The organism is Paenibacillus cymbidii (assembly GCF_004764705.1).
Lineage (GTDB): Bacteria > Bacillota > Bacilli > Paenibacillales > NBRC-103111 > Paenibacillus_AN > Paenibacillus_AN cymbidii.
Genome location: NZ_SHLX01000023.1, coordinates 57,672 through 115,342, shown reverse-complemented (window position 1 = coordinate 115,342; position 57,671 = coordinate 57,672). Strand labels below are relative to the sequence as shown.

General features: G+C 60.2%; 49 protein-coding genes, 1 pseudogene and 1 riboswitch (2 of these 51 cut by a window edge). Of the genes and pseudogenes, 14 read left to right on the top strand and 36 right to left on the bottom strand.

Annotation, left to right across the window (positions count from 1 at the left end; all coding sequences use genetic code 11):
* The 6 genes from EXY20_RS26730 to pth form a co-directional block, all read right to left on the bottom strand.
* Positions 1-211 carry the start of a putative polysaccharide biosynthesis protein gene (locus EXY20_RS26730; protein ID WP_135555190.1) on the bottom strand. It extends 1,499 nt beyond the left edge of the window, so the window shows 211 of its 1,710 coding nt (coding positions 1-211); it begins with the start codon at positions 209-211; its stop codon lies off the left edge, out of view.
* Between the two features lie 205 nt (positions 212-416).
* The gene (spoVT, locus tag EXY20_RS26725) at positions 417-959 is read right to left on the bottom strand and encodes a stage V sporulation protein T (protein WP_135555189.1); all 543 of its coding nucleotides are present in this window, start codon (positions 957-959) and stop codon (positions 417-419) included.
* 350 nt (positions 960-1,309) lie between these two features.
* Positions 1,310-2,428, bottom strand: coding sequence for a peptidylprolyl isomerase (locus EXY20_RS26720; RefSeq protein WP_135555188.1), 1,119 nt, complete (start codon positions 2,426-2,428; stop codon positions 1,310-1,312).
* Positions 2,412-5,939 carry a transcription-repair coupling factor gene (mfd, locus tag EXY20_RS26715; RefSeq protein WP_135555187.1) on the bottom strand — a complete coding sequence of 1,176 codons (3,528 nt, stop codon included), beginning with the start codon at positions 5,937-5,939 and terminating at the stop codon, positions 2,412-2,414. Before mfd ends, EXY20_RS26720 begins: the two co-directional genes overlap by 17 nt.
* Before the next feature lie 342 nt (positions 5,940-6,281).
* On the bottom strand, positions 6,282-6,509 hold the full coding sequence (locus EXY20_RS26710; RefSeq protein ID WP_135555186.1) for an anti-sigma-F factor Fin family protein: 228 nt from the start codon (positions 6,507-6,509) through the stop codon (positions 6,282-6,284).
* Between the two features lie 198 nt (positions 6,510-6,707).
* Positions 6,708-7,271: an aminoacyl-tRNA hydrolase gene (pth, locus tag EXY20_RS26705; protein ID WP_135555185.1), complete on the bottom strand. Its 564-nt coding sequence runs from the start codon at positions 7,269-7,271 to the stop codon at positions 6,708-6,710.
* Positions 7,272-7,505: 234 nt separating this feature from the next.
* Here pth and EXY20_RS26700 point away from each other — a divergent pair, with 234 nt between their 5' ends.
* Positions 7,506-7,643: a hypothetical protein gene (locus EXY20_RS26700; protein ID WP_235886209.1), complete on the top strand. Its 138-nt coding sequence runs from the start codon at positions 7,506-7,508 to the stop codon at positions 7,641-7,643.
* Between the two features lie 101 nt (positions 7,644-7,744).
* Here EXY20_RS26700 and EXY20_RS26695 read toward each other — a convergent pair whose 3' ends face one another.
* The 12 genes and pseudogenes from EXY20_RS26695 to EXY20_RS26640 all read right to left on the bottom strand — a co-directional run bounded on the left by EXY20_RS26695 (position 7,745) and on the right by EXY20_RS26640 (position 18,836).
* Positions 7,745-8,392 (bottom strand): 50S ribosomal protein L25, encoded by a 648-nt coding sequence (locus tag EXY20_RS26695; RefSeq protein ID WP_135555183.1) that lies wholly within the window; start codon positions 8,390-8,392, stop codon positions 7,745-7,747.
* A 448-nt stretch (positions 8,393-8,840) separates the two neighbouring features.
* Positions 8,841-10,232 carry a bifunctional UDP-N-acetylglucosamine diphosphorylase/glucosamine-1-phosphate N-acetyltransferase GlmU gene (gene glmU / locus EXY20_RS26690; protein WP_135555231.1) on the bottom strand — a complete coding sequence of 464 codons (1,392 nt, stop codon included), beginning with the start codon at positions 10,230-10,232 and terminating at the stop codon, positions 8,841-8,843.
* Between the two features lie 117 nt (positions 10,233-10,349).
* Positions 10,350-10,634 (bottom strand): septation regulator SpoVG, encoded by a 285-nt coding sequence (gene spoVG, locus EXY20_RS26685; protein ID WP_010501706.1) that lies wholly within the window; start codon positions 10,632-10,634, stop codon positions 10,350-10,352.
* 131 nt (positions 10,635-10,765) lie between these two features.
* Positions 10,766-11,155 carry a RidA family protein gene (locus EXY20_RS26680; RefSeq protein WP_135555182.1) on the bottom strand — a complete coding sequence of 130 codons (390 nt, stop codon included), beginning with the start codon at positions 11,153-11,155 and terminating at the stop codon, positions 10,766-10,768.
* Entirely contained in the window at positions 11,155-11,988 is an 834-nt protein-coding gene (gene purR / locus EXY20_RS26675; RefSeq protein WP_135555181.1) for a pur operon repressor, read from the bottom strand. Before purR ends, EXY20_RS26680 begins: the two co-directional genes overlap by 1 nt.
* 166 nt (positions 11,989-12,154) lie before the next feature.
* Entirely contained in the window at positions 12,155-13,009 is an 855-nt protein-coding gene (gene ispE / locus EXY20_RS26670) for a 4-(cytidine 5'-diphospho)-2-C-methyl-D-erythritol kinase (RefSeq protein ID WP_135555180.1), read from the bottom strand.
* Between the two features lie 347 nt (positions 13,010-13,356).
* Positions 13,357-13,521: pseudogene (locus EXY20_RS40050) on the bottom strand (small, acid-soluble spore protein, alpha/beta type); the annotation flags it as partial.
* A gap of 164 nt (positions 13,522-13,685) precedes the next feature.
* A complete protein-coding gene (gene veg / locus EXY20_RS26660; protein WP_134755878.1) occupies positions 13,686-13,961 on the bottom strand; it encodes a biofilm formation stimulator Veg in 276 nt (91 codons plus the stop codon).
* Between the two features lie 910 nt (positions 13,962-14,871).
* Positions 14,872-15,957: a sporulation peptidase YabG gene (locus EXY20_RS40045; protein ID WP_167859546.1), complete on the bottom strand. Its 1,086-nt coding sequence runs from the start codon at positions 15,955-15,957 to the stop codon at positions 14,872-14,874.
* Positions 15,958-16,078: 121 nt separating this feature from the next.
* Positions 16,079-17,011, bottom strand: coding sequence for a 16S rRNA (adenine(1518)-N(6)/adenine(1519)-N(6))-dimethyltransferase RsmA (gene rsmA / locus EXY20_RS26650; RefSeq protein WP_135555177.1), 933 nt, complete (start codon positions 17,009-17,011; stop codon positions 16,079-16,081).
* Complete coding sequence (gene rnmV, locus EXY20_RS26645) at positions 17,008-17,559, bottom strand: ribonuclease M5 (RefSeq protein WP_135555176.1); 552 nt, start codon at positions 17,557-17,559, stop codon at positions 17,008-17,010. The genes rsmA and rnmV overlap by 4 nt, the downstream gene beginning before the upstream one ends.
* Before the next feature lie 185 nt (positions 17,560-17,744).
* Positions 17,745-18,836 (bottom strand): 3D domain-containing protein, encoded by a 1,092-nt coding sequence (locus EXY20_RS26640; RefSeq protein WP_135555175.1) that lies wholly within the window; start codon positions 18,834-18,836, stop codon positions 17,745-17,747.
* A 288-nt stretch (positions 18,837-19,124) separates the two neighbouring features.
* A riboswitch (cyclic di-AMP (ydaO/yuaA leader) is annotated at positions 19,125-19,295 on the bottom strand.
* 350 nt (positions 19,296-19,645) lie between these two features.
* Between EXY20_RS26640 and EXY20_RS26635 the strand changes: the two genes are divergently transcribed.
* Positions 19,646-20,389 carry an ABC transporter ATP-binding protein gene (locus tag EXY20_RS26635; RefSeq protein ID WP_135555174.1) on the top strand — a complete coding sequence of 248 codons (744 nt, stop codon included), beginning with the start codon at positions 19,646-19,648 and terminating at the stop codon, positions 20,387-20,389.
* Positions 20,386-21,615 carry an ABC transporter permease gene (locus EXY20_RS26630; RefSeq protein ID WP_135555173.1) on the top strand — a complete coding sequence of 410 codons (1,230 nt, stop codon included), beginning with the start codon at positions 20,386-20,388 and terminating at the stop codon, positions 21,613-21,615. The genes EXY20_RS26635 and EXY20_RS26630 overlap by 4 nt, the downstream gene beginning before the upstream one ends.
* A gap of 9 nt (positions 21,616-21,624) precedes the next feature.
* Here EXY20_RS26630 and EXY20_RS26625 read toward each other — a convergent pair whose 3' ends face one another.
* Both EXY20_RS26625 and EXY20_RS26620 read right to left on the bottom strand, forming a co-directional pair.
* Entirely contained in the window at positions 21,625-22,392 is a 768-nt protein-coding gene (locus tag EXY20_RS26625; RefSeq protein WP_135555172.1) for a TatD family hydrolase, read from the bottom strand.
* Positions 22,393-22,473: 81 nt separating this feature from the next.
* Entirely contained in the window at positions 22,474-23,751 is a 1,278-nt protein-coding gene (locus tag EXY20_RS26620) for an HD domain-containing protein (RefSeq protein ID WP_135555171.1), read from the bottom strand.
* Between the two features lie 352 nt (positions 23,752-24,103).
* Between EXY20_RS26620 and EXY20_RS26615 the strand changes: the two genes are divergently transcribed.
* Complete coding sequence (locus tag EXY20_RS26615) at positions 24,104-24,358, top strand: AbrB/MazE/SpoVT family DNA-binding domain-containing protein (protein WP_135555170.1); 255 nt, start codon at positions 24,104-24,106, stop codon at positions 24,356-24,358.
* 139 nt (positions 24,359-24,497) lie between these two features.
* Here EXY20_RS26615 and rsmI read toward each other — a convergent pair whose 3' ends face one another.
* From rsmI to EXY20_RS26550, 13 genes are all read right to left on the bottom strand, one after another.
* On the bottom strand, positions 24,498-25,394 hold the full coding sequence (gene rsmI / locus EXY20_RS26610; protein WP_207671343.1) for a 16S rRNA (cytidine(1402)-2'-O)-methyltransferase: 897 nt from the start codon (positions 25,392-25,394) through the stop codon (positions 24,498-24,500).
* Positions 25,395-25,458: 64 nt separating this feature from the next.
* Positions 25,459-26,217 (bottom strand): tRNA1(Val) (adenine(37)-N6)-methyltransferase, encoded by a 759-nt coding sequence (locus tag EXY20_RS26605; protein ID WP_135555230.1) that lies wholly within the window; start codon positions 26,215-26,217, stop codon positions 25,459-25,461.
* 79 nt (positions 26,218-26,296) lie between these two features.
* Entirely contained in the window at positions 26,297-26,659 is a 363-nt protein-coding gene (locus EXY20_RS26600; protein WP_135555168.1) for an initiation-control protein YabA, read from the bottom strand.
* A 27-nt stretch (positions 26,660-26,686) separates the two neighbouring features.
* Positions 26,687-27,493, bottom strand: a complete 807-nt coding sequence (locus EXY20_RS26595) for a PSP1 domain-containing protein (protein ID WP_135555167.1) — start codon at positions 27,491-27,493, stop codon at positions 26,687-26,689.
* A gap of 2 nt (positions 27,494-27,495) precedes the next feature.
* Entirely contained in the window at positions 27,496-28,470 is a 975-nt protein-coding gene (gene holB, locus EXY20_RS26590) for a DNA polymerase III subunit delta' (RefSeq protein WP_135555166.1), read from the bottom strand.
* 19 nt (positions 28,471-28,489) lie between these two features.
* Positions 28,490-28,936: a YaaR family protein gene (locus EXY20_RS26585; RefSeq protein WP_135555165.1), complete on the bottom strand. Its 447-nt coding sequence runs from the start codon at positions 28,934-28,936 to the stop codon at positions 28,490-28,492.
* A gap of 54 nt (positions 28,937-28,990) precedes the next feature.
* Positions 28,991-29,320 (bottom strand): cyclic-di-AMP receptor, encoded by a 330-nt coding sequence (locus tag EXY20_RS26580; RefSeq protein WP_135555164.1) that lies wholly within the window; start codon positions 29,318-29,320, stop codon positions 28,991-28,993.
* A gap of 309 nt (positions 29,321-29,629) precedes the next feature.
* On the bottom strand, positions 29,630-30,265 hold the full coding sequence (tmk, locus tag EXY20_RS26575) for a dTMP kinase (RefSeq protein WP_135555163.1): 636 nt from the start codon (positions 30,263-30,265) through the stop codon (positions 29,630-29,632).
* Positions 30,266-30,599: 334 nt separating this feature from the next.
* Positions 30,600-32,177, bottom strand: coding sequence for an aminotransferase class I/II-fold pyridoxal phosphate-dependent enzyme (locus EXY20_RS40500; RefSeq protein WP_328592598.1), 1,578 nt, complete (start codon positions 32,175-32,177; stop codon positions 30,600-30,602).
* Positions 32,178-32,339: 162 nt separating this feature from the next.
* Complete coding sequence (locus tag EXY20_RS26565; protein WP_135555229.1) at positions 32,340-32,534, bottom strand: sigma factor G inhibitor Gin; 195 nt, start codon at positions 32,532-32,534, stop codon at positions 32,340-32,342.
* Positions 32,535-33,159: 625 nt separating this feature from the next.
* A complete protein-coding gene (locus EXY20_RS26560) occupies positions 33,160-34,800 on the bottom strand; it encodes a response regulator (RefSeq protein WP_167859545.1) in 1,641 nt (546 codons plus the stop codon).
* Positions 34,772-36,532, bottom strand: a complete 1,761-nt coding sequence (locus tag EXY20_RS26555) for a sensor histidine kinase (protein WP_135555160.1) — start codon at positions 36,530-36,532, stop codon at positions 34,772-34,774. The genes EXY20_RS26560 and EXY20_RS26555 overlap by 29 nt, the downstream gene beginning before the upstream one ends.
* Positions 36,522-38,237, bottom strand: coding sequence for an extracellular solute-binding protein (locus EXY20_RS26550; RefSeq protein ID WP_167859544.1), 1,716 nt, complete (start codon positions 38,235-38,237; stop codon positions 36,522-36,524). Before EXY20_RS26550 ends, EXY20_RS26555 begins: the two co-directional genes overlap by 11 nt.
* Positions 38,238-38,546: 309 nt before the next feature.
* Here EXY20_RS26550 and EXY20_RS26540 point away from each other — a divergent pair, with 309 nt between their 5' ends.
* From EXY20_RS26540 to EXY20_RS26495, 10 genes are all read left to right on the top strand, one after another.
* Positions 38,547-39,914, top strand: a complete 1,368-nt coding sequence (locus tag EXY20_RS26540) for an extracellular solute-binding protein (RefSeq protein ID WP_135555158.1) — start codon at positions 38,547-38,549, stop codon at positions 39,912-39,914.
* Positions 39,915-40,003: 89 nt separating this feature from the next.
* Positions 40,004-42,949, top strand: a complete 2,946-nt coding sequence (locus EXY20_RS26535) for an extracellular solute-binding protein (RefSeq protein WP_235886208.1) — start codon at positions 40,004-40,006, stop codon at positions 42,947-42,949.
* Positions 42,950-42,964: 15 nt separating this feature from the next.
* The gene (locus tag EXY20_RS26530) at positions 42,965-43,858 is read left to right on the top strand and encodes a carbohydrate ABC transporter permease (RefSeq protein WP_135555157.1); all 894 of its coding nucleotides are present in this window, start codon (positions 42,965-42,967) and stop codon (positions 43,856-43,858) included.
* Between the two features lie 73 nt (positions 43,859-43,931).
* Complete coding sequence (locus tag EXY20_RS26525) at positions 43,932-44,789, top strand: carbohydrate ABC transporter permease (protein ID WP_135555227.1); 858 nt, start codon at positions 43,932-43,934, stop codon at positions 44,787-44,789.
* A gap of 7 nt (positions 44,790-44,796) precedes the next feature.
* A complete protein-coding gene (locus tag EXY20_RS26520; protein WP_135555156.1) occupies positions 44,797-46,293 on the top strand; it encodes a gluconolactonase in 1,497 nt (498 codons plus the stop codon).
* Entirely contained in the window at positions 46,283-46,903 is a 621-nt protein-coding gene (locus tag EXY20_RS26515) for a Yip1 family protein (protein ID WP_135555155.1), read from the top strand. The genes EXY20_RS26520 and EXY20_RS26515 overlap by 11 nt, the downstream gene beginning before the upstream one ends.
* A gap of 16 nt (positions 46,904-46,919) precedes the next feature.
* Positions 46,920-49,502, top strand: a complete 2,583-nt coding sequence (locus EXY20_RS26510; RefSeq protein WP_135555154.1) for a DUF5696 domain-containing protein — start codon at positions 46,920-46,922, stop codon at positions 49,500-49,502.
* Positions 49,499-50,407: a carbohydrate ABC transporter permease gene (locus EXY20_RS26505; protein ID WP_135555153.1), complete on the top strand. Its 909-nt coding sequence runs from the start codon at positions 49,499-49,501 to the stop codon at positions 50,405-50,407. Before EXY20_RS26510 ends, EXY20_RS26505 begins: the two co-directional genes overlap by 4 nt.
* A gap of 19 nt (positions 50,408-50,426) precedes the next feature.
* Complete coding sequence (locus EXY20_RS26500; RefSeq protein ID WP_135555152.1) at positions 50,427-51,425, top strand: carbohydrate ABC transporter permease; 999 nt, start codon at positions 50,427-50,429, stop codon at positions 51,423-51,425.
* Between the two features lie 92 nt (positions 51,426-51,517).
* Positions 51,518-52,093, top strand: a complete 576-nt coding sequence (locus EXY20_RS26495) for a hypothetical protein (RefSeq protein ID WP_135555151.1) — start codon at positions 51,518-51,520, stop codon at positions 52,091-52,093.
* A gap of 152 nt (positions 52,094-52,245) precedes the next feature.
* On the opposite strand, the gene EXY20_RS26490 is transcribed toward EXY20_RS26495, so the two are convergent.
* From EXY20_RS26490 to pcrA, 3 genes are all read right to left on the bottom strand, one after another.
* Entirely contained in the window at positions 52,246-54,402 is a 2,157-nt protein-coding gene (locus EXY20_RS26490) for an ABC transporter transmembrane domain-containing protein (protein WP_135555150.1), read from the bottom strand.
* Between the two features lie 228 nt (positions 54,403-54,630).
* Positions 54,631-56,655, bottom strand: coding sequence for an NAD-dependent DNA ligase LigA (ligA, locus tag EXY20_RS26485; RefSeq protein ID WP_135555149.1), 2,025 nt, complete (start codon positions 56,653-56,655; stop codon positions 54,631-54,633).
* Positions 56,656-56,679: 24 nt separating this feature from the next.
* On the bottom strand, positions 56,680-57,671 hold the final stretch of the coding sequence (gene pcrA / locus EXY20_RS26480; RefSeq protein WP_135555148.1) for a DNA helicase PcrA. The gene runs 1,402 nt beyond the window's last position; the window shows 992 of its 2,394 coding nt (coding positions 1,403-2,394); its start codon lies beyond the right edge, outside the window — the gene reads right to left on this strand; the stop codon is at positions 56,680-56,682.

Sequence of the window (57,671 nt, the reverse complement as noted above, 5' to 3'; positions counted from 1 at the left end):
TATAAATACCGAACACCTTGTCGCCGGCCATGTTCTGCAGCGGAATTTTCTGCAGCGTGCCAAGCAGCTTCGAAACGATCGCCGCCGCCCCGAGCACGGCGGCCCCCTTCAGCAGCGGCGCCGCCGATCGCCGGCGCTCATCTCCGGCGGTCGCCTTTCCCGCGGGCGCTTGCGCCGTTTGGCCGGGCATCCGCTTCCTGGATCGAGCCATCTCTTTCCTCTTTCCCCATGATTGCCTTGGGGCTATTATACCCGATTCCGCCGCAAACAAGAAATGCTCCGCTTCCCCGCATCGCCGAATACCGCCGCTTTCCCGACACCGCCCGATAGCCAAAAAGCTCCCCCACCATCCGGCCGGTCCGCCGAATTGCGAGAAAGCTTGAGGTGTATCGTCCGCAGGCAACAGACCTGCCCGATTATTGCTCCATCTGCTTGGCAAGGAAGCCGGCTGCGGTTTCCGCCATCTTCACTTCCATTTGCCCCATCTTGGCCGACTCGTCCTTGCTGATCAGCAGCACCGCGCCGATCGGATCGCCGCCCGCCACGATCGGTGCGATCGCAAAAGACGAATACGTTTCCGGCGTATCTTTGCAAATTTCATACTGGCCGCTGTTGCTCTCCAGCATCGACTTGCGATTTTCCATGCACGTTTCGACGAGCGCGCCGACCGGCTTGTCCAAATAATCTTTCTTCGAGCCGCCGGCCACGGCGATCATGTTGTCGCGGTCGGATATCATCGTGATGTGGCTCGTGCTTTCGAACAACGACTCCGCGTATTCCTTGGCGAAATCGCCGAGTTCCCCGATCGGCGAATATTTTTTGAGGATGACCTCGCCATCCCGGTCGACGAATATTTCAAGCGGATCGCCTTCGCGTATACGCAAAGTGCGGCGAATTTCTTTGGGGATGACGACACGGCCAAGATCGTCAATCCGACGTACGATTCCGGTTGCTTTCATGTCTCAAGATGCCTCGCTTTCCTGATAAGGGTATGGGATTCGCGGTATATATCGGTTCCTGTCTCGGGAGGGACTGGGTATCTAGGCATAGTATTCTTCGCATCCCGATTCCTTATTCATCCGCCGATTCGCGCCTTTGGCAGCGGAAGGGCGGGCCGCCCATCCTGCAGCGACCGCAACTGCTCATCACTTTTCTCTTACACGGAACGGCCCGATTTCAACCCGTCGCCGGGTGCGAGTTGGCCAATATTTCCAATAAACGTATTCGTAACGACTCGTCCGTTTCTGTCCGTACCTTGCAAAAGAAAAACGCCTCCCGGAGGAGGCGTTTCATCTTTCATGCGATACCGTTATTTCGCCGAAGCCGACGGCGATGCCGATGCGGCCGGCGATGCGGACGCTGCAGGCGAAACCGATGCCGACGGCGATGGCGACGGAGACGGTTGCGGCAAGTTGGACTTGAAGTCCAGCTTCGGCAGCTCGTTTTCAACGAAGTCGTTGATTTTGACGCCGGCCGCTTCGGACTTCAGTTCCTCTTTCATTTGATCGAACGTTTTGGCCGCGCGCGAATTGACGAGCATGATATGGTAGCCGAACGACGTTTCGACCGGATCGCTTACTTTGCCGACGGTCAGATCCTGCGCCGCCTTCAGGAAGTCGGGATCCCAGCCGCTTGTCGCCAGCTCTTCGTTCTCGTACTTGCCGCCGTTGTCCTTGGACCCCGGATCGTCGGAATATTCTTTCGCCAGCGCGACGAAATCGCCTCCTGCGTCAAGCTTGCCTTTCACTTCTTGCGCGCGTTTGAGCGCCTCTTCCTTGGTGCGCAGATCCTTCTGCCCTGTCGAATCGTTCGGATCCTTCAATGCGATCAGGATATGGCTGACCGTCGCCACGTCGTACACGTGCGCATCGGCTTTCAGCGCCTTGTCGTAGTTGTCCTTCGCTTCCTGATCGGACACTTTGCCGGCCATGTCGCTCATGACCGCCAGCGTGGATTGCATGTAACTCTGGACGTCCTTCTCTTCCAGCTTGCTTTCCTTGAGCTGCTTGTCCCACGAGCCTTTTTCCTGCGATTCGAAATAGTCCTTGATCTGGACGACTTGCTCCTTCGCTTTCGTTTCCGCGTCCTTCTTGTTGGCGTCCGAAGCCTGATTGCCCAGAATGCGCAGTGTCAGCATCTGCTTGACCATATAGTCGTTGAAGCCCGGATCTCCTTCGGCAGCCGCATATTGCGGGTAGAAGAAAAACGTCGTGTTCAAAAATTTGTTGAACTCTTTGCCGGTAATTTTCCCGTCCTTGTAGGTAGCTACCACCATGTCGTCCGGAAACGGCGTTGGCGTTGGCGATGCCGACGCGCCGGAACCCTCGTCCTTTTTCTTGCCGCAGCCGGCGGCGACGGCGAGCACGAGCACCAGCACGAGCGCGACGCCAAACCATTTGGCCGCAAAATGTTTACGATTGAACTGCATTGAGCAATTCCCCTTTCGGAAGATGCGCTTCCTTGTAGTGTATCAAGAACTGTTCCAACTGTTCGACGGATTGCTCGGGCGACAGTCCCTTGCCTCTGACTTCGATCTGCATATGCGGTCCGGGCACAAGACGTATTCTGCCCTCGAATTTGGCCGACAGCGCCATCAGCTTCTTGCCGTCCAGACTGCCGCTCTGGGAGGCATGGAACTTGATGACGAAGTCTTCCCCCTTCTGTACGATCGCTTCGATCCCGTATTGCGCGCCGTAAACTTTCAGGCGAGCGACGGCGAGCAATTGGAGCACCGCCTGCGGCGGATCGCCGAACCGGTCGACAAGCTCCTCGTGCAGGTCGTCCGCCTCTTCCAAGGTAGTGATGACCGCGACTTTTTTGTAAATCTCAATCTTCTGCATACTATCATAAATATAGTCGGATGGTAAATAGGCGTCGATCGAAAGCTCAAGCTGCGTCGACAATACCGGCGCGGCTTCCGTCTCCTGAATGCCCATCTCGCTCTTCCGCTTGTTGATTTCTTCGGCGAGCATTTGCGAATACAAGTCAAATCCGACCGAAGCGATAAAACCGTGCTGCTCGGCGCCAAGCAAATTGCCCGCGCCGCGGATGGCCAGGTCGCGCATCGCGATCTTGAACCCGGAGCCCAGTTCGGTGAACTCCTTGATCGCCTGCAGCCGCTTCTCCGCCACTTCGGTCAACACCTTGTCGCGCTGGTACGTAAAGTACGCGTACGCAATCCGGTTGGAACGGCCGACGCGGCCGCGCAATTGGTACAACTGGGACAACCCCATCTTGTCGGCGTCGTGCACGATCAGCGTGTTGACGTTCGGGATGTCGACGCCGGTTTCGATGATGCTGGTGCTGACGAGCACGTCGAATTCCCCGTCGAGAAAATCGAGGATCGTCCGCTCCAGTTCCTGTTCGGCCATCTGGCCGTGCGCGGCGACCACTTTGGCGTCCGGCACGAGCGCCGATATTTGCTCGGCGACCTGCTGGATCGTCTGCACGCGATTGTGCAGGAAGTACACCTGCCCTCCGCGGGAAAGTTCCCGCTCGATCGCTTCGCGCACCAGGGCGCCGCTGTATTCGAGCACGTAGGTTTGCACCGGAAAACGGTTCTCCGGCGGCGTTTCGATGACGGACAAGTCGCGCACGCCGAGCATCGACATGTGCAAGGTCCGCGGAATCGGCGTGGCGGTCAGCGTCAGCACGTCGACGCTGCTTTTCAGCCGCTTCAGCTTCTCCTTGTGCGTCACGCCGAAACGCTGCTCCTCGTCCACGATCAGCAGGCCCAGATCCTTGAACTGGATGTCCGTCGACAGCAAACGATGCGTGCCGATGACGACTTCGACGGTGCCGGCTTTGACGCCTTTCATCGTTTCGGTCTGCTCCTTCTTGGAGCGGAAGCGGCTCAGCACGCGAATTTCGCACGGGTAGCCGGCGAATCGCTCGCGGAATGTCTCGTAATGCTGCTGGGCAAGAATCGTGGTCGGTACGAGCACGGCTACCTGTTTGCCGTCCATCACCGCCTTGAAGGCGGCGCGAATCGCCACTTCCGTCTTGCCGTAGCCGACGTCGCCGCACAGCAGCCGGTCCATCGGGCGCGGCTTCTCCATGTCTTTCTTGATTTCCTCGATCGCCCGCAGCTGATCCCGCGTCTCGTCGTACGGGAACATGCTCTCGAACTCCTGCTGGTACGAGCCGTCCTTGTTGAACGGATAGCCCGGCGTGGCATGCCGATCGGCGTAAAGCTTGATCAAATCGTCGGCGATGTCCTTCACCGACGAACGCGCCTTGCTCTTGACCCGGTTCCAGTCGGCGCCGCCGAGTTTGTATATTTTCGGTTCCTTGTCTTCCGATCCGACGTATTTCTGGATCAAATCGATCTGGTCGATCGGCACCGACAGCTTGTCGCCGCCCGCATACAAGATATGGATATAGTCCTTGTGGATGCCCGCCACGACAAGGGTGCCGATGCCGACGTATTTGCCGATGCCGTGATTGACGTGCACGACGTGGTCGCCGACTTTCAGCTCCTGATAGCTTTTGATCCGTTCGGCGTTTTCAATCCGCTTCTCCACTTTGCGTGCGGCCTTGCGCTGCTTCTGCGAGAACATCTCGCCTTCGGTGATGACGACAAGATGGATCGACGGCAGCTCGAAGCCGGCCTGCAAGTTGCCGTCGACGAGAATCGGCTCGTCGATCTGGTAGTCCTGGAGCACGCGGCGCACGCGGTCCATCCGCTCCTCGCCGCTGGCCAGCAGCATGACGCGGTAGCCGGACTTTTTCCAGCGTTCCATTTCCGACTTCAGCACATTCATCTGACCGTGAAAATTCTGCATCGCCCGGCACATGAAATTGACGATGTTCTGCGGCTGCGTCTGATGCACCTGACGCAGGAACAACGACAAATAAATCGTCGGGAACGGCTTGCGATGCAGCAGCGTGTCGTACGCTTTGGCCATGACGAACGCCGGAAGCGTCTTTCCTTCGCCGAGCAGACCCGTCGCCCACTCCGCTTCGTCGCGCTCGAGCTGCTTTGCCGTTTCCTGCAGCCGCGCCGGCTCGTCGACGATGAGCAGCGAGTCGGCGGGAACGTAGTCGAACAGCGTCTGCCGCTCGGGATACAGCAGGGACATGTATTTGTACAGGCCGCTAAAAAACTGCCGCTCCCGCAGCAATTCCAGCTCGCGGCCGATTTCGTCGCGCAGCTTCGTTTTGGCCCCGCGGTCGTTCATTTTCGCGAGCTGCTGCTCCAGCAGCTCCGAAGCGAACTGAGCCGCACTTTGAAAGCGCTTTCCATCAGCGATGATATCTTTCGCCGGCGTAATCGTCAATGACGCCAGCTTGTCGGTCGACCGCTGGTCCGCCACATCGAAAGCGCGGATCGAATCGATCTCGACATCGAACAGCTCGATGCGGAACGCCGTCTGCGCCGTCAGCGGGTAAAAATCGACAATCCCGCCGCGCACGCTCATTTCTCCGCGCGACTCCACGCGTTCCACGCGCTCGTAGCCGATATCGACCATACGCTGCAGAAAATCGTTCAGTTCCAGCGTATCGCCCACCTTGAGCGCAATCGGCGCCTCGGCGAACGTCGCCTTGTTCGGCAGCAGCTTGCGCACGCCGGCGTACGGGGCGATGACGACGCCGCGGAAGCCTTGCGCCAGCTTCGTCAGCACGTCGATCCGCTGCGCAAGCATGTCGGGGCTGGCGATCGCCGTTTCCGCAACGATCAGCTCCTGCGCCGGATACAGCAGCACTTGATCCGGGGACAGGCATTCGAGCAAATCTTCCGCCACCTTCTGGGCGGCGAACATATTGTGCGTCACGATCAGGACCGGCTTCTCCAGCTGCTCGGCAAGCGCGGCAATCAGCACTTGCTTCGAAGAGCCGGCCAGTCCCGCAACGAGCTGCTCCCTCATTCCGCCGCGAACCCCGGCGACGATCGAGCCAAAATCGGTATCATCCGTAAACGAGCGAACTAACGCTTGCAACCGCTCCACTCCTTTTTCTCCAGCCATCTCGCATGCGAAGAAGAAACGAATGCCCGCGCGGGCCGGGGCGCATCTGAATCCCCTTGTCGCACGATCCGTTTCTTCACGAAATGGAGTTTCTTTCCCCTTCCGCCTGACAGACAATCGGACAATCCGTTCCGGCGGCAACAATGAGAAAACCTCTATCGAGGCCCCCCGTAGATGAGCGACCGCGTTTAGAGGTAGGTTTTATCGCCAATTAGAATTTGACTTTTCCGCTACAGCCGGAAACTTATAAAATTCTAATGTGGTCAAACAAGCCCGGACGCACTACGCCGAGGCTGCACCAACATGAAGCGTTCGTTATTGCAGCGGATTGCCGACCAGAGACAGCTCCGGATTCGCTTCGAGCGCCTCCCGGCAGTAATCGCAGACGACTTTCACGACCACATCGCCATTTGGGTTATACGATATTATATCGCTCCGCTCCGCGGGGGTCAAGAAATGAAAGCCCAATTGCAGCTCATTCGTTTGCCCGCCGCTCAGTTCCCCGATCGCCGTCCGGCAATGCCGGCACACATATTTGAACATCGGTCCGCCTCCTCCTCGCTCTCGTTCCTTCCCGGATGCATGGGCGAGCAGTTCGCCGTCAGGCGAACGACCAGCCTCCCTCCAGTATGCCCAATTTTGGCGCGGAGTAGCCGGGTGGTTTCGGGAGCCCAGGCAATGCAAAAGGCCACCGTTCGAGGAGGAACGGCGGCCCTTGCTTCGGATGTCGTTATGGCGGCGCTACACGTTGAATTTCGCCATCGTCTGCTCGAACGTATGCGACAGCCGGAAGCTCATCGCTTCCACGACGCGCTCCAGCTGCGCCCGGAGCTGCTTCGCTTCCTCCTTGTTGTAGGACGACAGCACGTAGTCGGCGATCGGGTACGGCGCAGCCGGACGGGAAATGCCGACGCGGATGCGGTCGAACGTTTGCGTGCCGGTGTGCTGAATAATCGATTTGATGCCGTTATGTCCGCCCGGCCCGCCCTGATAGCGCAGCCGGATTTGGCCGAACGTCGTATCCAGGTCGTCGTAAATGACCGTCATATTTTGCAGCTCCGCCTTATAATAATCGATGAAGGCACGAACGCTCTCTCCCGACAGGTTCATGTACGTCATCGGCTTGATGAGCGCCACCTTGCCGCCGCCGACGATCGCTTCCCCGATTAGCGCCTTGCACTTTCCTTGCGGCTTGAACGAGATGCCGTGCTGCGCCGCGAACCGGTCCAGCGCCATGAAGCCGATATTGTGCCGCGTCGTTTCGTATTCCTTGCCGGGATTGCCCAATCCAACGAACCATTTCATGTTTGGCAACTTCTCCTTGCGCGTTTGCGAAAAATAGTTTTCGTCAAATTTCTGCGAACATGTCCACCGTTCTCGCTGTCATTCATAGTGTAGTGAACAATCGTCGACATGTAAAGACGAGCGGCCGCTGCGCACGAGGAACGGAAAAAATACATTGCTGCGGGTGATAAAATGTATTCTTTCGGCCAACATCTCACCGATGATCTTCACTTTTCCGACCACATGAAGCACCAGGTGCCTGTTCAAATCTATTACGACAACGCACACAAGGATGTCGGATTTGTCGAAACGTACACGCCGATGTTTATCAAGGTCAACAATACGTTTTACAATCGAACGCATTACACGTTCGTCTCCAGACCCGGTTATTGAATGACGACAAAGCATAACAAGACAAGAAGGCTGATCTTCCGTCCGGCAGGCGCACCGCCCGTCCGTTCGCAAGACCAGCCTTCGTTTTGTCCGCAGGCGCGTTACGCTTTGGCCGCCGCCGCATCTTTATCCGCCGCCAGCTCCCGGCCGGCTTCCGCTTTCGCCGCAAGCGTCTCCGTCTCGTCGTCCGGCGCCGGCTCCTTCTGCGGCACGAGCACCGAAGCGACGACGTCGTCCGCGTTCGCTTTCGCTTCCACGCCCGGCGGCAGCTGCAGCTGGCCGACCAGCAAGCTGTCGTGAATGCCCAATCCGCCGACGTCGACGGCGATCGATTCCGGCAGCTGCTTCGGCAGCGCCCGCACTTCCAGCTCATGCAGCTGAATTTGCAGGATGCCGCCCTCGGTCACGCCCTGCGGTTCGCCGACAAAGTCGAGCGCCACAACCGCCTTGACCGGCTCGTCCATATTGATTTGGTGAAAATCGATATGAAGCAGCTCGCGCGACAGTTTATGCCGTTGCACGTCCGTAATCATTGCCGGGTGTTTGCCTTGGCCCGCGATGTCGAGCTCGACGATCGCGTGCCGGTGGTGGCGAAGCAGCGAAAGCAGCTCCTTTTCGTCGACGGCGATCGGGCTGCTGCCGAACTGCTTGCCGTACACGACGGCGGGAATCTTGCCGTTCCGGCGCATGACGTGCACATCCGATTTCGTCGTCCGCGTGCGTTCGTCCGCTTTCAGCGAGATGGTCATAGTGGGGCCTCCTAAAAGGTTTTGCGATGCTTCCTCGTAGATGCTCCTTGCGAGCAAAAACTTGCTTCGGAAGCGTTCGCGCAGGTTCGCCCCGCGCCGGATTCTTCGTTCCCTGACGCGGAAGCAGCCCGCACCTGCCTCGAAGCGAAGCGCGAGCTACCTTTACTGTACCCATTTTTGGAAGCGGTCAAACCGTTCCCGGAGATTTCGTACGGACGGGGCTAATAAGCCCGATTTTATTGCCTATTTCGCTAAAAATGGCCAACCAAAAGAAAATAGCCAGCGATTTCGCTGGCTATTCGGCTGACAAGCCCGGTTTTAAAGCTATTTGGCTGAAATAGCCAGTGTTTTCGCTGGCTATTTTCGGCGAGACGATGAAAAAGAAGCGAATAAGCCATTTTTCATGGCCTATTTTCGATGGCATGGATGCAACTGGCTTGTTCCGCCATCAGCCGCGCTGCTTCTTCGCCTTGAACCGGTTGCGCAGCTTCTCCGCGTAGCCGGCCTTGTTCGTTTGCCGCTCGCGGGCAATCGCCATGTCGCCCGCCCCGACGTCGTGCGTAATCGTCGAGCCGGCCACCACATAGGCGCCGTCGCCGATTTTCACCGGCGCGATCAAGTTGACGTTGCTGCCGACAAATGCGTCGTCGCCGATTTCCGTCACTTGCTTGTTGAAGCCGTCGTAGTTGACCGTGATCGCGCCGCAGCCGAAATTGACGTTGCGCCCCACGACCGCGTCGCCGACGTAGCTCAGATGCGACACCTTGCTGCCGTCGCCGAGCGTGGCGTTTTTGATCTCGACAAAGTCGCCGATCTTCACCTGCTCGCCAAGCTTCGCCTTCGGGCGCAAATACGCAAACGGTCCTACGCTCGAATCGGCTCCGACTTCAGCTTCCGTGAGCACGGACTGCCTGATCGTCGCCCGATCCGCCACGACGGAATCCGCAATGTCGGCCTGCGGCCCGATAACGCAGTCTTCGCCGATGCTCGTGGCGCCGCGCAGCAAACAGCCGGGCAAAATGACCGTATCGCTGCCGATCGTCACGTCCGCCTCGATGTACGTTTGCGCCGCGTCGACGATCGTCACGCCCGCCAGCATGTGGGCGCGGTTGATCCGCTCGCGCATCGCCTTCTCCGCGTCGGCCAGCGCCGCGCGGTCGTTGACGCCGATCGCCTCTGACGGGTCGGCGGTGCAATAAGCGAGCACCCGCTCGCCGTCCGCCTGGAGGATGCCGATGACGTCGGTCAAATAATATTCCTGCTGCGCATTGTCGTTCGTGACGCGCGCGAGCGCGGCGAACAATTTGCGGTTGTCGAAAATGTAGGTGCCCGCGTTGATTTCGCGGATGGCCGCTTCTCCCGCCGTGCAGTCCTTCTGCTCGACGATGCGGTCCAGGTTGCCGTCCGCGTCGCGGACGATCCGCCCGAAGCCGTGCGGCTCGGCAAAAATCGCCGTCAATATCGTCGCGGATGCGCCTTTCTCCCGGTGCAGCGCGATCATCGCCCGCAAGCTGCCTTCCGTAATCAGCGGCGTGTCGCCGTACACGACGATCGTCAGCCCGTCCGCATCCGCCAGCAGCGGCGCCGCTTGCATCGCGGCATGACCGGTGCCGAGCTGCTGCTCCTGCAGCGCATACTCGGCGCGATCGCCCAGATAGCCGCGCACCGCATCGGCTCCGTGGCCGACGACCACGATCGGACGCGCCGATTCGAGGCGCTCCAGCACGGTTGCGACGTGGCCGACCATCGGCTTGCCGCATACCGGATGCAGCACCTTGTACAGCTTGGACTTCATGCGTTTCCCTTGCCCCGCAGCCAAAACAATACTATAAATAGACATAGACAAAGACGCTCACTCCGATCCCCGGCGGTTTTCTCATCAAACTATAGCCTACTTCCGGATAAAAGAAAAGAGAGCCCCGTCGGCTCTCCAGAAGCGCGTTTATGTACGTTGAACTTATGCGCCTTCTTCAATGACTTCTTCTTCCGTCGCGGCTCTTTCGTACTCTGCCAGCACGGCAGCCTGAATCTTCTCGCGGGTCGAAGAGGAGATCGGATGGGCTATGTCGCGAAACTCGCCATCGGGCGTCCGTTTGCTCGGCATGGCCACGAACATGCCATTATTCCCGTCGATTACGCGTATATCGTGGACGACAAATTCATTGTCGATCGTAATCGATGCAATCGCCTTCATCCTTCCTTCGGAGTTGACGCGGCGAAGTCTGACATCCGTTATTTGCATTTTGTTGTTCACCACCTTTTTCCATCAAGGACTTGGGTTATAATTCCACATATTAAGGGAAATTCCTTCTTTTTTTTGGCACAAAACAGACAATTCCGAAAATATTTTTTCACAAAAAAACCGTCCGAAAATCATTCGCCAGCAATCGACACGATCAGTTCGATTTCGACAAAAACGTCGCGCGGCAAACGTGCCACTTCCACCGTGGAACGAGCCGGCTTATGGTCGCCGAATACGCTTGCATAAATGTCGTTGAAAACCGGAAACTCGTTCATGTCCTTCAAAAAGACTGTCGCCTTCACCACATCGTCGAAGCCTGCTCCGGCTTCGCGCAGCACGGCCTCCAGGTTGACGAATACTTGCTTCGTCTGTTCCGCGATGCCGCCTTCCACCACTTTGCCGTCCAGGCCGAGCGGAATCTGGCCCGACGTGAACAGCAGGTTGCCAAAACGCACCGCCTGCGCATAAGGCCCGATCGCCGCCGGGGCGCCGGTTGTTGCAATCGTTGTCAGCTTGCTCATCATTCATTCTCCTCCGCATCGAAATAATTGCCCGGGTGCACGTTAATTTGCCGGTTCTTCGAATCGACGCCCGACAATCGGGCGAGTGAAATATAATCTTCGACCAAATGCTCCTGCACTTCGCCGGACTCGACGAATACGCCGACCCCTTTGACTGTGGCGCGGAACTCCTTGAGCAGGTCCATCATGCCGTGAATCGTACCTCCGGCCCGCATGAAATCGTCGATGATCAGCACCCGCGACTCTTCTTTCAGCGCGCGTCTGGCGAGCGACATCGTCTGGATGCGTTTGTTCGAGCCCGACACGTAATTGATGCTTACCGCCGAACCTTCGGTCACGCGGCTGTCGCGCCTGACGATGACGACGGGCAAGTTCAGGAACGAAGCTGTCGCATAGGCAAGCGGGATGCCTTTCGTCTCCACGGTCATGACCACGTCGATATCCCGTCCGGAGAAGGCGGAGGCGAACATTTTGCCGATTTCGTTCAAGACGGCCGGTTGGCCCAGAATGTCCGACATATACAAATATTCGCCCGGCAAAATGCGCTCCGGTTGCTCCAGCTGCCGGCACAGCTTGGTAATGATCTGCAGCGAGGCCGCTCGCGGCACCTTGGGAATAAATTTGACGCCTCCCGCCGCGCCCGCCAACGTAAGCAGTTCGCCGAGCCCTTCCTCTTCGAACACTTCCTTGATGATCGCCAAATCTTCGCTGATCGAGGACTTGGCGGAATGATAGCGATCGGCGAACGTCGTAAGCGGTATAAGAGAGTGAGGACGGAACAACAAATATTGCGTCATCTCCACCAGCCTCGCGCTGCGTTTCAACTTTTTCATAGAGGTACCTCCGGTAGAACGGATTTAGGAGCCGTCGGCAGGCGCATTCGGAAGATCGGGTGACGGACTTTGTTTGAAATCCGAATATTATAATATGAATATACCATTTACATACGGTTTTTATCAAGTTTGGCGATGAAAATTATGCTTCCGTCGTATGTAAGCGTCATGTCAGCATGCGAACGGCGTAAACTTCCTTGCAAAACCCTCTTAACCCGTTGTAAATGCGGGCGGCCTTCGACTCCTTCGCTACCAGTCCGAATACCGTCGGACCGCTGCCGGACATCAATACGCCGTCGGCTCCCAGCTTCTGCATGCACGACTTCAGGTGGTGGACTTCCGGGTACAGGGAAAGCGTTACGTCCTCCAGCACGTTGCCAAGCAACGAGCAGATGCGTTCGAACGACTGTGCGCCAATCGCTTCAGTCATGGCGGGCAACGACGGATGGCGGACGATGCGGTCGGCGCGCAGCTTGCTGTACACTTCCACCGTCGACACATTGATCGGCGGCTTGGCGAGCACGACCCAGCACTGCGGCGGCGCGCCGATCTGCTCGAGCTGCTCGCCGCGCCCCCGGGCGATCGCCGTGCCGCCCGCGATGCAGAACGGCACGTCGGAGCCGAGCTCGGCGCCGAGCCGCATCAGTTCCTCCGTGGAGATGCCCAGCTTCCACAGCCGATTCAACCCGCGCAGCGTCGCGGCAGCATCACTGCTGCCTCCGGCCAGTCCGGCCGCTACCGGGATATTTTTGTCGAGATGTATGTAAACGCCCTGTTTCACCGCATAGCGGTCCTTGATCAGCCGGGCGGCCTGGAAGGCCAAATTTTTCTCGTCGAGCGGGATGAAGCCCACCTGACTGGAGATGACGATCGTGTCCCGGGGGAGTTCCTGCATTTCCAGCCGGTCGGCCAAATCGACCATCGTCATGACCATTTCCACTTCATGGTAGCCGTCGTCGCGCTTGCGCAGCACATCGAGCAGCAGGTTGATTTTCGCGGGGGCTTTCTCCAAAATTTTCATGCCGGACACCCTTCTCTGTTCTCCATTTGTCGACGCTTCGCATTGGCTTGTCTAGCTTTACATATTATAGCAAACTGCGCCCGAGAAAACACTTGTGCGCCCGATTTGCCGGCCCCTGCCGTCAAATGCCGTGCTTCATGGCCAAAATAACCCCACAATGCGGCGATGCGGGCCCCATGGGAAAAAGGGCCGCAGCGTCAACCGCCCGGCCCTCTGCCGCCCTGTACGGGCGGCTACTGCATATGACGCGGCTGCGTGTGCTGCTGCGCCGTTTGCGCGCCGTAGGACGGCGCTGAAGCGCCGCGGGCGGCTGCGCCGCTCTGTGGAGCCGCCTGCGAAGCCGAGCCGGCAAGCGACTGCTCGGCGAGTTGAATCGCCCGTTTGACCATGTTGCCCGCTTCTTTGGTCGTAATGGCTCCCCAGCCGTCGCGCTCGACCTTTTGCTGGAACCCGAGATCTTTGGCAAGCTCATACTTGAACGATTCCGACATCGTGCCTCTTCTTCTAGACATGGCGGTCATCCTCCTTAAGTAAAGCGGATACCGGTAGTATGCTTCATCGAGGTCATGCCTAGTCGAACGATCCGTCCGAACAAAATAAAACGGCGCAATCAGCAAGTGATTGCGCCGGTATTTCAATCGCGGCCGGCGGGCAATTGCCGCCGCGCGGTGCGGTTTCAATGTTGGATGTATGTAATGCGCACTTGCCCGTCGTCGTTGCAGACGGTCACTTCCACGGACTCGGTCAAAATATCCGCATAGCTGTAGGAAACGCGCTTGAATGCGTGCTGCTCCTGGTCAAGCTTGACAATAAAGACAGAAGGGTAGGTTTCTTCCAAAACTCCGGAACGTTCGATCGTCTTGCGGCGACCGCCATTTGCACGCAACATAATTTTCTGCCCGACATGGGGCTCCATACTGCGTTTGATCTCCAACAGCGCATTTTTAGCCATTGTCCGCTACCACCTCTTTCCTGCACCATTATACCGTACTTAGAGGTAGTATGTCAAATAAGAACAAATATTATATCAGTATGACAAACCCATTGTCAACGGGGGGTCAGCGATTTTTCGGGAATTTAAATCGATTCTTTTGGCCTTATTGTTCACAAAAATTTCAAAATTATCCCGACATTTTTCGTCATGCAAGAAATGACAGCATCGGCAACTAACTTCTTCCTGCCCGCTCCGGCTCTGCGCTCTCGCCACATCGCCAAGCAGACACGTTTCACAAAGCCGCGGCATTCTCCCCTCCACCAACTAACAAATTCGCTTTCGTACCGCTCCGATGAACATCTTGCAAAAATAGGCCTTGTTTTATCGCCTATTTCGCCAAAATCCTCCATCCTCTCCGAAATAACCAGTGAAATCACTGGCTATTTCGGCTAAAAGGCCTGATTCGGGGCCTGGCGGAGCAAATAGGCCATGGTTTCACTGGCTATTTTCGACGAGGCGGGCCAAATCAAGCAAATAAGCCATTTTTCGTTGGTTATTTTGGTTGCCGGTTATTATGCCGCGGCTGCAAGAGTGGGTTCGCAGGGTTTTGCGTCTTGAGGCAGCTTGCGAATAGGCTTGTTTCACACAAGTAGCGGAGTGGAAGTGTTGCTCCGTAGAAGCGCTAGCGGTCGCCTTTGTTTTCGGATGGTTCCCTTGGCCTCGTTGATTCCGGGCATCCGAAAACAAGAAGCGATCGGAGGAGCAACCCTTCCGCGCAGCGGCCGGAGCGTGAAACGGTGCTTTCCTGTCGCGCAGCCCGAGCGTGAAGCGGTGCTTCCTGTCGCGCTTGGCTGCGCGACTTTTTAATACGCAAAAAAGCCGCCCGTCTTAAACGAGTGGCTTCCCATCTTTGATTCCGACTGTATGGTTACGTCTGCAAAGGCTCCCGCAAGCGCTGCTGCATCTGCTGCATCTGGATCGGCGGCGGCGCTTCGCCGATTGCCGGCAGCTTCAGCCGCGGCAGGCCGATCCGGTGGCAGCCGCGCGTCTCGATGCCGCCAAGGCCGTCCAGCCCGCTGTGCGTATGCTGGATGACGTCGAGCGTATGCACGGTATCCTTGATCGACGTATAAGCGATTCTGGCGGCGATATAGAGCGGGTCGAGCGCGTGGATGAGTACCCGGCCCGGCGAGCTGGCGTAATTCGCTCCCGCCTGCAGGAGCGCTTCAAAATGCGACTGGCACGCGCCCGCGACAATGACGAGCGTATCCCGGCCGCGCTCGAACTGGCGGGCCGCCTTGACCGCGTTGACGAAGTGGTGCGAGTTTTTGTAGTGGCTCAGATTGTGCGCATGGTTGTTGCGCCACAGCAGCTGCGCCTCGCGCTCCCGATCCGCCTGCGGCTGCGGGGGAACGGACCGCGGCGGACGCGACGCGCTGCGCATGTCCTGCCCGTTCAGATGCACCGTTGCCGGGTTGCCCGCTTCCGGTGCAAGGTGACCGTGAGGAGACAGCGCAGGCGGCTTCAGCAGGCCGTCGTGGCCGGTCAGCACCAGGATGTCGGGCCGGATTTGCGGCAGCAGCCGGTTGACCGTCTCCGCCATGTTCACCTCGGGCACGTACAGCCCTTCCGCCGGGATGCGAAGCTCTCCGTACAGCGCCATGCATTTGCGCAAATAAAGCGGATCCCCGTCCAGGTGCAGCACTTTGCCCGGCATCTCGAAATACGAATACTGGTTGCGCTGCTTCGCCAATTGCCGCATCGGCCCCGCTTCGCTGCGCAGCCGGTGCAGCTCGCTGAGCTGCTTCACCGTTTCGTGCGCCTTCGCTTCGAGCGCCTGCTCCTGCTGCAGAAAGCGCGACTGGCTGATCGGTTCAAGATCGGCGATCGGCGAATCCGCGGCCAACCGGAACTGCACGCCTTTAAGCAGCGCTTGCGATGCATACACCTGCTGAATTTTGAATATGACGTCGCCGCCATACGATTTTCGAACGACAAGGTCGCCTTGCTTCATCGCAATATCGCCTCCTCGTGTATCGTATGGCCGCATTGGGCGTTTGGTGCTACGGGCGCTGCGCCGGACTACGCGGGACGCATCCCGCAGAGCCTAGCGCAGCAAGGCGCCGCCGCCTTCCTCAGCGCTCACCGCCTGCGCCGCGCAAGTGGCGGCCGAGCGCATCGCTCAGCCGCGCAAACTCCTCCAGCGACAACGTCTCGCCGCGGCGTGACGGCTCGATGCCGACGCCCTGCAGAAGCGTCTCCAGCGCCTCGCGCTGCCCTTTGGCGAAGAAGCGGCTCAGCAGGTTGTTCGCCAGCGTCTTGCGGCGCTGCGCGAACGAAGCCTGCACGACGTCGAAGAACAGCGCCTCGTCCTCGACCGCAACCGGCGGCGTACGGCGCACGCGCAAGCGAATGACCGCCGAGTCGACGTTCGGCTGCGGCACGAAAACGGTGTGCGGCACGATCGCCACAAGCTCCGGCTCGCAATAATACTGCACGGCCACGCTCAGGCTGCCGTATTCCTTGCCTCCCGGCCGCGCCGCCATGCGTTCGGCCACTTCCTTCTGGATCATGACGACGATGTTGGCGAGCGGTAGACGAGCCTCCAGCAGCTTCATGAGAATGGGGGTCGTGATGTAGTACGGCAGGTTGGCCACCACGCTGACGCGGGACAGGCCGGCAAACCATTCCGCAAACCCGGCGGCCAAATCGAGCTTCAGCACGTCGCCATGCACGATCGACACGTTGTCGTAAGGCGCCAGCGTTTCATGCAGGATCGGCAGCAGCCGCTGATCGATTTCCACGGCGACCGCCTTGCCCGCCTCCCGCGCCAGCCGCTCGGTCAACGCGCCGATGCCGGGACCGATTTCGAGCGCGCCGCACGACTTGTCCAGCTCCGCGGCATCAACGATTTTGTTCAGCATGTTGCGGTCGATCAGAAAATTTTGCCCCAGGCTCTTCTTGAGCTGGAACCCGTGCCTGGCGATAATTTCTTTCGTTCGCGACGGCGTCGCAATATCCGACGACGACGACACCGGCGACATCGCGCGCCCCTCTTGTTCGTTCATTCATGACCCTCGCTTATCAACTGCTTATAGGCTTCGGCGAATTCCTCGCGCGAAATTTGAAACATGCGGCATCGCTTGTAAAACTGTTTGCCGTTGGCGTGGCCGATGCCGAGCAATAGCCCCATCCTTGCCCGGCGGCTCGACGCTTCGGGATGAACGATAAGCCCTGCCGCCACCAGATCGTCCCACGAGATGTGCGAGTCCGTTCGTTCGAAGTCGGTCTTCACTTCGCGCAGCGCCTTGCGGATCAACTCCGGCGACGCATGCTCGATGCCGATGTCGCCTTTGCCGTCCGTCGCTTCCTCCTGCGACAGGAACGCCATCTTGCAGCCCGGCACACGCGCGGCGATCAAACGACGCAACCGTTCGCCGGCATGGTCAGGATCGGTGAATATGATAACGCCGCGGCGCTCCCTGGCGAGCGCGATGCGGCGATAAATCGCTTCGTTGATGGCGGAGCCGCCCGTTTCGATCGTTTCGGCGTCCACCGCCCGGCGAATCGCAGCCGTATCGTCCTTGCCTTCAACCACGATGATTTCTTGGATCACGCAGCCGGCACCTCCCACGCAAAAAAGAAGAGGCGAATCGCCCCTTCTCTCGAATGCGGTCAAATTCAAATTTATTTTCTCATTCCGGCGGCGAAGACGCAACCTTTGCCCCGAAGCGAGCGTCATAACTAGTATACGTTGGGTATAAATCAGTACAGGCCGGTTCGGTTGCCAGACGGCTGCCGTTAGTCCGCCGTCGGCTTCTTCGGACCGATGACGTACACCGTATAGCCGCGCTTCATGCCGAACTTGTTCGCATAATCCATGCTGTTGTAATAAACATCGATCATGTTGCCTTTGACCCCGCTGCCGATATCTTCGGCGCGACGGAAGCCGATGCCTTCGATGTACACCCACCAGCCGAGTGGAATGACGTTTTTGTCCACGGCGATCGTAACGCCTTCGGTCGTCGTCGTGCCGGAATACGTCAGGCCGTAACCCGGATGGCCGCTCGACTTGCCCGTGGAAGCCGCATCGTTGGAATACGCGGTCAATGTGACGTTGTTGAGAATGCTCTTGTACGCGAACGACTGCCCGCTCTTGGTAACCGTGTCAATGTTGGGCGACGATGCGGACAACACGACGACCGGATTTTTCGTGCCGATGGCAACGATCTTGTCGACGCTCTCCGCTGCCGTCTTTTCGCCCACCACGTTCTGCGCCACCAGCTTGCCGTCTTCATAGACGTTTTCCTTGGTGACGATCTTCGTGCCTTCCTTGCCTTCCTGCACCGTCTGCTCCTTGCCCTTCAGCAAGGACGCGTCGCTCTTCGTCACGGTTTCGAACGCGATCGGAACGGATTCCTCTTCCTGGTCCTTCGTCACGCGCACGATCTTGACGGCGGACATCGCTGTCAGCGCGCCGTCCATCGACGGCTCGATCTTGTCTTCCGGTCCGAGCGATATATTTAAGTCCTGCAGTGCGCTTTCGACCGTCTTCCCGGATGTGTATAAGGTTTCCGTCTTTCCATCTGCGGTCACTAGGATCGGGGTCGTCTGCACGATGTTGACGCGATCGCCGTTCTTGATCTTGGCGGTTATGTCCATCGAGATTCGGTCATGCTCCCCGACCGAAATGGCTTGTTCATCCAGCAGGCGTCCCAGGACCCATTGCTTCGTGTGCACAACGGTTTCTTGTCCATTCAACACCACGGACACGCTTTTGGTAGCCGTTCCGTACAACAACATGAAAAACAGCGCGATAATCCCGCAGGAAATGCCGGCGATTATGCTGATGGTACGTGCGTTTTCATGCTTCCAACGCCATGCGAAGGTCATGCTGGATGATCGTTTTACATGGGTATCCCGAACTTGGCCAACTCCCACTTCTTCGGTCCTCCTTAACAAAAGCCCCGCCATCAACTGTAGTATATGATTTCGGTTAGACGCGACTCATCGTTTTTTATTTTCCTTGCTCAGCTGCTCCAATGCCGCCGCCCGCTCTCACCGGGCCGAACAACAATGGATAACGCCCCCCCTTAATGCATCAACTTGTACGGTTTCAAACGAAAAAGCCCCAAGAAGAGGTACTCTTCTCGTGGCGGCAGTGGCATGCACGACAATCGTAACCCCTCTCTTCACGCTTACGAGGTTAGCTGACGGATTCGGACGCGAGAGTTCGCCCTACGCGGCTCGAATGCACCGCGATTCACCCCTTTAACCATGATCGCGCCGGCTAAGGCGGCGATCATTTGCGGTTCCCCCGTTTTCCAAACGGAAACTCAGCGAATAGATCAGTTGGTTGCTATATGAAGTTATTATGAACTGTATAATAAGCCCTACCAGAGCCACCTGTAAAGAGCGCCCGGACGACGAATGCGGGTAAAATAGAAACAAATCCGGCTTTGGCAAGGATTTTGCCTGAGAAAACCCCACCTTTATCTCCGTCTTACGCTTCTTTTCACTGAATTTCACGCCATCTCAATTGAAAATGTGACTTTCACATCAAAATTATGATACGATTTGAGAAAAAGCTTCGCAAAAAAGGCGGTTATCCACAGGGACTTCAGGCCCAGAAAATCAACTATTCATTTCCATTTATTCCTTCCGCTGCGGCATGTCCGGCGGGACAATTTCGAGGAGCGAATATGAACACGATGCTGGAATTAACCGGGGTAAGCGGAGGGTATTTGGCGCACAAGCCGGTCATCCGCGATTTGCATTTTACGGTAGGCAGCGGCGAAATGGTCGGCCTGATCGGGCTGAACGGCGCCGGCAAAAGCACAACGATCAAACATATTCTCGGCTTGCTGCGGCCGCAGGCGGGACGGATCACCGTTAACGGGCACACGCTCGCGGAACAACCGCAAGCGTACCGGAGCGCCTTCGCCTATGTGCCGGAAGCGCCGGAGCTTTACGAGGAGCTGACGATCCGCGAGCATCTCGAATTGACGGCGATGGCGTATGGCATCGCCAAACCCGACTACGAACGGCGGGCGAAGCGCCTGCTGGAGCTGTTCGCCATGACGGAGAAGGCGGACAGCTTCTCGGCGCACTTGTCCAAAGGCATGAAGCAGAAAGTAATGATCATGAACGCGTTCCTGATCGAACCGGCGCTGTATGTGATCGACGAGCCGTTTCTCGGGCTCGATCCGCTCGGCATCCGTTCGCTGCTCGACCTGATGGTGCAGGAAAAGACAAAAGGCGCCAGCTTCCTGATCAGCTCTCACATTCTGTCGACAATTGAAAAATATTGCGACCGCTACGTCGTGCTGCATCGCGGCGATGTCCGGGCGGCAGGCACGCTGCGCCAAATCGGGGAAGCGGCAGGCTTGCCGGGAGCGCCGCTGGACGATGTTTTTCACCGGCTGGTGACGGAGGAGCGGCGATGACGGTTCTCGACACGAAGCGGCTCTGGCATACGCGGCGCAACGCCTTCTGGAAGGAAGCATCCTACTATTTGCGGTATGTCGCGCGGAGCAATTTCGGCGGTTTCCTGCTGCTGGTGCTGATCGTCGGCAGCATCTATTACCAGAAGGCGCTGCAGCAGCTGCCGACCACCTACCCGTACGAATGGATTTTGGCGCCGCTGGTCACCCTTATGCTGGCGGTTAGCCCTGTCCGCACCTATATGCGTGAAGCCGACCGCATCTTCCTACTGCCGGCCGAAGGGGCGATGCGCGGCTACTTCCGCTCCTCCCTGCGCTACAGCTTCGCCTGGCAGGCGGCGTGGACGCTGCTGCTAGGCCTGGCCGGCTGGCCGCTGTACGCGCACTGCCGCGGCGATGACGCCGCACCGCTCGCCGGCTTGCTCGCGCTGCTGCTCGCGGCCAAGGCGGCGTCGCTGCTCGGCGCGTGGCACGCCGGCCGGCTCGCGTTGCGCGCGCATCGCGGGCTCGCGGCGGCGCTGCGCTGGCTCATGTGCGCCGCCATCGCTTATGCCGCGTATGTGCGCGGGCCGCTCGCCGCGGCAGGGCTGCTGCTGGCGCTGGCCGCGGTTTATGCGGTTGCGCTGCGCCCGGCGGCTCGCCACAGCGTCGCCTGGGAATGGCTCATCGACCGCGAGCGGCGGCATGCCGGGGCGCATTACCGCTTCTACGGCTGGTTCATCGAAGTGCCGCATATGCCAAGACAGGTCAAGCCCCGGCGCTGGGCGACGGGGCTGACGCGAATGCTGCGCTTCGCGCCGGATCGGTACTACTTGTACTTATATATGAAGACTTTCCTGCGGACGGAATCGTTCGCCATCGCGCTGCGGCTGACGGCGGCCGGCATCGTGTTCCTGGTCGCCTTCCCGCAGCCGATCCCGGCGGCGATCGCCTATTTTCTTGCGGCGATGATGACCGCGGCACAGCTGTCCGGACTGGAGCAGGCGCACCGCTACTTGTTCTGGCTTCAGCTCGTGCCGGTGCAACCGGCGCAGCGCGTCGGCGCGCTCGTGCGTATCGCCTGCGCCGTGCTGCTGCTGCAAAGCGCCGCGTTCGACATCGCGCTGGCGCTGACGGCGCGCGACTGGCTGCCGGCGGCGCTTACCGTCGGCGGCGGAGCCGCGTATGCGGTGCTGTACGGCGGCGTGCTGCTGCGCCGCAAGCTGCGCAAACAGCTTGCTGCCGAGTAGCGATAGCGCTTATTTCAACCCAAGCAGCCGAATCGCATTGGCCGTCGTGACGGCCGCGATTTCCTCCAGCGTCATGCCTCTGATTTCCGCCGCGGCCTCGGCTACGAGTCGAACGTAAGACGTTTCGTTGCGTTTGCCGCGGTACGGATGAGGCGTCAAATACGGCGCGTCCGTCTCGAGCAGCAGCCGGTCGAGCGGCACCTGGGCAAGCACTTCCTTCGGCTGCTTCGCGTTTTTGTACGTGATCGGCCCGCCGAAGGAAATGTGGAATCCCAGATCGAGGCACAGCTTGGCCGTTTCCCAGCTGCCGGAGAAGCAGTGCATGATGCCGCCGACCTCGTCCGCCTTTTCCTCGCGCAGAATGGCAACCACATCCTGATGAGCGTCCCGGTTATGAATGACGATCGGCTTGCCGATCTGCCGCGCCAGCCGAATCTGCTCGCGGAACACGCGCTGCTGCACATCCTTCGGCGACGTGTCCCAATAGTAGTCGAGCCCGATTTCGCCGATGGCCACCACTTTTTCATGCTTGCACAAGGATGCAATCCACTCGAGATCGCCTTCGCGCATGTCGATCGCATCCTGCGGGTGCCAGCCGACCGCCGTGTAGACGAAGTCGTATCGTTCCGCAAGCGCCAGCGAAGTGGGGATCGTCTCGCGGTTGAAGCCGATATTGACGATCCGGGTCACGCCGTTAGCCATCGCGCGGCGAATCGCTTCGTCACGATCTTCGTCGAATGCCGAAGCGTTCATATGAGTATGGGTATCGGTTAGCATGGCTTCCGCCTCCTCGATAACGTGTTTCTTCATTATATTGCATTTTTTCTTGCAACCCCGATGCACAACGTTGCATACCGCCTACCATCCGAATCGCTGTTTCAACTGCTGCGACAACCGGCCGGATTCCGCCAGCTCCTGCGGATAATACAGCTGATGACGCCCCATGTGAATGCCACTGATGGAACGGACAATTTCCGAGCGGGTGGAAATTTCGTGCAGCTGATCGTTGTCGGCCAGCAGCCAGATTGGCAGCTTCTCGTCGCCGCCGTTCGGTCGATACACATCATAAGGAAGATCGGTCGGAAAATCAATCTCCAAGTAATAATCCGGATCGAACCCCATATCCGCCAAGGCGCCGCGCACCTCGTGCAGTTGATCCGCATCCACCTCGTCGAACGACGCATATTTGAACAGCCGGCGAAACATGAAGCGCGCGCACAAGTCAGCCAGAATGCCGTCCTTCTCTCGCGTCCACTGCATAAACGCGGTTTGCATGAACGCTTCGTCCAATTGCACATAGTCGTCCACGGTCATACGACTTTCGAATAACCGGGCAAGCGGCTCCAGTAAAAAACCGAACGAATAACCTTCCTCGTGCAGCGTGCGGGCGCGGATCAGTATTTTGTGAAGCAAAATTTCGGCGCTGCGGGTAACCGGATGGAAGTACACCTGCCAATACATTTGATAACGCGACATCAAATAGTCTTCCACCGCGTGCATGCCGCTTTCCTTGACGACGATTTGCCCGCGGTGGGGACGGACGACGCGCAGAATCCGCTCCAGGTCGAAGGTGCCGTAGTTGACGCCGGTAAAATAAGCGTCGCGCAGCAAATAGTCCATGCGGTCGGCATCAAGCTGGCTCGACACGAGGCTGATCGCGATCGGCTTGTCGTACGTTTTGGCGATGACGCCGGCCACCCGCGCCGGAAAATCGTCGCTCACCCGCCGCAGGATCGCATTCACTTCCGTGTCGCCGAGCACGAGCCGGCACGACCAGTCCTCGTGATGCATCGCAAACGCCTGCTCGATCGAATGCGAAAAAGGCCCGTGGCCGATATCGTGCAGCAGCGCCGCGCACAGGCACAGCAGCCGCTCTTCTTGCGGCCAGTCGGGGTAGCCGTTGCGCTCGAATTGCGAAATGATGCGGCGCACGATTTCGTATACGCCGAGCGAATGCGAGAACCGGCTGTGTTCAGCCCCGTGGAACGTCAGGAACGACGTGCCCAACTGGCGAATGCGCCGCAGCCGCTGGAACTCGCGGGAATTGATCAGCTCCCACACCGCTTCTTCTTGCACATAGATGTATTTATGCACGGGATCCTTGAATACTTTCTCTTCCGTCAGCTGATTTCGCATCGCCGTCGCCCGCCTTTCGCTCCCCATGTGACGCCATAATCCGTTGCCGCCTGTGGCGAATCAACGAAGAGTTGCGTCCATTTTTGTCGAATAACGTGTCCGCTCGTGTTGAGTAAAGTCAACTATTGTCGAAATATGTAGAATGAATAGATCTTGCATTTTACATTTACATTCGGATGCAACCCATTGCGTTATCGCGAAAGTTTCGCGTAAATATTGATGATTGCCCGGTATTTCCAGTATTTTTAGCAAAAAACAGGTTGACTATTTTGGGAATGGTTGGTATCATAAACATCGTGATCAGTGTCGAATAATGACGAAACGAACAGGGACCGAGAGGGGAAACTTTACCATGATGAAATCAACAGGAATTGTCCGCAAAGTCGACGAATTGGGTCGTGTCGTGATACCGATCGAACTGCGCCGCACACTTGGCATCGGCGAGAAGGACGCATTGGAAATTTACGTGGATGGCGAACGCATCATGCTGAAAAAATACGAGCCTGCCTGCATCTTCTGCGGCAACGCGGAGAACGTCATTTACTACAAAGGAAAAATTGTTTGTAATATTTGTGTCTCAGAAATGCCAACCCCTGTGACAAAATAAAAAAAATAAGGTATAATAGGTTTACGACATTGTTAATTCTAACCTTTTTCATATCTCCTCTAGTTCCCAGGCCGACAGGCTTGGGAAATTTTTTTGCTTCCGGCCGGTTGTCCGGCCATTCGCCCAACCGGCCAACCGGCTATAACAGCCGGTTGTATACCTCTCGCTTCGGTACGCCGAGATCGTTGGCCGCCCGTTTCATCGCGTCCTTCCGCGACTCGCCCTGCCGCTCGTAAGCCGCCACATGCTCCTCGAGCGGCAGCTCGGCCCACCAAGCCTCCGCCGCGTCGTCTGACGCAACGCTTGCGCCCCCTTGCACGACAATGCAATATTCGCCGAGCGGCGGATGCGCCGCCACATGCGCGATCGCTTGCGCCAATGTGCCGCGGCCCGCTTCTTCGTGGCGTTTGGTCAGCTCGCGCACGAGCGCTACGCGGCGGTCGCCGCCCCACGCCTCCGCCATCGCGGCCAGCGTGGCGGCGATGCGGTGCGGCGCCTCGTAGAAGAGCAGCGTTTCGGCTGCATGCGCCAAGCCGGCCAGCTCCTCGCGCAGCCGCTTCTTCTCGCGCGGCAGGAAGCCGACGAAGCGGAACCGTTCCGTCGGCAAGCCGGAAACGATCAGCGCCGACAAGGCGGCATTGGCGCCGGGCACCGGCACGACGGCGATGCCGGCGGCGATCGCTTGCGCCGCCAGCTCGCTGCCGGGATCGGAAATCGCCGGCAGTCCGGCGTCGGACACAAGCGCGACCGATTGCCCTTCAAGCAGCAGGCGGACAAGCTCCGGCCCGCTCGCTTCCTTGTTGTGCTCGTGGTAGCTGACAAGCCGCGTGGCGATTTCGAAATGCGTCAGCAGCTTGCGCGTCTGCCGCGTATCCTCCGCCGCGATCAGGTCCGCTTCCTTCAGCGTGCGTACGGCGCGGAACGTCATGTCCTCCAGGTTGCCGATCGGCGTCGCCACCAAATACAACGTGCCGCGGCCTTCCTGGGGGGTGAAGCTTTTGCACACCGAAAAGCTTGCCTGTCCGTCCGGTTCCATCGCGCCGTCCGGCTCGCCGCCTGCGCCGGCAAATTCCCCGCGGACGGCTTTGATTTTTTCCCCTTTACCCCGGCTGCGTGCCGCCATCGCGCTCGTTCCCTCCGTTGTAAATCCGGTATATTTCGTCCGTATACGTCTCGCCGCTGCTGTAGACGACAAGCGGCGGCAGCATCCGCAGCTCCGGTTTGCCGTCCTTCGACGCCTCGATCAGCACCATGTTCGCTTCTTCGTTCACCCGAGGATGGACGAACCGCATGCGTTTGGGCTCCAGCTTGTACTTGCGCATCAGCAGCACGATATCGATCAGCCGCGACGGCCGATGCACCATCGCCACCTTGCCGCCGGTGCGGACGAGTCGGCTGCAAGCCGCGACGACGTCCTCCAGCGTGCAGTAAATTTCATGCCGCGCGGCGGCGAGGTGATGGTTGACGTTCTGCTCGCCCGTCGTTACCGGCAAGTAGGGCGGGTTGACCGTCACCGCATCGAAGCGGCCGTAGCCGAGAGTCTGATGGATGTCGCGCAGATCGCCGCGGATCATTTCAAGCTGCTCCGACAGCCCGTTCAGCGCCACGTTGCGCGTCGCCATCTCGTACAGCCGCTCCTGAATTTCGACGCCGCGGATGCGCGCCTTCGTCCGGGTGGTCAGCAATAGCGGCACCACCCCGTTGCCGGTGCACAAATCCAGCATTTCGCCGCGCCCCGGCACCGAACAGAAGCGCGCAAGCAGCACCGCGTCCATGGAGAAGCAGAAGACGTCGTCGCTTTGTATAATTTGCAGCCCTTCGGCCATTAAATCGTCCAGCCGTTCGCCCGGCTGCAGCATGATCGTTGGCTTCACGCGTTTCCTCCCGCCCGCCGCACTCGAAAACGCCGCAGAGACTGAATCGTCCCTACGGCGCACGTTATTTATGAAAGAACGATAAGCAAAACATGCATTCCCCTTCGGTGCGAAGGTGACCGTAATTGACGTTGCAAATATGAAAGCCTTCCGAATACAGCCGGGCCAGGTTGTCGTACCCTTCGCCGATTGCCGGCTGCGACTCCTTGCCGCCGCGAACCGGCCCCTCTTCCGGATGCGCGTTTTCCGCCGCCGGCTCGGTACCGCGTCGCATCAATTTGCGCAGCTGTTGGTTCTCGATGGCAAGCCGCTGGTTCTCCTCCAGCAGCTGCACGATTTGCTTCTTCAGGGAGCTGAGGTCGGCATAAGCGTCCCCCATGCTTGTTTCGATATGCTCCAGCTGTGCGAATAGTTCGTTCTTGTTCACGGTGTCACCTCGGCAGGGGCAGCGTCCTTATTCCTGTTCCGCAACGTCTTCGGCAGGAAATTCCATCACTTTGTTATTATGGTCGAACAAGAGCACTCTTACCTTGCGTTCCTCGGGCTGGATTCCGACCACCTTGCCGTTGCCCATCGAAGTCACGACGATCCTGCCTACTTTTGGCAAATCTACTTTGCCGCTTTCATAGTTGTCGTGTTCATACTTCAAGCAGCACATCAGGCGGCCGCATAGACCGGAAATTTTCGTCGGGTTGAGCGACAGGTTCTGGTCCTTGGCCATCTTGATCGAAACCGGTTCGAAATCGCCGAGAAAGGTCGAGCAGCACAGCAGCCGGCCGCAAGGGCCGATGCCGCCAAGCAGCTTGGCCTCGTCGCGCACGCCGATCTGCCTGAGCTCGATGCGCGTGCGGAAGATGGCGGCCAAATCCTTGACCAGCTCGCGAAAATCGACGCGCCCTTCGGCGGTAAAGTAAAAAATCACTTTGTTGCGGTCAAACGTATATTCCACGTCCACGAGCTTCATCTTCAGCCCGTGTTCCTTTATTTTCTCCTGGCAGATGCCGAAGGCGTCCTTCGCCGCTTTCTTGTTGCCTTCGACCAGTCGCGCATCGTCGTCGCCGGCAATGCGAATGACCTTCTTCAGCGGCAGCACGACGTCCTGTTCGGGGACTGTACGTTTGCCGATGACGACTTTGCCGTACTCGAGGCCGCGCGCCGTATCGACGATCACGTGCTGGTCCTGGCCGACCGGCAGGTCGCTCGGATCGAAGTAAAACACTTTGCCGGCTTTCTTGAATCGCACTCCTACGACAGCGTACACGGCTACCCCCCCTGTATGTCAAGTAACATGCTTTCGAGCGCGAGCTGCGGATTCGCATGGAACCGGAGCCGCTTCTGCGTCTCCACCGCCCGATCCATCCACCGCACCCATTCTCCCGCCGCGCGGGAAAACGCCTGTCCGGCCATCCAATCCGCCTGATCGCCGTATATCAAGTGGTCCTTGCGACCATAATGAAGATGCACCATGTCCTTGCACCAAAGCATCCACATGTCGAGCAGCACCGGCAGCCGTTCGCCGAGCTCCGACTTGACCAGCTTCTGCACCGAAAGCAATGCTTCTGGAAAGCGGGTTGCCGCTTCCTTAGCCAATTGTAACACTACATTTCTCGCTTCCGCAAACCATTCCGCTTGCGCCAGCTCGCGCGCGGCGTCGACGCCGGCCGCCAAATGCACCGCGGGCCATACGACCGCGGGAGACAGTCCTTCGCGCAGCAGCGCGTCGGCCATCGTCCGCCGGTCCGGCGGCACGAATGCGACCCACTGGGCGCGGGAACGAATCGTCGGCAACAGCGCGTTGCCGTTCTCCGTCAACAGAATCGCCAGCGCTCCCGTTTGCGGTTCTTCCAGAAATTTAAGCAGGCTGTTGGCCGCTTGGACCGTCATCCGATCGGCATCCTGCAAAATATATATTTTGGTCAGCGCCGACGTCGAGCGGTAGGCGAACTTCTTCTGCAGCTCGCGAATCTGCTCAATCTTGATCGATGCGCCGTCCGGTTCGACGATATACAAATCCGGGTGGTTGCCGTGCTCCACCTTGCGGCAGTTCAGACAAGCGCCGCAAGCGTCGTCTGTCCGCTCCGTGCAATAAATCGCTTGCGCCAGCTTGAGCGCCGTGCGCTTGCGGCCGGAACCGGACGGACCGCTGAATATATAGGCATGGGACAAGCGGTTGCCGCGCAGCGCGTTCTGCAGAACTTGCTTGGCCCGCGTTTGCCCCGGGATCGTAGCAAAAGACATCTGGCATCGCCTCGTTTGTTTAAAACAGCAAATTGATCAGCATGCCGCGAATTTCGCCGATCGTGTTCAGCAGCTCGATGCGGCCTTGCTCCTGCTCCAGCAGTTCGTCCGCCAGCTGCATCAGCTTGGCATCGATCTCTTCGAGCAGCTTGTACCGCTTGCTGCGGCCGCGGCGGTCCCAGCCGCGCGTATCTTTCAGGCCGACGCTGCGGCGGGCCGTTTCTTCGAGAAATTTCTTCACGAGCAGCTTATATTGCCGCAGCTCGCGAACCGTCATCGTGCGGCTGAGCCGCTCGCTCTGCAGGTGAATCTGCTCGATCATCCGCGACAGCTCGCTGGCGCCCGCCCGGCCGTCATGCTGCTGCATCATGTCAGAGAACGTGCGCTGCTGCACATTCAAGCCGCCGCCGTTATCGGGCAGCTTGAGCTCCTTGCCGATCGGACGCCAGCCGGGGTTGATTTTCATCGCGTGTCTCCGTCCTTTGAACGCTGGGTTGACCGCAAGCCGGTTCGGCCCCGCTTAGAAGTGCTCGAACCGCTCGACCGGTACGACGAATACCGCTGCCCCGCCCACCTGAACCTCCACCGGAAAAGGGATGTAGGAGTCGGTCGTGCCGCCCATCGGCGAAACCGGAGTCACCAATTGATCGCGCACCTTGCAGTTCGACTTGATGACTTGCATGACGTCGGCCACCCGTTCGTCTTCGATACCGATCATGAACGTGGTGTTGCCCGCCCGCAGAAAACCGCCCGTACTGGCCAGCTTCGTCGCGCGGAACCCATCCTTGATGAGCGCACCCGACAAGCGGTTGCTGTCCTTATCCTGAACAATTGCGATAACGAGTTTCATGCAGGATCCCTCCTAGAAAGGTTTGCGATACATCCCCTGCTGCCTCCCCGCGAGCAAAACTTGCTTCGGAAGCATATGCCAAGGTTTTTGCGATGCTCGGCGGCAGTCGCCATTTGTTGGGAAATAGGCCTATCTCCATTATACTGTAAAAGCCACATTTCCCCAAGTAGGCGCTTATCCCGCTTTCATCCGGCATTTACCCCGATTTTTGAAACAATATCGCGCATTCCCTTCAAATTGTTCGGCGGATGCTCTTATTCTATCAGATTGCAGGCGCGAACGGGGCGGAAGCCGCCAGGGAAATTGTTGTCAGCCAAAAAGTTTGCCCACTGCCGCCCGGGCATCCGCTGTAACTGCCGCTTCGGATTGACTGGCGTCGATGCGCACGATCCGCTGCGGATAACGTTCCAGCAGAAGATGATACCCTTCGCGCACCAACCGGTGAAACGCAAGCGACTCCAGGTCGAGCCGGTTGATTTCGCGGCCTTGGCCGGCTTGCACGCGGGCGAGGCCGAGCTCCGGCTCGATATCGAGCAGCAGCGTCAGCTCCGGCATCATGCCGCCGATCGCAAACGCGTTGACCGCCAACACCTCTTCGATGCCCAGGCCGCGGGCATGCCCTTGGTAAGCCAGGCTGCTGTCGAGAAACCGGTCGCACAGCACAACGGCGCCGCGGGCCAGCGCAGGCGCGACTTTCTCGACCAGGTGCTGCCGGCGCGCCGCCGCGTACAGCAGCGCTTCGGTACGCCCGTCCATCGCCGTATGGCGCTGGTCGAGAATGACTTCGCGGATGCGTTCGGCTATTTCGATGCCGCCCGGCTCGCGCGTCACGACGATGTCGCGCCCTTCCGCCGCGAGCATGTCGGCGACGTGGCGGATGACCGTCGTTTTGCCGGCGCCTTCGCCGCCTTCGAATGTAATGAACCGGCCGCTTGCTGGTGACATTATGGTGGCTCCTTATGGGGTGGATTTAGTTGTTGTTGGGCTGCTGCTTGCGCGTAGCGGTACGGCAGCGATGTCGGGGCACTTCGGGCGCGGGCGCGCGGCTGGCGTCAACTTGCATGCTCCCGCCTGGCTCGCAGCAAGCTTTAAAAGCAAACATGCTCTTAAAAACGAGCCTACCTGTGCAAGTCACGCTTGTAAATGCAAAAATACATTAAGCGAAAACCCATTTACCGATTTATAGTCGATATTCGGAATGTTACGTGCATTTTTGCATTTAAGTTGGAAAATTAGGGGTTATCGCGCTTCTTTAGAGCAAAAATGCGCTTAAGCTCACTCATTCTCGCACGCCGATATGCTCGATGTCGCCGTCGGCGGCGCCTTGGAAACGGGCGCCCGTTGCGGCGAGCGACTGCAAGTACTGCACGGTCGCCGGCGTGATCCGCTCGCCCGGGTACAACACCGGGATGCCCGGCGGATACGGCACGATCATCTCCGCCGCAACAAGGCCGGCCGCGTCCCGCAGCGCGACGCGCCTCGTGCCGGCGCCGTCCGCGCGCGGCAACCGCATCGCCGCCGGCGCGGAGATCGCCGGCGTCTCCGGCTCCGCGGCGCCGGCCGGATCCGGCGCCGCCGCGTCCCGCTGCGCCAGCCGAAACTCGCCGGCGATGGCGGCCAGCGCCGCAAGCAGCCGCTGCGCGTCGGCTTCGCGAGACGCGAAGCTGAACAGCAGCAGCGCGTAGCGCGGGTCCGCCATCTCGCCGACGCAGCCCCGGCGGCCCAGCTCTTCCAGCAAGCGGAAGCCGGAGAGGGTGCCGGTCGCGTCGCACAGCGCCGCCTTGAACGGATCGAGCGCGGCGAACGCGCTCGATCCGGGCACAAGGCAAACGGCGCGGAACATCGGAAGCTCGGCCAAGCCGCGATGAAACAACCGAACGGCGCGCAGCCCGCGTTCGAGCAGCGCCCTGCCGTCCGTGTGCAGCAGCCGGCGGCTCCAGTCGAGCGACGCCATGATCGGGTAGGACGGGCTCGAGCTTTGCACGACCGCCAGCCGCTGCCGCAGCAGCCCGGCGTCGACGCGGCCGCCGCGCACATGCAGCATGGCGCCCATCGTCAGGGCGCCCATCATTTTGTGCGTCGATTGCACGACGACGTCCGCTCCTTGCGCCAGCGCAGACGCCGGCACGTCCGGATGAAAGCCGAAATGGGCGCCGTGCGCCTCGTCCACCAGCAGCGGCTTGCCGTGCGCATGGACGATCGCCGCGATTTCCCGCAGGTCGGACGCCATGCCGTAATAGTTCGGATTCGCCAGCAGCACGCCAGTCGCATCCGGATGCGCCGACAACGCGGCGGCCACGTCCTCCGGCCGCACGCCGGCAGCCAGACCAGACGGCTCGTCCCGGCGCGGCGGCAAAAACACCGCCCGGGCCCCCGCCAGCATCAGCCCGTTGATGACCGACTTGTGCACGTTGCGCTGCACGATGACGATCTCGTCCGGCGCGCATACCGCCAGCACCATCGCCAAATTGCCGGCCGTACTGCCGCCGACAAGAAAAAACGTTTCATCCGCCCCATAACAATCCGCGGCCAACCGCTGCGCGTCGGCGATCGGACCGCTCGGATCATGCAGATCGTCAAGACCGGGAATTTCCGTAAAATCAATGGCCATCACATCACGGAACAGGCGTCCCGCTCCGGCCAACGGATCAAGCACTGCCGCCGCGTCCCCCGCCTGTTCCGCCGCTTCCGGGCGCAATGCCGCGCCCGACTTATGGCCGGGCACATGAAAGCTCGTCCCGCCGCGCCGCGCTTCGGCGAGCAGCACTTCGACGAGCGGTGCGCTCCGCTTGTCCATTCGTTCTCCCCCAAGCTGCCTGACAACATTCGTACCCGGCTGTTTTCTCCTATTGTACATCATCGGCCGCCTGTTTCGCGCGCTCTTTTGCATCTCATCCATGCAGCTTGAGCCGAACAAAACCGACCAAACAAAAACACGCTCCCGGCGGAAGCCCTCACCGGGCTCCATCAGGAGCGTCGTCCGCGTTGTCGAAACGGAACATGCCAAGCATGCCTCCGACTACGCATCTTTCTGGTACCAGATTCGTTTCATTTGGTGAATGAAGAACGGATACCGGGCATCCCGCACATCCGTGCGCACCATCTCCGCCTCGCATTCCTCGCAGATGAACTCCGACACGATCACGATGCCGTTCTCTTTGTCGTGCCCGCAAATAATGCAAGTTTTGCCGTCGTTCCGCTCTGCGTCATCCATCCAATCGCCCGTTCGATCCGCATGATCGGTCATGCGCGCAACACCTCGATTCTTCCTTCCTATCTATCAGTATATCCTATTGCGCCGTTCCTATACGACCCCTGAAAGAGCGTCAATCGATATACTTCATCCTATGCAGGCGCGGAAGGCGTGGTGTATGTACGAAAACGACGGGTGGGAACGCAGCAACAGACGGCCATCTGCAAAAGCGACCGCTCCGGAGGGACAAAGCTGCCAGGTTAAAGCGGAATAGTGGAAATGCCTGCGGAATAGTGGGGTGACTGCGGAATAGTGGGGATGACTGCGGAATAGTGGAGATGACTGCGGAATAGTGGAGATGACTGCGGAATAGTGGAGATGACTGCGGAATAGTGGAGATGACTGCGGAATAGTGGAGCGGGTAGCAGAATAAGCCACTTTTTATGGCCTATTTGGCCAAAAAAGGTGGGGGTTCCACGAAATAGCCAGTGATTTCACTGGCTATTCCCGTCAAAACACCCGAATCACCGCCATTTGACCCAAATAACCAGTGTTTTCACTGGTTATTTGTTCCTCGATGGGCGAAATGGAGCGAATAAGCCATTTTTCATGGCTTATTCTAGCGTCATTCTGCCCCAGCCCCGCGTCAGCTGTCGCGAAACTCCTGCGGCGTGACGCCGAAATGGTTGCGGAACGTCTTGATAAAATGCGGCGTGCTCGCGTACCCGAGCTGGGCGGCGATTTCGTACACTTTGTCCGCGCCGGACTTCAGCAGATGGGCCGCCTTGTCCATCCGCAGCCGGAACAAGTAGTCGCTGAGCGCTTCGCCCGTTTCGGCCTTGTAAATTTTCGACAGGTAGACCGGGTGCATATAGACATGGTCGGCGATCGCCTGCAGCGACACGTCGACGGCCAGCTTGGAATCGATGTACGCCCGCACCTGGCGGACGATCTCCGCCCGGCCGCCTTTCACTTCGCGCTGCATGTCCTCCTTCAGCCTGGCGAGCGCGCGCAGCGTCCAGTCGCGGACGGCCGCAAGATGCCGATGCTCCGCATGGCGCTCGACGAACAAGGCGTCGTCGCCAAGCAGATCGGCCAGCTGCCGCCCGTTCTTGTGCGAATAGAAGTAAAACGCCGAAGCGGCCGTATGCACGATTTCGGCCAAATGCTCGCCGGTATCGCCCGCATGGCCGGCCAATTCGTCGAATACGGCCTGCAGGCGGCTGCGGGCCGCGTCCCATTGCCCGCCTTCGAGCAGCCGGATCAGCGCCGGCGGCTCGTGCAGCGATTGAATCGGCGTCACATACACGTGCGCCGGCGTTTCCCCCGGCGTCACGAACAGCTCGTGGTCGCTGCCCACGGTGCGCCGCATGGCCAGCACCATCGTTTCGTACATCGGCGCGATATCGTCCGGCAGTCTCCCCCATCGGCCGACGATCAGCGAAACGCGCCCCTTCAGATACAAGCCGACGTAATGCTGCAGCTGCATGGACAGCCGCTCCACCCACTTCTGCCGGTGCCGCTCCCAATCGTCGGTTTCGGCCATGACCTGGCGCTCGATGTCGGCCTTCATCTTCAGCAGCACGACCAAATAATGATGGTGGTCGCGGCACGACCACATGTCGAAGTAGGTGCCGAATATTTCCTCCATCATGTTGACGATTGCGTATTCGAACAACGGCAGGCTGTCCGGACTGTACTCGTAGAACGATTGCTCCAGCCGCACGGTCATCATCGACACATTGTCCCCCGCGGCAAACGGAAGCTGCAGCCCGGCCATCTTGTCGTTCAGCGCCCCGTCGTCCGGCCGCTTGTCCCGCAGCAGCCGGCACAACAGATGGTCGCGCAGCAGCGGCAAATGCTCGCGCAGCGTCTGCGTCGTACGCCGGCTCGAGCTGACGTCCTCCCACTCCCGGCGCAGCTTCTCCTGCGCCCGGCGAATGGCCGCAATCAGTTCGGCGTCGTCGACCGGCTTGAGCAAGTAGTCTTCGGTGCGCTGCCGAATCGCCTCCGCCGCATAATGAAATTCCGCGTGGCCGGACAGCAGGATGCATTTGCAATGCGGCCAGCGCTCCCGAATTTGTTCGATCAGCTGCAAACCGTTCATGCCGGGCATCCGAATGTCGGTGATGACGATGTCGATCGCGTGGCTGCGCAGCAGCTGCAGCGCTTCGTAGCCGGAATAGGCTTTGTGCACGGCGCCGACGCCGAGCTCCTCCCACGGCAGCGAAAGATGAAGCGCCTCCAGCGCCGATTCTTCATCGTCGATCATCAATACCTGGTGCATGCCGCTCCCCTCCGCCTCTTTTGCCATTCGTCGTTCGTGGCCAATAAATCGCCGCCGTCAGGCCGCCTTCCTCGGAGCGGACCAGCTCCAGCCCGGCCTCGCGCCCGAACTGGTACATGACGCGCTGGTGCACGTTCCAGACGCCGAAGCCGACACCCTCCTGCAGCGGCAGCTGCAAATGCCCGCGCAGCTCGGCCAGCTTCTCCTCCGTCACGCCGACGCCGTCGTCCGCCACGACGAGCCGGTACGTCGCGTCGGTCATTTCGCCGCGAATCGCGATCCAGCCTTCGCCATGCTTCGGCTCCAGCCCGTGGACGACGGCGTTCTCCACGAGCGGCTGCAGCAGCAGACGGGGAATATCGAGCGCCAGCATCGCCTCCGGCACGTCGATCCGGTAATGAATTCGTTTCATGCGCATCCGCATGATGCCGAGATACCGGTCGATCAGCTCGATTTCTTCGCCGATCGGCACCAATTGGTTTTCCAGCCGGGTAACGTAACGGAAATATTCGCCGAGCCGCACCGACATGTCGATCACGGCCCGTTCGTCGCCGATGACCGCCATATTTTTGATGAACGACAGGCAGTTGTACAGAAAATGCGGATTAACCTGCGCCTGCAGCAGCTTGAACTGCGCCTCCTTCGACTGGATCTGCTCGAGATACACCGTTTCGATCAGCTGTTGGATCTGGTCGGCCATGCCGTTGAACTTTTCGAAGAAATAACCGAATTCGTTGCGCGGCTTGTGCGCGATGCGGGCGGCAAAATTGCCTTCCGACAGCTTCTGCAGATATCGCATCAGCACCTTGATCGGCGCTTGCACGTTGCGGTACAGCAGGAACGAAACGGCGACGCTGAGCGCCAGCAGCAATGCGATGGACGAGTAGAACAGCACGTTGCTCCGGCGGATGGGCGCCATAATTTCGTGCAGCGGCAAATAATCGACCGCGTACCAGCCGAGGGCGGCGGACTTCATTTTGACCACCAAATAACTGCGGCCGTCGATATCCATCTGAAAGGCCGTCTGCTCCGCGTCCGTCTGCCGCAGCCGCGCCTCGATGCTGTCCATGACGAACAGGTTGGCCGACCGGTTGGCAATGCGGGTGTACGCCGGGTGATACAGGAACGGATCGCTTTGGCCGCTCGTCTTGTACTTGTCGAGCATGTCGACCAGCGATTCGTTCGAGAAGCGCGATTCGACGATCAGCCGCGCTTTCTCCGGCGCTTCGAAGGCGGTGACAGGGATAACGGTGAACAGGACGAAGCTCTTCACGCCCGCCTTGTCCGGCCGGTATAACCAGTCGCGGCTTACGGTTTCGCGCAGGTAACGTTCGCTGTAAACGCCCGGACCGCTCACGGACAGCTCCTGGCGCGATTGCGGCGCATAAACGGTAAGCCGGTTGATCCAATCGACGGACGCCGCCTGCGTCGCCAATTTGTTCAGCACGTTGTTCTTGACGACGACGCCGTCATAGGAAGTGCCGTACAGGTCGATATTGACGAAGTCGGCCAGCGCCGAGTCGCGGCTCAGCACGAACGCGTTGCTGGCGATCTGTTCGACGCGCGTGTCGATCTGGTTCAGAAAGAACAGCAGCCGGTTGCTTTCGCTGTCCTGGATCTTGTCCTTCATAACGCTGCGGGAGACGAAGTTGGAATAGGCGTAAAGCGCCGCGATCGGGACGAGCAGCAGCAGGACGAGCAGCACGATTTTGCTGAAAATGTTAATGCGCACGAACGTTCTCCCCGTACCAGGCTTCCACTTCCTCCGTAATCCGGTCGCCGCCGCTTTCCCGCCAGCGTGTGACGAACTCGTCGAATTTGCCGATGTCGTACGTGCCGTAAATGATTTTCTGGAAGGTGTCGTTTTCCATATTTTTCAGCGCTTCCTGCCGCTCCTGCATCAGCTCGGTCGCCGGGCCCATGTACAGATTGCCGGCCTGCATCTCCTTCTGCCCGGAGACGTAACGAACGGCTTGCATCTCCTGCGGCGTGGCGATGGCGGCCATAAACTGCTCGTAAGGCGTCTTCATCGGCTGACCGGCGATCAGCTTCAGGTACGTTTTCATCTGCAGGGACGGGATGCGCGCGGCATTGCCCGTGAGCGTATACGCCGAAGGCTTGACGACGATGCCGTCCTGGAATTTGGCCGCCTCCTTCGCCGCTTTGCCGCCCTCCAGCACATAGTCGTAGCCTTCGGCGAAGCCGTACGCAAACTCCCCGCCGGGCGGCGGGTCGGCAAACTGCTCGTACAAATAATTCATGTACGTGAAGTAAATTTCCGGATGCGCCATCTCCTTGCTGATCAGCATGACGTTGGAATGGTTCAGCATGCCGCCGATCCGCGTCGTCCCTCTGTCCCCGACCGGCAGCGGATAAGGCGCGACCTTCGCCCCCGTCACCTGCTTCTCCGTGTCCCGCAGCGGCCAGGCGTACATCCACGTCGGCCCGGCGATCATGCCCGCCTTCCCGGACGTGAACAACTCCGACGCATTGAGCGAATTGTGGATGCCGGCGTCGCGGCTGAGATAGCCGCGGGCCATCCACTCGCTCAACCGGGCCAGCGCCGGCTTCATGCCGGGATCGATCGAACCGTACTCGATGTTTCCTTCGGCATTCCGCCCCCAAACCGCCGGCAGCGCGTCGCCGTACATGCCGAAAACCCAGTCGTTGCGCACCCAGGGCAAGGCGCGGTAGGTCAGCGACGGGAACATATCCTTCAAGCTGAGCGCAAGCGCCACCGTGTCGTTAGCACCATTGCCGTCGGGATCTCCGTTCGTAAACGCTTCCATGACGCGCTCCAGCTCGGCGGCATTGCGCGGCGCGGACAGGCGCAGCCGGTCCAGCCAGTCCTGGCGAATCCACAGCACCGGGTCGCTCATGCCGGCGTAATCGTAAACCGGCAGCGCATACAGCCGGCCGCCGCGCGTATAAGGCAGCATGTCGCCGGCCGATTCGGCCGCGGCTTCCTTCCAGCGCTCCGACGCATAACGCTCGAACAGGTCGTCCACCCGGCGAAAACGGCCCGAGTCGATCAATTCCTGGGCGAAGGAGCCGGAGACGTTGACGATGTCCGGAAGCGGCTCGCTCCTGGCCAACGTCTGCCGCAGCTTCGTTTCGAACGCCCGCTGCTCCGCCATCGTCGACCACAAATAACGGATGTCGATGCCGAGCCGGTCGAGCGCCCAGCGGGTATGCACGTTATGCTCGATCGTTTCGCCGTTCTTGAACGTTACATTCGGTCCGACCACGGCGACGGTCGTCAACTGGACCGGCGGATCGTATTTGATCCCGTTCATCGGCAGCGCGCGGCCGTCGTAGGCCGCCTTCCGCTCCGCCTCCGCGCCGCCCCGCATCGCGTCCCGCAGCAGGAGCGCGGCGCCCGCCACAAGCAGCGCCCCCGCGCAGCCCGCCCACAGCCGCTTCCGCCATTTTGCCATCGCTTTCGTCCGCCTCCCGCTTCTGCCGGCTTGCACGCTTTCCTGTCTCCGGGACCTCCGCAAGTTTCCCTCTCATTATAAACGACATCCGCCTTCATCGGCGCGGCCGACCTCCCCCATCGGCGAAAAAGCTGTCAAAACGATATCCCGCTTCACAAAAAGCAACCGAGGACGCGGCCGTTGCCGAATTCGCGCCGCCGTTCCGCTAAGGAATCGATATCGTTGTTGCCTTTCGGTTCTGTCTCCCGCAGATGAGCCCCACTACACTGAAAGGGGAATAACCACTTTCGATTTCATGGGGGGATCGCAATGAAACAGGTGAGAACGACCGCGCTGGCGGCGATGGCGGCAGCGGCGGCGCTTGCCGTAACGGCATGCGGCGGCAATACGAGCGGGACGAGCGGCAGCGGCGGCAGCAGCCCGTCCGTCAAGCCGAGCGCGAGCGCAACGGCCAGCGTACAGCCGGCGCCAACGGCGAAGAAGATCGATCTTGGCGGGCAGAAGATCCGCATCGCCGCCAACTTCGACGACACGCCGAAGGACGATTCGCCCATCGGCAAGGCGCGCATCGAGAAGCAGAAGGAAGTGGAAGCGAAGTACAACGTCAAGGTCGAATACGTCAACATCCCGCAGAAGGAAATCCAGGACAAATTCACGACGAGCATCCTCGCCGGGGAACCGATCGCCGAAGTGATGCGGCTGGCCACCAGCGTGCTGCCGAGCATGGGCGAAAAAGGCATGTTCCTGCCGCTGGAGGATTTGACCGAGCTGAACAACGAGAAAAATTTCCCGCTCGATTTCATGAAACGCGTCGGCTCGTACAAAGGCAAAACGTACGGCTTCTCTACCGGCTTCGGCCATTCCTTCGGCATTTATTACAACAAAACGCTGTTCCAGAAAAACGGCCTGACCGACCTGCACGAACTGGTGGACAAAAAAGGCTGGACCTGGGCCGCCTTCGAAGAAGTCGCCAAAAAAGCGACGCGCGACGCGGACGGCGACGGCAAAATCGACACCTGGGGCTTAAGCGCGTTCGCCGCCGACTTCGCCCAGGGGCTAATCGCCGCCAACGCCGGCGAAATCGTCGACGACAAGGGCGTCGTGCAGCTTGAAAGCGCCAATACGATGGAAGCGATGAACTTCTTCAACAAGCTGTTCAACGAGTCGAAGGTCGTGCGTTTCGTCAATCCGAACGACTGGGGCGAGCAGCGGAAGTTTTTCACCGAAGGCAACGTCGCCATGGTGCCGGGTTACGCGTACGAAGGCGCCGATTTGAAAAAATCGATGACGAACGTCAAGTGGGGGTACGTGCCGTTCCCGATCGGGCCGAAGGCGACGGACTACGCTTCCGCTTACAGCCAGATCCCGATGTACTTCATTCCGAAAGGCGCCAAAAATCCGAAGGAAGTACTGCAAATCTGGAAGGAGCTGCAGCTGTGGGACAAACAGGCGGAAAGCCAGATGAACTCGTGGGAAGTATGGCTGGACAACGCCGACGACATCGCCACGGCCAAGCTGCTGTCGACGAAAACGGTGCCGGTGCCGATCGCCGCATTCCCCGGCTTCCCGTTCGCGAACATGACGACCAGCGTCGCCAAAGGCGAAACGACGCCGGCGGCCGCAATCGCCAAAATCAAGCAGGAAGCCCAGGCCAAGGTTGACGCCGTGCTTAAATAGAACGGCCCGAACAGCTTCGTCCTCCCGGCGCGGACGGCGAAGCTGTTCGGCTTGACCGCCACCTACTACCGGGAAAGGAGGAATCGGCCATGCAACCAATCGCCCCAAGACGCAAATGGCTGACGATGGCGGCGTTAGCCGTATCGGTCGCCGCTGTGTCCTCCCTGCCGGCGGCGTCGCCATGGCAGCCGAACGCCGAAGCGGCGGGCAGCGCCGCCGCTGCCGCCGTCGCCCCGGCGACCGGGGCAACGGGCGGCGCCGACCCGCTCGTGTCGATTCGCGCGAACGGTTACGACGGCTATTTAGCCGCTCACGCCGGCGATCCCCGCCCGAACGAAACGATCACTATCGAGGCAGAGTCGTATCGGCGCGTGGAAGGCATGCCCTCCGAAGCGGTCGCCGCTTTCGAAGGTTCTCCCGGGCTGGCGATCCGCACCGCGGAAAGCGGCTCGATCGAATGGGAAGTCGACGTGAAGCAAGGCGGACTGTACCGGATCGGCGTGCGGTATTACCCCGTCGAAGGCAAAAGCTCGGCGATCGAACGCGAGCTGCGCATCGACGGCAGCCTGCCGTTCCGCGAAGCGGAAAGCTTGCTGTTCCCGCGCGTCTGGTCCAACGAGAAGGAGACGATCGAGCGGGACAACCGCGGCAACGATTTGCGCCCGCGCCAGAAGGAAGCCCCTTCCTGGCAGTTCGCCGTACTGCAGGATCCGGAGGGCTACTTCAGCGAACCGTACGAGTTCTCTTTGACTCCCGGCAAACATACGCTGACGCTTGTTTCCGTGCGCGAGCCGATGCTCGTCGACTCGATCCGGCTGTTCACCGCCGGCAGCGCGCCGGTCTATGAAGAATTGAAACGGCAATACGCCGAACAAGGGTATGCCCGGCCGGAGGATGTGCTGGTCAAGGTGCAGGCCGAGGCGGCCGTCGCCAAATCGTCGCCGACGCTGTATCCGCTGGCCGACCGGGCAAGCCCGACGACCGAACCGTCCGACGTCTCCGACCTGCGGATCAATACGATCGGCGGCTACAACTGGCGGCAGCCCGGGCAATGGATCCGCTGGGAAGTCGACGTGCCGCAGGACGGCTTGTACCGCATCGCGTTCAAGAGCCGGCAAACGTGGCTGCGCGGCCTTTATTCGACCCGGCGGCTGACGATCGACGGCCAGGTCCCTTTTGCCGAGATGGAGCGAATTCCGTTCTACTACCACGCCAATTGGCAGATGACGGCGCTCGGCGGCAAGGACGATCCGTACTTGTTCCATCTGACCAAGGGCAAACACCAGCTGCAGCTGGAAGTGACGCTCGGCGAGCTGGCTCCGCTGCTGCGCCGCGTCGAGGCAAGCACGCTGGAAATCAACGACATGTACCGCCGCATCGTGATGATTACCGGCGTCAATCCGGATAAGTTCCGCGACTACCAGCTGCACAAGCAGCTTCCCGATCTGGTCGACACGTTCCGCCGCATCAGCGGCGAGCTGTACGCCGTCTCCGCGGAGCTGGCGAAGGTCGCCGGCGAGAAAAGCGACCAGACGGCCGTGATCGACAAGATGGCGTATCAGTTGAAGGATATGGCGAACAAGCCGGACTCGATCCCGCAGCGGCTGACGCAGTACAAAATCAACGTCGGCGCGCTCGGCACCTGGATGCTCAGCGCCAAGGAGCAGCCGCTCGACCTCGATTATTTGCTTGTCGCTTCGGCGGACGCCAAGCTGCCGAAGGCCGACGCCTCCTTCCTGCGCAAAGCGGCGCATGAGCTGTCGGCGTTTTTCCTCTCCTTCTTCACCGACTACGACAGCATCGGCAACGCGGCCGAAGGCGCACACCCGGTCACCGTATGGATCGGCACCGGACGGGACCAGGCGCAAGTGCTGAAGGCGATGATCGACGACACGTTCACCCCGCTGACCGGCATCAAGGTCGACCTGAAGCTCGTGCAGATGTCGATGCTGCTGCCCGCCACGCTCGCCGGCAAAGGGCCGGACGTGGCGATGCAAGTTGGCAACGACTTGCCGGTCAACTATGCGATGCGCGATGCGGCTTACGATCTGTCGAAGTTCCCGGACTACCCGTCCGTTGCGGCCCGCTTCCGCGACAGCGCCAACGTACCGTACCGGCTGGGCGGCGGCGTCTTTGCACTGCCGGAGCAGCAGGTGTTCAACATGCTGTTTTATCGCAAGGACATTTTTGCCGCGCTGCACTTGCAGCCGCCGGAGACGTGGGACGACGTGTACCGGCTCATCCCGGCGCTGCAGAAGAAGCGGCTCGACTTCGCCTTCCCGCTGGAGCAGGAGGAGAACCATGCGGTCAATCTGGTGCCGAACGATACGTTCTCCATGCTGCTGTTTCAGTCCGGCGGCAGCTTCTACAACCAGGAGATGAACGCCAGCGCCCTGACGTCGGAAACGGCGATGAAGGCGTTCAAACAGTGGACGGAGCTGTACACGAACTACAAGCTGCCGCTCAAGTTCAACTTCCCGAACCGGTTCCGCACCGGCGAAATGCCGATCGGCGTGGCCGATTACACGCTGTACAACAACCTGACCGTCTCCGCGCCGGAAATTCGCGGCCTGTGGGAGTTTCTGCCGCTGCCCGGCGTCAGGCAGCCGGACGGCACGATCCGCCGGGAAACGGCAAGCACGGGCAGCGGCACGATGATGCTGCAAGCGTCGGAGCACAAGGACGATGCCTGGACGTTCATGAAATGGTGGACGAGCAAAGAAACGCAAGTGCGCTACGGGCGCGAGATGGAAGGCTTGATGGGCGCCGCCGCGCGTTACCCGACCGCCAACATCGAGGCGCTGGAGGAGCTGCCGTGGCCGGTCAAGGATTACACCCGCCTGTCCGAGCAATGGCAATGGGTGCAAGGCGTACCCGAAGTGCCGGGCGGCTATTTCACCGGGCGCCAGCTCGACAACGCGTTCCGCGAGGTGACCAACTCCGGGACGAATACGCGCGAGGCGCTGGACGATTACACGCGCTACATCGACGAGGAAATCGCGCTGAAGCGCAAGGAGTTCGGCCTTGCAAACTAGACGGGAGGTGCGAGCATGCAACCTTGGATGGCGAGGGTCCGGCGGAACAAACACGCATATGCGCTGCTCGGCCCTTATTTCCTGCTGTTCTGCCTGTTCACCGTGCTGCCGGTGCTCATGTCGATCGCGATCAGCTTCACCTACTTCAACATGCTGCAGTTTCCGCGCTGGGTCGGCTGGCAAAATTACGCCCGCCTGTTCCTGGAAGACGACGTCTTTCTGATCGCCGTGAAAAATACGATTCTGTTCGTCGCCATCACCGGCCCGATCAGCTATATCGCCTGCTTCGTGTTCGCCTGGCTGATCAACGAGCTGTCGCCGAAGGTGCGCGCGTTCATGACGCTGGTCTTTTACGCCCCTTCTATTTCGGGCAATGTTTATTTCATCTGGCAAATGATTTTCAACGGCGATTCGTACGGCTATGCGAACAGCTTCCTGATGAAATTCGGCTTCATTTACGAACCGATCCTGTGGTTCAAAAATCCGCACTACACGCTGATGATCGTGATGCTCGTGCAGCTGTGGCTCAGTCTCGGCACCAGCTTCCTGGCCTTTATCGCCGGGCTGCAGACAGTCGACAGGACGCTGTTCGAGGCCGGCGCGGTCGACGGCATCAGCAACCGCTGGCAGGAGCTGTGGTACATTACGCTCCCGTCGATGCGGCCGCAGCTGATGTTCGGCGCGGTCATCCAGATCACGTCGTCGTTCGCCGTCGCCGACGTATCGATCAACCTTGCCGGTTTCCCGAGCGTGCAGTATTCGGCGCATACGATCGTCACGCATCTGATCGACTTCGGCACGATCCGCTACGAGATGGGCTACGCCTCGACGATCGCCACGGTATTGTTCCTGCTTATGATCGGCACGAACCTCGTCACGCAGTCGCTGCTGCGGCGGGTAGGAAGGTGAACGGATGCAAACGCAACTATCCCCACGCGGAAGAACGATAAGCCGGTCCCGCCGCTTCGCCGTGCGCTTCACGATGCGTTTCGGCGTCCGCAAGAAAGTGAACCGCTCGTTTGCCGGCACGCTGCTGCTGTTCGCGCTGCTCGGCTGTTTCGGCGCCTTCATGGCGCTGCCGCTCGTCTTCGCCATCAGCAACGCGTTCAAGCCGCTTGACGAGCTGTTCGTGTTTCCGCCGCAATTTTGGGTGCGCAACCCGACGTGGGCGAATTTTTCCGGGCTGTTCCAACTGATGTCCAACTCGTGGGTGCCCTTTTCGCGCTATATCTTCAATACGGTGTTCATCACGCTTGCGGGCACGGCCGGCCACGTCATTCTCGCTTCCGCCGCCGCGTTCCCGCTGGCCAAGATGAGTTTTCCCGGCGCCCGCTGGATGTTTGCGACGATCGTGCTGTCGCTGATGTTTTCGCCGCACGTCACCGCCATTTCCAACTACATGACGATGGCGTGGCTCGGCTGGCTCGACACGTACGCGTCGATCATCGTGCCGGCGTTTGCGTTCCCGCTCGGGCTGTATTTGATGAAGCAGTTCATGGAGCAAATTCCCGACGCGCTGCTCGAATCGGCCAAGATCGACGGCGCCAGCGAATACCGCATCTTCTGGACGATCGTCATGCCGCTCGTCAAGCCGGCCTGGCTGACGCTGACGATTCTGCTGTTCCAGCTGCTGTGGGGCACCGACGGCGGCACGTACATTTACAGCGAGCAGTTGAAAACGATGCATTACGCTCTCGGGCAAGTCGTCGCGGGCGGCATCGTGCGCACGGGCAACGCCGCCGCCGGCGCGGTGCTGATGATGAGCGTGCCGATCGTGCTGTTCCTCGTGTCGCAAAGCAGCATCATCCAGACGATGGCCACCTCGGGGCTGAAGGAGTGAAGAAGCCATGGTCTTGGCCCTTTGGAAAACGGGTTTGGCGCGCCGCTGGCGCCGCCGGCTGCTGCGGGTGACGGCAGTTGCCGTCGCCGCCGCGCTGTTCGGTTCGCCCGGAACGGCGGCTGCCGCGCCGTACGAAGGCTACCACTACTCCTACTGGGGCGAAGCGACGGGCGCGCCGCAAGCTTATTTGCCCGAACGCGCCGTATCGGGCGCGTCGCTCGGCATCGGCGCCTTCCGTTCGCCCGAAGACGTGGCGGTCACGGCCGACGGCAGCGTGTACGTGCTCGATTCCGGCAACGGCCGGATCGTTGTGCTCGACAGCCGGCTGCAGTTCGTCAACCAATTCGTCGGCTTCCGCAACGAAGGCAAGGACGATACCTTCGCGCACCCGGAAGGGCTGTTCGTGACGGAATCCGGCTCGATGCTCGTCGCCGATACGGGCAACGGCCGCATTGTCGAGCTGGCCGCCGACGGCTCGCTGCTGCACCTGTACGGCGCGCCGCAGTCCGACGTGCTGCGCGGCAATTTCAGTTACCACCCGCGCAAAATCGCGATGGACAAAGCGAAACGGTTGTACGTCATCGGCAAAGGGGTGATCGACGGGATTATGGAATTCGATGCGGACGGCGTCTTCCAGTCGTTTACGGGCACCAACCCGGTGCGGGTCAACTTCGCCGATTATATGTGGAAGCGCATCTCGACGACCGCCCAGCGCGAACAAATGACGCTGTTCGTGCCGCTCGAATTCAACAACTTGGACGTGGGCGAGGAAGGCTTCTTGTACACGACCACCTCGAAGATGCTGTCGACCGACAAGATCCAGAAGCTGAGCCCGAAAGGCGGCAACATTCTCAAAAAACAAGGCTTCTCCCCGCCGACCGGCGACAAGCAGCTTGCGATCGTCGACGGCAAGCTGATCGACTCGCTTTTCATCGACATCGACGTCGCTCCGGGCGGCACCTACAGCGCGCTCGATTCCGGCAAAGGCCGGGTGTTTACGTACAGCGACGAAGGCGATTTGCTGTATATTTTCGGCGGGCTCGGCAAGATGACCGGCACGTTCCAGTCGCCGGCCGCGCTCGAGCGGGTCGGCGACCGGCTGCTTGTGCTCGACCGCGGCACTGCGCAGCTTCACGTCTTTGCGCCGACGCTGTTCGGCAACGCGGTGAACCGGGCGATCGCGCTGCACGGCGAAGGCAAGGAGGACGAGGCCGCCCGGGCGTGGGAGCAGGTGCTGCGGCTCGACGCCAACTATGAAATCGCGTATACCGGCATCGGCAAGTCGCTGCTCCGCCAAGGGCGGAACAAGGAAGCGATGGCGTATTTCAAGCTCGGCTACAACCGCGAGTATTACTCCAAGGCGTATGCCCGCTACCGCAAAGACTATATGCGCGAACACTTCGACGCGTATATGACCGGATTGCTGCTTGCCGTATTGGCCGCGCTGGCCGCCGTTTTCGCCAGAAAATACCGGAGAAGGAGGTTGACCGATCATGCGGGCTGAGCATCTTGCGTTTCCGTTCCGTCTGCTCCTCCGCCCTTTCGCCGGCTACGACGACCTCAAGCATGAGCAGGCCGGCCGCCTGAGCGTGGCGCTCGGGCTGGTGCTGCTGCTCGTGCTCGTCGCCATTCTGAAGCGGCAGTACGCCGGCTTCCTGTTCAACTTCACCGACCCCAGGCAGCTGAACAGCTGGGACGAAATGAAGCTTATCGCGCTCCCGTTTCTCGTCTGGTGCGTCGCCAACTGGTCGCTGACGACGCTGATGGACGGCGAAGGCACGTTCCGCGAAATCGTCACGGCGACCGGCTATGCGGTAACGCCGCTGATCGTCGTGTACGCGCCGCAAATCGCGCTCAGCCATCTGCTGACGCTGCAGGAGGGCGCGTTTTATTACTTGCTGCAATCGCTTGCCGGCGCCTGGTTCGTCTGGCTGCTGTTCATCGGCACGATGACCGTTCACCAGTATTCGGTGACCAAAACGATCGTAACGATGGCGCTGACGCTGGTCGTGATCGGCATCATCATTTTTCTCGGCGTGTTGTTCTTCAGCTTGATCCAACAAATGATCGTGTTCGTGCAGAGCTTGTATCAGGAGTTGTCATTCCGCATGTGAAGGGGGGCCGTCTCAAGTGAAAAGACAACGCAACATGGCGGCGGCCGCTGCCCTGCTGCTGGCTGGCTGCGTCTTGTGCGCTTCGTGCGCGTCTCGCTCCGGCGGTGAGCCGGCGGCCGTTGCCGCTGGCGCTGCGGCGGCGACGGGCTCTGCTTCGGCAGTCGCGGCTTCGCCGACAGAGGGGAAACCGGCCGCTCGCGTGCAGGCGCTGGCGGCCGCCGCCCAAGCTCCCGCCGGCATGCTGCTGGCCGCGGAGAACGCCGAGCTCGCGCTGTTCTACAGCGCGGAAACGACGGCGGTCGCCGTGCTGGACAAACGCGGCGGCGGCCTCTGGACGTCGAATCCGGCGGACCGCGAGCGCGATCCCGCCGCCGACGCCTACGCCAAAGGCAAGCTCGGCTCGCAGCTGGCGCTTACATATTTTAACAAGCTCGGCCAGCCGGTGTCGCTCGACAACTTCAACGACAGCATCAAAGCCGGCCAGTTCACCGTGAGCAAAACCGAACGCGGCGTCAAATTCGTCTACACGATCGGCGATTTGACCAAGCTGGCCGCCCCGCAGCAAATCGACCGCGGCACGTTCGAGCGCGAGGTGCTGGCGAAAGCGAAGGACGAACAGCAGCGCAACGACCTGGAGCGGCGTTACCATCTGGACGAGAAGCTGGACGCTTACGTGCAGTGGGCCAACAACAACGCCAGCGTGCAGAAGCGGCTGCTGGAAATCTTCGCGGCCATCGGCGTGTCGCCCGAAGCGCTGGAAGCCGCCGGCAAAGGCGGCAAAAGCGCGGCGGAGGAAAAGCCGATCTTTACGGTGCCGCTCGAATACGAGCTGGAGGAAACCGGCCTGCTGGCCAAAGTGAGCATGGCCGAGCTGAAAAAGCCCGAATCGCTGCCGCTGCAAACGATCGCGGTGCTCGACTACTTCGGCGCTGCCGGCGCGGGCGAAGAAGGCTACATGTTCGTGCCCGACGGTTCGGGGGCGCTCATCCGCCTGAACAACGGCAAAACGAACGAGCAGCCGTACCTCGCCCCGGTTTACGGCGCCGATGAAGCCAAACGCGAGTACATTCGCAGCCAGAAGGCGGAGAAGGTGCGCCTGCCGGTATTCGGCATGAAGCTCGCGAACCGGGCGATGCTGGCGGTCATCGAGGATGGCGCGGCGATCGCTTCCATCGCCGCCGACGTTGGCGGCAGGCAGCACGGCTACAACCACGTCGGCGCAAGCTTCGAGGTGACGGCGCGCGACGAGCTGAGCGTCGACGCCAGCTACGCCAACCAGACGATGGCGTTGTACCAGCGCCCGATGCATCAGGGCGACCTGACGATCCGCTACTCGTTCCTGCGCGGCGACAACGCCGATTATGCGGGCATGGCCGCCGCGTACCGCGACTACTTGCGCGACAGAAACGCGCTTATCCGGCTCGAGCCGTCGAGCGAAACGCCGTTTTATCTCGACTTGCTGGGGGCGGTCAACAAGCGCCATACGTTCCTCGGCATCCCGTACGATTCGCTCGCTCCGCTGACCACGTTCGCGCAAGCCGGCACGATCGCAAACGACTTGCTGCAGCGCGGCGTCCGGCCAGTGAAGCTGCGGCTGAGCGCCTGGCAGAGCGACGGAATCCGCCAAGGCGGCGCCTCGCGGCTGAGCGCGGCAGACGTACTTGGCGGCAAAAAGCGGCTGCTGGACCTGGCGGACAATCTGCGCCGGTCGAATGTATCGCTCTACCCCGACATTGCGACGCAGCACGTCTACGACAACGGTTCCTTCAGCCCGCGTTCGGACGCGGCCCGCTTCCTCGACCGCAAGCCGGTCAAGCTGCTGCCGTTCAATCCGGCCACGCAGCGCCGCGACCGTGACGCCGCCGCGTACTACGCGCTGTCGCCCGCCAAGCTGGCGCGAACGACGGACGGCCTGATCGCCGCCTACCGTTCGTTCGGCCTGCAGGGGCTTTCGCTGCGCGACATGGGCGACACGCTGGCCGCCGACTATCGCGACGGCAGGCAGATCGACCGCGAGCAAGCGGCCGATCTGGTCGCCAAAGAAACGGAGCGGCTGCACGAAGCGTACGGCGACACGATGATCGCCGGCGGCAATGCTTACGCGCTCCCTTATGCGCGGCACCTCGTCCAGGCGCCGCTGACGAGCAGCCGGTTTGGCATCGAGGACGAACAGGTGCCGTTTTATCCGATGGTCGTGCACGGATATATCGATTATGCCGGCACGCCGGCCAACCTGGCGGACGACCAGAACGGCCGCGTTTATTTGCTGCACGCGCTCGAGTACGGGGCGAATCTGTCGTACGAGTGGACATACGCCCCCTCCGCCGCCGTAAAGGAGACCGAGCTGAACGGGTTGTTCGCGCTGCATTACGGCGACTGGATCGCGGAGGCCGCTTCCTTGTACGCCGAGCTGAACCGGGCCCAGGCCGGCGTGCGCCATCTGATTATGACCGGCCACGACAGGCTGGCCGACGGCGTATTCCGCACCCGCTACGAAAACGGCGCTTACGTCATCGTCAACTACAACGACCGGCCGGCGACGGTCGACGGCATTACCGTGGCGGCGCTCGGTTATGCGACAGGAGGTGGCGCGCGATGAAACGACGGATCCGCTGGACCTTGCCGCGGCAGCGCAGCGCCATGGGGCTGTTGTTTGTCGCGCCGTGGCTGCTCGGCTTCGCGCTGCTGTTCGCCGCGCCGATGCTGGAATCGCTGCGCTTCAGCCTGCACCAGCTTACGTTCACCGGCGACGGGCTGACGTTCGAGTACATCGGACTGGGCAATTTCCGCAAGGCGCTGTTCGAGAACGCCGAATACAACCGCACGCTGACGGAAGCGGTCACCGACATGCTGGTGAACGTGCCGCTCATCCTGCTGTTCAGCCTGTTCTCCGCCAGCCTGCTGAACCAGAAGTTCCGCGGCCGCGGCCTGGCGCGGGCCGTCTTCTTCCTGCCGGTCATTCTGGCGTCCGGCGTCGCCGCCGAAATGGCCCACGTCGATCTGATGGGCATGGTGATGGACAACGCTTCGCTTGAAACGGCCGGCGACGAAGGCAGCGCGCTGCTGCAGAGCTTCGAGCTGCGCGAGCTGCTGCTGCGCTCGGGCATGAACATTGTGCTCGTCGACTATTTGACCGGCGCGGTCGACCGCATTTACGAAATCGTCAGCGCCTCCGGCGTGCAGATGCTGATTTTCCTCGCCGGCCTGCAGTCGATTTCCCCCGCGCTGTACGAAGCTTCGCGCATCGAAGGCGCCACCGGCTACGAGGCGTTCTGGAAAATTACGTTTCCGATGGTAAGCCCGCTGATCGTGACGAATGTCGTCTATTCGGTCATCGACAATTTCACCAATAACCAAATGACGCTGTTGATCCGCAACACGGCGTTCAAATCGCTCGATTTTGGCCTCGGTTCGGCGATGTCTTGGCTTTATTTTCTGATCATCTCCTTGCTGCTGGTCATTCTGACCGCGCTGATCTCGCGCAAGGTGTTCTATTATGATTGACGGGAAGGAGGAACAAACGATGCCTTTCAAACACCTCATCGGCCGTCTTCCCCTGGACGGGTGGCGCCGGCTGAATCGCAGCGTCCTGCTGCACCGGGCGGTGCTGCTCGTCTGGTCGCTCTTCCGCGCCGTGCTCGTCATCGGCATCTCGTTTGTGATCGTTTACCCGCTGTTCGAGAAGCTGTCGATGATGTTCAAGCCGCAGGAAGACATTTACAACCTGAACGTCATCTGGATTCCGCAGCATCCGACGCTGCAGAACATCAAGGACGTGATGACGGTCATGCAGTACGGGAGCACGGTGTTTCACACGTTCCTCTTGTCCGGCTTGACGATGCTGCTGCTCACCGTAACGTGCGCGCTGGCCGGCTACGCGTTCGCCCGGCTGAAATTTCCCGGCTCGGGCCTGCTGTTCGCCTGCGTGATTTTTACGATCGTCGTGCCGCCGCAAACGGTTATGCTGCCGAACTACCTCAATTTCAAATCGTTTGATCCGCTCGGGCTGGCGACGCTCGTCTCCGGGGGCGGCTGGAATTTGATCGGCACGTACTGGCCGTTCGCGCTGTCGTCGGTGCTTGGCATGGGGCTGAAAGCGGGGTTGTATGTGTTCATCTTCCGCCAGTTTTTTCGCGGGATGCCGAAGGAGCTGGAGGAAGCGGCGCTGGTCGACGGCGCCGGCATGTTCGGGATTTTCGCGCGGATCATGATGCCGAACGCGATTCCCGCGACGATTACTGTCATGCTGTTCGCCTTCGTATGGCAGTGGAACGATATTTTCTACACGTCGATGTACATGTCGGGCGCCGATGTCATGTCGGTCAAACTGAGCACGCTGCCGGTGTACATGCAGAAGTACGCGTTCCCCGAAGAACTGTCGGCGGCGCAGCTCGACCCGTTCTACATGTCGATTCTGATGAATACCGGCCTGCTGCTGGCCGTGCTGCCGCTTATTGTGCTGTATGCGCTTGTGCAGAAGTATTTTGTCGAAAGCGTGGAGCGCACCGGCGTAGTCGGGTAACCCGGCCGGCGAGAGGATCGACGAAACGCTCTCTTCCCAGTCGCGCGGATTGCCGATACAATAGATAGCAGCATGTATCGGGGGATTTCGCGATGAAACGACAGGATCAACTGAGAGACTGGGATAAGGACCGGGATAAAGAGCGCGACCGCGGACTTTCCGGGGAGTCGACTTTCTACAACTATACGCTGGCCGGCCGGCAGCAATTTCCGCCTGTCGCGACGACCGCTTACGCTTTGCTGCTTCTGCTGTTCGCCGCCGTCGAAATCGCCGTGGCCGGCGGACGCGGCATCGGGTACGCGCTTCTCGGCGTGCCGATCGTCTGGGCGATGCACACCGCGCTGACGATGACGCTGCTGCGCACCACGCGCGACTCCTCGCGCGGCAGCTGGGCCTGGAAGCTCCGGCCGCTCTGCTGCGGCTTCTTGCCGGGCGGCTTCGCCGGCTTGCGCGCGCAGACGCGGCTGCACTTGCACCTGCTGGCGATCGGCATCGCCTGGGCGGGCATCGCCTATGTATGGATTCCGCTGCCGCTGTTCGCCGGCATCTTATGTATTCATGCCTGGGTGCTGCTGCCCCGGCTGTATGTGCTTTACCGCTTCCGCAGGCTGGGCAAGCCCGGCCTCGTGAAATGGCACGACGGAGGCGCGTCGCTGTATATTCCTTGATGCCGTCTCGAAGGCCGAGGTTCGCTGGCTGGACGCGTCGTCTGCTTGAGAATGGAAATAAGCCATTTTTCATGGCCTATTTCAGCGCCAAGGGTAACGAAGTAAATTTCAACGGGGTTCCGCGGGTTCCCCCGCTTTCCCCATTCGCCCGGCTATTCCCCCGACAAACGCTCGGAGAGCGACCGGTACAGCTTGACCTTGATGTCCTCGTACCGGTCCAGCAGCGGCAGCAGCTGGACCCGCGTCAGCGTCAGGAACGTGCTGTCCGCGAGCGCCGTAATGTCTGCGGTGCGCGGCACTTCGTTCAGCAGCGCGATTTCGCCGAAATGGTCGCCGTCCTGAAGCACGGCGATCCGCACCGTCTCCCCCGCTTCGTTGCGCCGGCTGACTTCCACTTTGCCGCGGACGATAATGTAAAACTTGTGCCCCGGTTCGCCCTGCCGGAATATGTGCTGTCCGCCGGCGACTTGTTCGGTCGCCAGCAAGCCCGCGATTTCGTCCAGCTGCTCCTCGTTCATATCGGAAAAAAACGCCATCTGTTTCAATCGTTCCGCCTCCACGATTACTTTGCCTTCCTGCGTGACACGAAATCCTTGCTGCTTGGCCCATAGCCGGGCGTAAGCGCCTTTGCGCTCCAGAAGCTGGTCGTGCGTGCCGCTTTCGACGACGGCGCCTTGCTGGATGAAATAAATCCGGTCGGCGTGAGCCACCGTTCGCAGCCGGTGCGAAACCGCAATGACGGTTCGCCCCGAACCGAACTTCGCCAACGTATGGTTCAGCTCGACCTCCGATTCCGGATCGAGCGCGGCGGCCACTTCGTCCAGCAGCATCAGCTCGTGCCGGCGCAGCATGGCGCGCGCAACGGCGATCCGGTTGCGCAAGCTGACCGACAAGTTCGCCCCGTCGTTCTCGATCATCGTGTCGTAGCCGTCCGCAAGCCGCAGGATCGCGTCGTGCACGTCCGCCGCGCGAGCCGCCGCGACCAGTTCCTCTTCGCTTGCGCCGGGATGAACGGCCAGCAAGTTGTCGCGGATCGTCGCCTGGAACAAGTACGGCTCCTGGAACACGACGCCGGTTTGCTGCAGCAGCGAGGATAGCGGCATGCTGCGCAAGTCGACGCCATCCATCCGGATGGAACCGCTCTGCGGATCGTAGAACCGCATCAGCAGCTGAAGCACCGTGCTTTTGCCGGACCCGCTCGGGCCAACAAGCGCCACATAGCGGCCGACGGGGATGGCGGCGCTCAGATCGCGAATAACGGGAGCGGCGTCCGAATAGCCGAACGTTACGCGATCGAAAGTAATTTCCCGTTCGTAGGAAGGAGCTTGCGCCGCCGCTTCCCGCTCCTCCAGATCGGGACGAATGTCCAGCACCTCGTTCACGCGCCGCATGCTGACTTCGCCTTCGTTGATGTCGGGAACGACTTCGATCAGCGTAATGACCGCAATAGCCAGCGTATCGAAAACCGAGTAGAAAGCGATCAGATCCCCTACCGTCATGCCGCCCTGAAACGTAAAATAACCGCCTACGCCGAGGACGATGGCATTGAGCACGGAAAGCACCATAATCGGCAGCCGCTCGAGGTTCGAATTGATGAAGTTCTTTTTCAAGCCGAGCGCGAACCAGGTTTGCATCATTTTCCGAAACCGGTCCTTCATCGCATCCTGCAATTGAAAGCCGCGAATGAGCTTGAACGCTTTGATTTCTTCGTCCATGCGATTGGAGAACGTTTCGACGACGCCGATGTAATCTTCGTTGTATCGCTGGGCGCGGCGGCGCAGCAGCCGCTGCGGAACAAACATCAGGGCGATGCCGACGCAGGCGATCAGCGCAAGCTTCCACTCGAGCGTAAACAGCAGCAGGCTGCCGACCACAATGCTCAAGGCGGACAGGATGCCGCTCGAGAACGTCCGCATCAGCGCATGCTCCACGGCGGGAATATCGATCGTGAACCGGGCCACGATATCGCCGATGCGGTAACGGGAGTAGAAGCGGGCGGACAGCCGCTGCGTCTGCTCGTACACTTCGCTGCGCAGCCCGATCAGAATCGTTTCGTTCAGCTTCGACATCGCGTAGTCGCCGCCGACGCCGACGATCAGGTTCAAGATGCCGCCGATCAGCAGCGCCAGCAGAAGCGCAAAAAAGACGGTGAGGTTGCGCGGCGCAATCGCGTCGTCGATCAAATATTTGATGCAAAGGGATGTAAAATATTCGAAGCTCAGCTCGAACAGCAAGGCAAGGAAAAAAAGGGCGAGCCATTTTTTGTGCGGGATCAAAAAGCGGAAGACGGAGCGAAACAAATACGCCATTTTCGGTTGGCCACGCTTTCCCGGCTGATCAGACGCATTCGCGACGAAATACCTCTGTCGATAGTCCTATGCTTTATCTTAGAGCCCGGGGAGACAAGCGGTCAATACGGAGGCGGCGATTGGCACAAAATAATTCCAGCCGGTGGGGGCTTTTGCTGCAAAACCCGAAAAAAAGCCCCCCTCCCGGCCGCACGGACGGTCAAGAGGGGCAGCCGCCGCATTCGCCGCTTACGCTTCGCCGATCAAACGAAGCAGCTCCGCTTCGTCGTCGATGATGCGGATGCCGAGCTCCTGGGCTTTGGTCAGTTTGCTGCCGGCGCTTTCGCCCGCGATGACGATGTCGGTTTTTTTGGAGACGCTGCCGGTAACTTTGGCGCCGAGCGCCTCCAGCTTCTTCGTCGCTTCGTCGCGGCCGAGCGTCGGCAAGGTGCCGGTGAGCACAACCGTTTTGCCGAAAAAGGGGTTGTCCGGCGAAACGCTCGCCGCCGCCGGCTTGTCCGGCGCCTTCGGGCTGACGCCCGCCGCCAGCATGCGCGCGATGCTCGTTTGCATCAACGGATCGGCGAAGAAGGAGACGATGCTGTCGGCCACAATGCCGCCGATATCCGGCAGCCCGGTCAGTTGCTCCGCCGTTGCCGCCATCAGCGGCTCCATGCCGCCGAAGTGGTCGGCCAGCACCTTTGTCGTCGTTTTGCCCGTGTTCGGAATGCCCAGCGCAAACAGGAACGAAGCGAGATCGCGCTTCTTGCATTTTTCGAACGCTTCGAGCAGCTTGTTCGCCTTCTTCTCGCCGAACCGGTCGAGGCCGATCAGTTGCTCGTACGTCAGATCGAACAGGTCCGCCGGATCGCGCACGCCGAGCTCGTCGTACAGCTGTTCGGCCGTGGCGATGCTGAACGTATCGATGTCCATCGCGTCGCGCGCGGCAAAATGGGTGATCCGGCCGATCAGTTGCGGCCGGCAGCCGGTGCGGTTCAGGCAGAACAGATGGGCGCCGCGCCACTCCACTTCCGAACCGCACGCCGGGCAAACGGACGGCACGAGAATTTCGCCGCCGTCCTTATCGTCCGTCACTTTGCCGAGAATTTCCGGGATGACGTCGTTGGAGCGGCGGATGAACACTTCCTTGCCGAGGGCGAATTGCAAATTTTTGCGCTCGATGTCGCCAAGATTGTTGAGCGTGCAGTTCTGCACGGTAACGCCGGCGATGTCGACCGGCTCCACTTTCGCCACCGGCGTCAGCTTGCCGGTGCGGCCCACTTCCCACGATACGGACAGCAGCGTCGTTATCGCTTCTTCCGCCTCGAACTTGTAGGCGACCGCCCAGCGCGGAAATTTGTCGGTATAGCCGAACGCTTCGCGGGTGCGCATGTCATTGATTTTGACCACGGCGCCGTCGATCAGGTAGTCGAACTCGTGGCGCATGGCTTCGATGCGCGTCAGTTCTTCCGCCACTTCCTCGATCGTATCGAAGAAGCGGATGTCCGGGCTGACTTTAAAATGGTTGTCGCGCAAAAACTGGATCATCGCCCGGTGGTCGTGAAACGCGACACGATCCGAATAGCCGACGTTGTAGATGAAAGCGTTCAGCTTCCGCTCCGCGGTCAGCCTCGGGTTCTGGTTGCGAAGCGCGCCGGCGGCGGCGTTGCGGGCGTTCTTCAGCGGCTCGGCGGCCGTTTCGTTGTACTTCGCAAACGCCGAAAGGAACATCATGCCTTCGCCTTGCACTTCCAATATCCCTTCCGAATACGGGATGCGCAGCGGGATGGTGCGGATCGTCTTCACCTGGGCGAGAATGCCTTCGCCAACGACGCCGTTGCCGCGCGTCGCCGCCTGCACGAGCTCGCCGCGATCGTACGTCAGGTTGAGCGTCAGCCCGTCGAACTTCAGTTCGACCGCATAGGACAAAGGCGGCAGCGGGTTGTCCGGGTTCGCGGCGTTGTACTGGTCGAGCAGCTTCTGCGCCCGGGTTTGCCAGACGAGCAGACCGTCCTTGTTCTGCGCCTTGTCGAGGCTCCACAGCCGAGCCAGATGGCGATGCTCGGGGAACCCTTTGATCAGCTCGCCGCCCACCCGCTGCGTCGGCGAATGCGGCAGCACGACGCCGCTCTCCTGCTCGAGCCGGACCAGCTTGTCGTACAGCGCGTCGTATTCCGCATCGCTCAGCTCCGGTTTGTCGAGCGTATAGTACAAATAATTGTGTCGTTCGATGATCGCTATCAGCTGTTCGATTTCGGTCCGTTGCTCGCCCATGCGGGGGTCACCCTCTCGATTGGTTTACACTTTCGTGATCGGCGCGAATTTGGCCAGCAGCCGCTTAATGCCGACCGGCGCCGGGAAAGCGATTTGCAGCTCCGTGTCGTCGCCGCTGCCTTTGACCGCAACGATCGTGCCGGTGCCCCACTTGCCGTGAGCGACCCGGTCGCCGCTATGGAAGTCGGCGGGGTTCGTCCCGCCCGCCGGTTGCGGCGGCCGTGCGGCAGCGCCTGCCGGCGGTCCGATCGGGCTGCGCCCGGCTCCCGTCGGCGCCGCCGCTGCGCCGAAGCCGGCTGCCGCGCCGCCGCCGCTGCGCTGTCCGAAGCTGCCGCCGCCATAACCCGCGCCGCTTGCTCCGCCGGATCCGCCGGAGCCCCAGCCGCCGCCGAAGCTGCTGCGCTGGCCGAACCCGGCCGAACCTGCGCCGCGCGAGAAGCTGCCGAATCGCTCGCGCACGGGCGACACGTCTTCCTTCAGCTCGTCCGGCACTTCGCTCAGGAAGCGCGATGGCGGGTTGCTGTTCGTCCGGCCGAAAATCGTCCGCGTCCCCGCGCAAGTCATAAACAGCATCTTCTCCGCCCGTGTGATGCCGACGTAAGCGAGCCGCCGCTCCTCCTCCAGCTCTTCCTCGTCCTGGAACGCCCGGCTGTGCGGGAAAATGCCTTCCTCCATACCGATGATGAACACGTTCGGGAACTCGAGCCCCTTCGCGCTGTGCATCGTCATCAGCACAACCGCGCTGCGCGCGTCGCCGTCCGGATCGTCGTTCATCGAATCGATGTCGGCGATCAGAGCCAGATCGGTAAGGAACGCAACGAGCGACTTGTCCTCGCCTTTCTTCTCGAACTCCATCGTCACCGACAGGAACTCGTCGATGTTCTCGATGCGCGCGCCCGCCTCCAGCGTCTTCTCGCGCGCCAGATCCTCGCGGTAGCCGCTGCGCTGCAGCATCTGTTCGGTCAGCTCCGTGACCGACAAATAGTCGACCATCTGGTGAAGGTCGAGAATCATGT

Excerpts from the sequence above, each read along its gene's own strand:
- EXY20_RS26560 (WP_167859545.1), bottom strand. The coding sequence starts at position 34,800 with ATGCACCAGGTATTGATGATCGACGATGAAGAATCGGCGCTGGAGGCG.
- EXY20_RS26565 (WP_135555229.1), bottom strand. The coding sequence starts at position 32,534 with ATGGATGACGCAGAGCGGAACGACGGCAAAACTTGCATTATTTGCGGG.
- spoVT (WP_135555189.1), bottom strand. The coding sequence starts at position 959 with ATGAAAGCAACCGGAATCGTACGTCGGATTGACGATCTTGGCCGTGTC.
- EXY20_RS26710 (WP_135555186.1), bottom strand. The coding sequence starts at position 6,509 with ATGTTCAAATATGTGTGCCGGCATTGCCGGACGGCGATCGGGGAACTG.
- EXY20_RS26530 (WP_135555157.1), top strand. The coding sequence starts at position 42,965 with ATGCAACCTTGGATGGCGAGGGTCCGGCGGAACAAACACGCATATGCG.
- rsmI (WP_207671343.1), bottom strand. The coding sequence starts at position 25,394 with ATGGAACCGGACGGACAGGCAAGCTTTTCGGTGTGCAAAAGCTTCACC.
- EXY20_RS26720 (WP_135555188.1), bottom strand. The coding sequence starts at position 2,428 with ATGCAGTTCAATCGTAAACATTTTGCGGCCAAATGGTTTGGCGTCGCG.
- EXY20_RS26495 (WP_135555151.1), top strand. The coding sequence starts at position 51,518 with ATGAAACGACAGGATCAACTGAGAGACTGGGATAAGGACCGGGATAAA.
- EXY20_RS26620 (WP_135555171.1), bottom strand. The coding sequence starts at position 23,751 with ATGCGAAATCAGCTGACGGAAGAGAAAGTATTCAAGGATCCCGTGCAT.
- holB (WP_135555166.1), bottom strand. The coding sequence starts at position 28,470 with ATGTCTTTTGCTACGATCCCGGGGCAAACGCGGGCCAAGCAAGTTCTG.
- EXY20_RS40500 (WP_328592598.1), bottom strand. The coding sequence starts at position 32,177 with ATGTACAATAGGAGAAAACAGCCGGGTACGAATGTTGTCAGGCAGCTT.
- EXY20_RS26605 (WP_135555230.1), bottom strand. The coding sequence starts at position 26,217 with ATGCTGCAGCCGGGCGAACGGCTGGACGATTTAATGGCCGAAGGGCTG.
- glmU (WP_135555231.1), bottom strand. The coding sequence starts at position 10,232 with ATGTCTATTTATAGTATTGTTTTGGCTGCGGGGCAAGGGAAACGCATG.
- spoVG (WP_010501706.1), bottom strand. The coding sequence starts at position 10,634 with ATGCAAATAACGGATGTCAGACTTCGCCGCGTCAACTCCGAAGGAAGG.
- EXY20_RS26500 (WP_135555152.1), top strand. The coding sequence starts at position 50,427 with ATGCCTTTCAAACACCTCATCGGCCGTCTTCCCCTGGACGGGTGGCGC.
- EXY20_RS26680 (WP_135555182.1), bottom strand. The coding sequence starts at position 11,155 with ATGAGCAAGCTGACAACGATTGCAACAACCGGCGCCCCGGCGGCGATC.
- EXY20_RS26580 (WP_135555164.1), bottom strand. The coding sequence starts at position 29,320 with ATGAAACTCGTTATCGCAATTGTTCAGGATAAGGACAGCAACCGCTTG.
- EXY20_RS26520 (WP_135555156.1), top strand. The coding sequence starts at position 44,797 with ATGGTCTTGGCCCTTTGGAAAACGGGTTTGGCGCGCCGCTGGCGCCGC.
- pth (WP_135555185.1), bottom strand. The coding sequence starts at position 7,271 with ATGAAATGGTTCGTTGGATTGGGCAATCCCGGCAAGGAATACGAAACG.
- EXY20_RS26505 (WP_135555153.1), top strand. The coding sequence starts at position 49,499 with ATGAAACGACGGATCCGCTGGACCTTGCCGCGGCAGCGCAGCGCCATG.
- tmk (WP_135555163.1), bottom strand. The coding sequence starts at position 30,265 with ATGTCACCAGCAAGCGGCCGGTTCATTACATTCGAAGGCGGCGAAGGC.
- EXY20_RS26640 (WP_135555175.1), bottom strand. The coding sequence starts at position 18,836 with ATGACCTTCGCATGGCGTTGGAAGCATGAAAACGCACGTACCATCAGC.
- EXY20_RS26515 (WP_135555155.1), top strand. The coding sequence starts at position 46,283 with ATGCGGGCTGAGCATCTTGCGTTTCCGTTCCGTCTGCTCCTCCGCCCT.
- EXY20_RS40045 (WP_167859546.1), bottom strand. The coding sequence starts at position 15,957 with ATGAAGCAAGGCGACCTTGTCGTTCGAAAATCGTATGGCGGCGACGTC.
- EXY20_RS26695 (WP_135555183.1), bottom strand. The coding sequence starts at position 8,392 with ATGACCATCTCGCTGAAAGCGGACGAACGCACGCGGACGACGAAATCG.
- EXY20_RS26585 (WP_135555165.1), bottom strand. The coding sequence starts at position 28,936 with ATGAAAATCAACCCCGGCTGGCGTCCGATCGGCAAGGAGCTCAAGCTG.
- rsmA (WP_135555177.1), bottom strand. The coding sequence starts at position 17,011 with ATGAACGAACAAGAGGGGCGCGCGATGTCGCCGGTGTCGTCGTCGTCG.
- EXY20_RS26615 (WP_135555170.1), top strand. The coding sequence starts at position 24,104 with ATGATGAAATCAACAGGAATTGTCCGCAAAGTCGACGAATTGGGTCGT.
- EXY20_RS26525 (WP_135555227.1), top strand. The coding sequence starts at position 43,932 with ATGCGTTTCGGCGTCCGCAAGAAAGTGAACCGCTCGTTTGCCGGCACG.
- EXY20_RS26550 (WP_167859544.1), bottom strand. The coding sequence starts at position 38,237 with ATGGCAAAATGGCGGAAGCGGCTGTGGGCGGGCTGCGCGGGGGCGCTG.
- ispE (WP_135555180.1), bottom strand. The coding sequence starts at position 13,009 with ATGAAAATTTTGGAGAAAGCCCCCGCGAAAATCAACCTGCTGCTCGAT.
- EXY20_RS26635 (WP_135555174.1), top strand. The coding sequence starts at position 19,646 with ATGAACACGATGCTGGAATTAACCGGGGTAAGCGGAGGGTATTTGGCG.
- ligA (WP_135555149.1), bottom strand. The coding sequence starts at position 56,655 with ATGGGCGAGCAACGGACCGAAATCGAACAGCTGATAGCGATCATCGAA.
- EXY20_RS26490 (WP_135555150.1), bottom strand. The coding sequence starts at position 54,402 with ATGGCGTATTTGTTTCGCTCCGTCTTCCGCTTTTTGATCCCGCACAAA.
- purR (WP_135555181.1), bottom strand. The coding sequence starts at position 11,988 with ATGAAAAAGTTGAAACGCAGCGCGAGGCTGGTGGAGATGACGCAATAT.
- veg (WP_134755878.1), bottom strand. The coding sequence starts at position 13,961 with ATGGCTAAAAATGCGCTGTTGGAGATCAAACGCAGTATGGAGCCCCAT.
- EXY20_RS26540 (WP_135555158.1), top strand. The coding sequence starts at position 38,547 with ATGAAACAGGTGAGAACGACCGCGCTGGCGGCGATGGCGGCAGCGGCG.
- EXY20_RS26630 (WP_135555173.1), top strand. The coding sequence starts at position 20,386 with ATGACGGTTCTCGACACGAAGCGGCTCTGGCATACGCGGCGCAACGCC.
- EXY20_RS26535 (WP_235886208.1), top strand. The coding sequence starts at position 40,004 with ATGCAACCAATCGCCCCAAGACGCAAATGGCTGACGATGGCGGCGTTA.
- EXY20_RS26625 (WP_135555172.1), bottom strand. The coding sequence starts at position 22,392 with ATGCTAACCGATACCCATACTCATATGAACGCTTCGGCATTCGACGAA.